42 protein-coding genes and 1 pseudogene are annotated in these 43512 nt (G+C 70.7%); 22 read left to right on the top strand and 21 right to left on the bottom strand.

Features of this window, described 5'->3' with window-relative positions:
• Nucleotides 1-125: 125 nt before the first annotated feature.
• The 3 genes from ACFWXO_RS20395 to ACFWXO_RS20385 form a co-directional block, all read right to left on the bottom strand.
• Nucleotides 126-953 (bottom strand): helix-turn-helix domain-containing protein, encoded by an 828-nt coding sequence (locus ACFWXO_RS20395; protein WP_375887854.1) that lies wholly within the window; start codon nucleotides 951-953, stop codon nucleotides 126-128.
• Between the two features lie 111 nt (nucleotides 954-1064).
• A complete protein-coding gene (locus ACFWXO_RS20390) occupies nucleotides 1065-1547 on the bottom strand; it encodes a DUF2269 family protein (protein ID WP_375887856.1) in 483 nt (160 codons plus the stop codon).
• Between the two features lie 131 nt (nucleotides 1548-1678).
• Nucleotides 1679-2386 carry a 4'-phosphopantetheinyl transferase family protein gene (locus ACFWXO_RS20385; protein WP_380525244.1) on the bottom strand — a complete coding sequence of 236 codons (708 nt, stop codon included), beginning with the start codon at nucleotides 2384-2386 and terminating at the stop codon, nucleotides 1679-1681.
• Nucleotides 2387-2688: 302 nt separating this feature from the next.
• Here ACFWXO_RS20385 and ACFWXO_RS20380 point away from each other — a divergent pair, with 302 nt between their 5' ends.
• Nucleotides 2689-4194 carry a choice-of-anchor A family protein gene (locus ACFWXO_RS20380; protein ID WP_380525243.1) on the top strand — a complete coding sequence of 502 codons (1506 nt, stop codon included), beginning with the start codon at nucleotides 2689-2691 and terminating at the stop codon, nucleotides 4192-4194.
• A gap of 97 nt (nucleotides 4195-4291) precedes the next feature.
• On the opposite strand, the gene ACFWXO_RS20375 is transcribed toward ACFWXO_RS20380, so the two are convergent.
• Nucleotides 4292-4921 carry a TetR/AcrR family transcriptional regulator gene (locus ACFWXO_RS20375; protein WP_380525242.1) on the bottom strand — a complete coding sequence of 210 codons (630 nt, stop codon included), beginning with the start codon at nucleotides 4919-4921 and terminating at the stop codon, nucleotides 4292-4294.
• A gap of 76 nt (nucleotides 4922-4997) precedes the next feature.
• On the opposite strand from ACFWXO_RS20375, the gene ACFWXO_RS20370 reads away from it, so the two are divergent.
• Nucleotides 4998-5957 carry a hypothetical protein gene (locus ACFWXO_RS20370; protein ID WP_380525241.1) on the top strand — a complete coding sequence of 320 codons (960 nt, stop codon included), beginning with the start codon at nucleotides 4998-5000 and terminating at the stop codon, nucleotides 5955-5957.
• On the opposite strand, the gene ACFWXO_RS20365 is transcribed toward ACFWXO_RS20370, so the two are convergent.
• The 5 genes from ACFWXO_RS20365 to ACFWXO_RS20345 all read right to left on the bottom strand — a co-directional run bounded on the left by ACFWXO_RS20365 (nucleotide 5942) and on the right by ACFWXO_RS20345 (nucleotide 10138).
• Nucleotides 5942-6445 carry a hypothetical protein gene (locus tag ACFWXO_RS20365; protein ID WP_380525240.1) on the bottom strand — a complete coding sequence of 168 codons (504 nt, stop codon included), beginning with the start codon at nucleotides 6443-6445 and terminating at the stop codon, nucleotides 5942-5944. The two genes, ACFWXO_RS20370 and ACFWXO_RS20365, sit on opposite strands and share 16 nt — an antisense overlap.
• 129 nt (nucleotides 6446-6574) lie before the next feature.
• On the bottom strand, nucleotides 6575-7339 hold the full coding sequence (locus ACFWXO_RS20360; protein WP_380525239.1) for a glucose 1-dehydrogenase: 765 nt from the start codon (nucleotides 7337-7339) through the stop codon (nucleotides 6575-6577).
• Nucleotides 7336-7971, bottom strand: a complete 636-nt coding sequence (locus tag ACFWXO_RS20355; RefSeq protein ID WP_380525238.1) for a TetR family transcriptional regulator — start codon at nucleotides 7969-7971, stop codon at nucleotides 7336-7338. The genes ACFWXO_RS20360 and ACFWXO_RS20355 overlap by 4 nt, the downstream gene beginning before the upstream one ends.
• An 80-nt stretch (nucleotides 7972-8051) precedes the next feature.
• Nucleotides 8052-9278: a kynureninase gene (gene kynU / locus ACFWXO_RS20350; protein WP_380525237.1), complete on the bottom strand. Its 1227-nt coding sequence runs from the start codon at nucleotides 9276-9278 to the stop codon at nucleotides 8052-8054.
• Between the two features lie 29 nt (nucleotides 9279-9307).
• Entirely contained in the window at nucleotides 9308-10138 is an 831-nt protein-coding gene (locus tag ACFWXO_RS20345) for a tryptophan 2,3-dioxygenase (protein WP_380525236.1), read from the bottom strand.
• A 231-nt stretch (nucleotides 10139-10369) separates the two neighbouring features.
• Here ACFWXO_RS20345 and ACFWXO_RS20340 point away from each other — a divergent pair, with 231 nt between their 5' ends.
• The gene (locus ACFWXO_RS20340; protein ID WP_030288688.1) at nucleotides 10370-10804 is read left to right on the top strand and encodes an Lrp/AsnC family transcriptional regulator; all 435 of its coding nucleotides are present in this window, start codon (nucleotides 10370-10372) and stop codon (nucleotides 10802-10804) included.
• 89 nt (nucleotides 10805-10893) lie between these two features.
• Complete coding sequence (locus ACFWXO_RS20335; protein ID WP_380406186.1) at nucleotides 10894-11433, top strand: NADPH-dependent FMN reductase; 540 nt, start codon at nucleotides 10894-10896, stop codon at nucleotides 11431-11433.
• Between the two features lie 22 nt (nucleotides 11434-11455).
• Here ACFWXO_RS20335 and ACFWXO_RS20330 read toward each other — a convergent pair whose 3' ends face one another.
• Nucleotides 11456-12088 carry a MarC family protein gene (locus tag ACFWXO_RS20330; protein WP_375887882.1) on the bottom strand — a complete coding sequence of 211 codons (633 nt, stop codon included), beginning with the start codon at nucleotides 12086-12088 and terminating at the stop codon, nucleotides 11456-11458.
• Nucleotides 12089-12212: 124 nt separating this feature from the next.
• Here ACFWXO_RS20330 and ACFWXO_RS20325 point away from each other — a divergent pair, with 124 nt between their 5' ends.
• From ACFWXO_RS20325 to ACFWXO_RS20315, 3 genes are all read left to right on the top strand, one after another.
• A complete protein-coding gene (locus ACFWXO_RS20325; RefSeq protein WP_375887885.1) occupies nucleotides 12213-12773 on the top strand; it encodes a DoxX family protein in 561 nt (186 codons plus the stop codon).
• A 135-nt stretch (nucleotides 12774-12908) separates the two neighbouring features.
• Nucleotides 12909-13523 (top strand): FxLYD domain-containing protein, encoded by a 615-nt coding sequence (locus ACFWXO_RS20320; RefSeq protein ID WP_380525234.1) that lies wholly within the window; start codon nucleotides 12909-12911, stop codon nucleotides 13521-13523.
• 323 nt (nucleotides 13524-13846) lie between these two features.
• Nucleotides 13847-15664, top strand: a complete 1818-nt coding sequence (locus tag ACFWXO_RS20315; RefSeq protein ID WP_380525233.1) for a glycosyl hydrolase family 18 protein — start codon at nucleotides 13847-13849, stop codon at nucleotides 15662-15664.
• A 202-nt stretch (nucleotides 15665-15866) separates the two neighbouring features.
• Here the strand turns inward: ACFWXO_RS20315 and ACFWXO_RS20310 are convergent, their stop codons facing one another.
• Nucleotides 15867-16448 carry a MarR family winged helix-turn-helix transcriptional regulator gene (locus tag ACFWXO_RS20310; protein WP_375887892.1) on the bottom strand — a complete coding sequence of 194 codons (582 nt, stop codon included), beginning with the start codon at nucleotides 16446-16448 and terminating at the stop codon, nucleotides 15867-15869.
• Nucleotides 16449-16602: 154 nt separating this feature from the next.
• Here ACFWXO_RS20310 and ACFWXO_RS20305 point away from each other — a divergent pair, with 154 nt between their 5' ends.
• The 4 genes from ACFWXO_RS20305 to ACFWXO_RS20290 all read left to right on the top strand — a co-directional run bounded on the left by ACFWXO_RS20305 (nucleotide 16603) and on the right by ACFWXO_RS20290 (nucleotide 21354).
• Complete coding sequence (locus ACFWXO_RS20305) at nucleotides 16603-17904, top strand: MFS transporter (protein WP_380525231.1); 1302 nt, start codon at nucleotides 16603-16605, stop codon at nucleotides 17902-17904.
• A gap of 220 nt (nucleotides 17905-18124) precedes the next feature.
• Complete coding sequence (locus tag ACFWXO_RS20300) at nucleotides 18125-19741, top strand: dolichyl-phosphate-mannose--protein mannosyltransferase (protein WP_380525230.1); 1617 nt, start codon at nucleotides 18125-18127, stop codon at nucleotides 19739-19741.
• Nucleotides 19720-20565: an ABC transporter permease gene (locus ACFWXO_RS20295; protein WP_380525229.1), complete on the top strand. Its 846-nt coding sequence runs from the start codon at nucleotides 19720-19722 to the stop codon at nucleotides 20563-20565. Before ACFWXO_RS20300 ends, ACFWXO_RS20295 begins: the two co-directional genes overlap by 22 nt.
• 204 nt (nucleotides 20566-20769) lie before the next feature.
• Entirely contained in the window at nucleotides 20770-21354 is a 585-nt protein-coding gene (locus ACFWXO_RS20290) for a TMEM165/GDT1 family protein (RefSeq protein WP_380407709.1), read from the top strand.
• A gap of 75 nt (nucleotides 21355-21429) precedes the next feature.
• On the opposite strand, the gene ACFWXO_RS20285 is transcribed toward ACFWXO_RS20290, so the two are convergent.
• Complete coding sequence (locus ACFWXO_RS20285; RefSeq protein WP_380525228.1) at nucleotides 21430-22566, bottom strand: peptidoglycan-binding domain-containing protein; 1137 nt, start codon at nucleotides 22564-22566, stop codon at nucleotides 21430-21432.
• A 299-nt stretch (nucleotides 22567-22865) separates the two neighbouring features.
• Between ACFWXO_RS20285 and ACFWXO_RS20280 the strand changes: the two genes are divergently transcribed.
• Nucleotides 22866-24941, top strand: coding sequence for a DHA2 family efflux MFS transporter permease subunit (locus ACFWXO_RS20280; RefSeq protein WP_380525226.1), 2076 nt, complete (start codon nucleotides 22866-22868; stop codon nucleotides 24939-24941).
• A 27-nt stretch (nucleotides 24942-24968) separates the two neighbouring features.
• On the opposite strand, the gene ACFWXO_RS20275 is transcribed toward ACFWXO_RS20280, so the two are convergent.
• Nucleotides 24969-25445: a MarR family winged helix-turn-helix transcriptional regulator gene (locus ACFWXO_RS20275; RefSeq protein WP_375887905.1), complete on the bottom strand. Its 477-nt coding sequence runs from the start codon at nucleotides 25443-25445 to the stop codon at nucleotides 24969-24971.
• Nucleotides 25446-25507: 62 nt separating this feature from the next.
• Here ACFWXO_RS20275 and ACFWXO_RS20270 point away from each other — a divergent pair, with 62 nt between their 5' ends.
• Nucleotides 25508-25918, top strand: a complete 411-nt coding sequence (locus tag ACFWXO_RS20270) for a cupin domain-containing protein (RefSeq protein WP_375887907.1) — start codon at nucleotides 25508-25510, stop codon at nucleotides 25916-25918.
• A 483-nt stretch (nucleotides 25919-26401) separates the two neighbouring features.
• On the top strand, nucleotides 26402-28780 hold the full coding sequence (locus ACFWXO_RS20265; protein ID WP_380525225.1) for a restriction endonuclease: 2379 nt from the start codon (nucleotides 26402-26404) through the stop codon (nucleotides 28778-28780).
• Nucleotides 28781-29168: 388 nt separating this feature from the next.
• On the opposite strand, the gene ACFWXO_RS20260 is transcribed toward ACFWXO_RS20265, so the two are convergent.
• The 4 genes from ACFWXO_RS20260 to ACFWXO_RS20245 form a co-directional block, all read right to left on the bottom strand.
• Nucleotides 29169-29378 (bottom strand): DUF397 domain-containing protein, encoded by a 210-nt coding sequence (locus ACFWXO_RS20260; RefSeq protein ID WP_380525224.1) that lies wholly within the window; start codon nucleotides 29376-29378, stop codon nucleotides 29169-29171.
• Nucleotides 29379-29435: 57 nt separating this feature from the next.
• Entirely contained in the window at nucleotides 29436-29642 is a 207-nt protein-coding gene (locus ACFWXO_RS20255; protein ID WP_380525223.1) for a hypothetical protein, read from the bottom strand.
• 152 nt (nucleotides 29643-29794) lie between these two features.
• On the bottom strand, nucleotides 29795-29935 hold the full coding sequence (locus ACFWXO_RS20250) for a hypothetical protein (RefSeq protein WP_380525222.1): 141 nt from the start codon (nucleotides 29933-29935) through the stop codon (nucleotides 29795-29797).
• A gap of 19 nt (nucleotides 29936-29954) precedes the next feature.
• Nucleotides 29955-30146, bottom strand: a complete 192-nt coding sequence (locus ACFWXO_RS20245) for a hypothetical protein (RefSeq protein WP_380525221.1) — start codon at nucleotides 30144-30146, stop codon at nucleotides 29955-29957.
• A 157-nt stretch (nucleotides 30147-30303) separates the two neighbouring features.
• On the opposite strand from ACFWXO_RS20245, the gene ACFWXO_RS20240 reads away from it, so the two are divergent.
• Nucleotides 30304-31059, top strand: coding sequence for a helix-turn-helix domain-containing protein (locus ACFWXO_RS20240; RefSeq protein ID WP_380525220.1), 756 nt, complete (start codon nucleotides 30304-30306; stop codon nucleotides 31057-31059).
• Nucleotides 31060-31415: 356 nt separating this feature from the next.
• On the opposite strand, the gene ACFWXO_RS20235 is transcribed toward ACFWXO_RS20240, so the two are convergent.
• The gene (locus ACFWXO_RS20235; RefSeq protein WP_380525219.1) at nucleotides 31416-32729 is read right to left on the bottom strand and encodes a DUF6602 domain-containing protein; all 1314 of its coding nucleotides are present in this window, start codon (nucleotides 32727-32729) and stop codon (nucleotides 31416-31418) included.
• 171 nt (nucleotides 32730-32900) lie between these two features.
• Nucleotides 32901-33476, bottom strand: a complete 576-nt coding sequence (locus ACFWXO_RS20230) for a recombinase family protein (protein WP_380525217.1) — start codon at nucleotides 33474-33476, stop codon at nucleotides 32901-32903.
• 490 nt (nucleotides 33477-33966) lie between these two features.
• On the opposite strand from ACFWXO_RS20230, the gene ACFWXO_RS20225 reads away from it, so the two are divergent.
• The 6 genes from ACFWXO_RS20225 (at nucleotide 33967) to ACFWXO_RS20200 (ending at nucleotide 40121) form a co-directional block, all read left to right on the top strand.
• Complete coding sequence (locus ACFWXO_RS20225; protein WP_380525216.1) at nucleotides 33967-34665, top strand: TnsA-like heteromeric transposase endonuclease subunit; 699 nt, start codon at nucleotides 33967-33969, stop codon at nucleotides 34663-34665.
• Nucleotides 34662-36758: an integrase gene (locus ACFWXO_RS20220; RefSeq protein ID WP_380525215.1), complete on the top strand. Its 2097-nt coding sequence runs from the start codon at nucleotides 34662-34664 to the stop codon at nucleotides 36756-36758. Before ACFWXO_RS20225 ends, ACFWXO_RS20220 begins: the two co-directional genes overlap by 4 nt.
• A 17-nt stretch (nucleotides 36759-36775) precedes the next feature.
• On the top strand, nucleotides 36776-37789 hold the full coding sequence (locus ACFWXO_RS20215) for an ATP-binding protein (protein WP_380525214.1): 1014 nt from the start codon (nucleotides 36776-36778) through the stop codon (nucleotides 37787-37789).
• Entirely contained in the window at nucleotides 37786-38676 is an 891-nt protein-coding gene (locus tag ACFWXO_RS20210) for a TniQ family protein (protein WP_380525213.1), read from the top strand. The genes ACFWXO_RS20215 and ACFWXO_RS20210 overlap by 4 nt, the downstream gene beginning before the upstream one ends.
• A gap of 215 nt (nucleotides 38677-38891) precedes the next feature.
• The gene (locus ACFWXO_RS20205) at nucleotides 38892-39431 is read left to right on the top strand and encodes a hypothetical protein (RefSeq protein WP_380525212.1); all 540 of its coding nucleotides are present in this window, start codon (nucleotides 38892-38894) and stop codon (nucleotides 39429-39431) included.
• Nucleotides 39432-39479: 48 nt separating this feature from the next.
• Nucleotides 39480-40121 (top strand): recombinase family protein, encoded by a 642-nt coding sequence (locus tag ACFWXO_RS20200; RefSeq protein WP_380525211.1) that lies wholly within the window; start codon nucleotides 39480-39482, stop codon nucleotides 40119-40121.
• 793 nt (nucleotides 40122-40914) lie between these two features.
• On the opposite strand, the gene ACFWXO_RS20195 is transcribed toward ACFWXO_RS20200, so the two are convergent.
• Both ACFWXO_RS20195 and ACFWXO_RS20190 read right to left on the bottom strand, forming a co-directional pair.
• Nucleotides 40915-42285 carry a phage/plasmid primase, P4 family gene (locus tag ACFWXO_RS20195; protein WP_380525210.1) on the bottom strand — a complete coding sequence of 457 codons (1371 nt, stop codon included), beginning with the start codon at nucleotides 42283-42285 and terminating at the stop codon, nucleotides 40915-40917.
• Nucleotides 42282-42734 (bottom strand): hypothetical protein, encoded by a 453-nt coding sequence (locus ACFWXO_RS20190; protein WP_380525209.1) that lies wholly within the window; start codon nucleotides 42732-42734, stop codon nucleotides 42282-42284. The genes ACFWXO_RS20195 and ACFWXO_RS20190 overlap by 4 nt, the downstream gene beginning before the upstream one ends.
• Before the next feature lie 656 nt (nucleotides 42735-43390).
• On the opposite strand from ACFWXO_RS20190, the pseudogene ACFWXO_RS20185 reads away from it, so the two are divergent.
• A pseudogene (locus ACFWXO_RS20185) lies at nucleotides 43391-43512 on the top strand (IS5/IS1182 family transposase); the annotation flags it as partial.

The raw sequence follows: 43512 nt of genomic DNA, 5'->3' as shown, positions 1-43512 counted from the left end.
GCCCGGGCTGGGTCCCGGTGCAGGCCGCCGCGGGGGGGCGGTCGGGGGTGCTCCTGCTCGCGGCCCTGGGCCGGCGCGGTGCCCGGGGGTTGGGCCGACCCACCGGGCACCGCTCCGGCGCAGGGCTACCGGTCCGGGCCGACCACGGACTGCAGGTGCTGCACGGTCTCCCGGTCGGCGGGCAGGAAGGTCTCCAGGGCGAGTTCGGAGACGGTCACGTCCAGTGGCGTGTTGAAGGTGGTGACGGTCGACAGGAAGGAGAGCACCCGGCCGTCGTGCCGGACCCGCAGCGGCAGCGCGAAGGGGTTCCGCTCCTCGGCGGCTTCCGGGGTCGGCTCCTCCTCCGGTTCGGGGTAGCCGAGCACTTCCTGGTACAGCTGCCGCAGCGGTTCCGCGTGGATCCCCGGCTCCAGCCGCTCCTCCAGCCGGGAGAGCAGGTGCCGCCGCCACTGCCGGAAGTTGACGATGTGCCGTGCCAGCCCGTCCGGGTGCAGGGCGACCCGGACGGCGTTGAACGGCGGCCGGAGCAGCTCGGGGGCGACGCCGTCCAGCAGCAGGGTGAGCGAGCGGTTGGCCGCCAGCACCCGGAAGGTGCCGTCGACGACCACGGCCGGGTACGGGTCGTGGGCGGCGAGCAGCCGTTCGACGCCGCCGCGCAGCGCGTCCATGGACGGGGCGTCCAGCGGTGTCTCGGGGTAGTGCGGGGCGTAACCCGCCGCCAGCAGCAGGGAGTTGCGCTCGCGCACCGGGACGTCCAGCTGTTCGGCCAGGCGCAGCAGCAGCTCCCGGCTCGGCCGGGCGCGGCCGTTCTCGACGAAGCTGAGGTGTCGGGCCGAGGAGTTCGCCCGCAGGGCCAGCTGGAGTTGGCTGAGCTGCCGTCGCTCCCGCCAGCCGCGCAGCAGCGGTCCGACGCCGGTCCCTGTCGGGCCGCCCATGCCCGCCATGATCGTCATGGGCAAGGACGGTACTCGAACCGACCCCGTCCGCGGGAGGGGGCCGTGGGTGCGGGTGTCGTGAGGGCGGGGGCCGTGAGGTCGGGTGTCGTGAGATCGGGTGCCGGAGGTTCAGGCGCCGGTGGTCGAGCCGGGGCGGATCACCATCAGCACCACGACCACCGCCCACAGCAGGTTGAACACCCCGGCGGTCATCGGCAGCAGCCGCAGGCCGCTGACGGCCTTGGTGCGCTGCTCGTCCGCCGGGTCGAGGCCGAGCGCGTCCACGGCGGCCTGCTGGCCGGGCAGCACGAAGAGCAGCAGGGAGAGCGCGGCGACCGCGGTGAGCACCATGGAGGCGATCAGCCAGGACTGGCCGAGCACGTCCATCACCTGGGCCACGCCGATGCCCAGCAGCGGCACCGCGACGCCGAGCAGCGCGTAGACCTGGGTGATCCGGTGCAGGACGCGCAGCACGCCCGCGTCCGAGGCCTGGTCCGGGCCGCCGGCCAGGGCGGCCTTCGCCCGGCGCGGGAACATGCTGACGGCCACCGCGACCGGGCCTATGAACAGGACCGACGCGAGGACGTGCAGGCTCAGCAGGAACTTGGCCATGGCGGGGCACCCTTTGATCCGGTGGGCAGCGGGGGGACGGCGGGCGTGCGCGCTCGGCGTGCCCACGACCAGGCACGCTAACACCGCTTATCCACCGGCCCCGCGCTCGGGTGCCCGGCCCGGTGCCCCGCTCAGCCCGCCGGGACCAGCTCCACGATCCGCGGCGGGGCGGTGCTGACGGCCGCGACGGCGGCGCCCTGCCCGGGGTCGGTCCAGTCGAGCAGGTGGAGGTCCTCGAAGCGGCTGTGCAGCGGGGCGCCGGGCGGGACGTCCAGCGGCAGGGCGGAGAGGTCGACCTGCCCGAGGGTGTCCAGGGTGACCCGCCCGATCTTGATCAGCGACTCCTTGCGCACCCACTGCCGCAGGAACGCCCGGTCCGGCTCCGGGGCCGCCTCGACCAGGGCCAGCTCGGCGGGGGCGAGCACCCGGCGGGCCACGGCGCGCAGCGAGCCGCCCCGGCCGGCCAGCTCGACGTCCACGCCGACCGGGCGCCGGCCCGCGCCGGCCGCGACCACGCCCCGGGTGTGCGACAGGCTGACCTCCACCCCGGGGTGGTCGGGCAGGTAGGGCTTGCCGTGGTCGGCGAGGCCGCAGTCCGGGCACTCCTGGGCGAGCACCAGCCCGGCGACCGGGACGCCGAGCAGGCGGGCGGCGCAGAGCCGGACCAGCACGTGCCCGGCGACGAAGTCGGTCCGCCCGGACTCCTGCCGGAAGCGTGCGGCGCGGGCCCGCTCGATCTCGGTGAGCAGGTGTTCGCCCGCCTCGGGGTGCCGCAGTACGGCGTCGGCGGACGCGACGGCGACGAGCGGCGCGTCCTGCTCCTGGGCCTCGGTGGTCATGACCTCCAACCTAGTCCGCCCAGCCGCCGGGCGGGGAGCCGGACCCTGGGGGAGCGGGCGGGACCGCGGTCCCGGCGGCGGGCGGGTCGGGCGGAACGAGGGGTCGTCCGCAGGGTGCTCGGATCCGATCTGAGGGTCCGCAGGGTGTGAATAGTCCGTTTTAGGATTGAATGTCTCTGATCTATGGGATCATCAGGAGATATGAATGAATCTGGCAGGTCGTCCGGACCTGCCCTTTTCTCTGCGCGGAGGAATTGTCGATGGGTCAGGCCACCGGTTCGCCGGATCACCGAGCGACCGCCGTGAGAAGAACACCCGCCACCGGCCGTCGCCGGGCCGTCCGGATCGCCGTGGCGACCGCCGTCGCCGCCGTGCCGCTGGCCGCCGTGCTGACGGTCGGTTCGGCCGCCCCGCTCGCCCCGCCGCTGGGCGCCTGCTCCGGTCCCGACTGCCCCGCCACCTGGCCGCCGCCGAACAACGGCGACTTCACCGGGCGGGACGCCACGATCAACGTCTTCACCGGCGGCGACTACACCGTCAACGGCCGCGCGGCCGAGGCCGAGGGCAAGATCGTCACGCTGGGGAACCTGACCGTCGACAAGAACGGCGGCGGCGTCTACAACATGGGCGTGGTGGGCGTCGGCTCGCGCGTCGTGCCGCCCGACGGCAGTGACTTCGTCACCAGCGGCGGCAACGTCGACGTCAGGACCGGCAACTCGATCCTGATCGGCGGCAGCGATTCCCACGGCCCGGCCTTCGGCAACCTGCGCCACGCGGGCGGCGTCACCGGCACCGTCAGCATCGACCCCACCGGCCGGTCGATCCAGGACCCGAACGCCGCCGCGCCCTACCAGGACGTGCTGACCCAGATCGAGGAGGTCTCCGACTGCGTCGGGCGGGCCACCGCGACCGGCACCGTCGACGTCTCCTCCAGCCAGGCCACCTTCACCGGTGACGGCGTCAGCATGAAGCAGGTCTTCAACGTCACCCAGAACCTGGCCTCCCCGAGCGGCGGCCAGATCGGCCTGGTCTTCACCAACATCCCGGCCGGGGCCACCGTCGTGGTGAACATGCTCGGGGACAGCCCGGTCATCAACACCTACACCGGCACCGGCCTGGCCGGCGACCAGACCACCGACCTGCGCTCCAAGCTGCTGTACAACTTCCCGACCGCGACCTCGGCGCAGATCAACGGCAGCGCCCAGTTCCAGGGCGCGGTCATGGCCGGCAACCCGGGCAGCACCACGACCCTCGCCCAGCCGGGCATCAACGGCCGGGTCTACCTCGCGGGCAACCTGATCCACACCGGTACGGGCGGCTACGAGATCCACAGCTACCCGTTCGACGGGGACCTGCCGGACTGCCGGGTGACGCCGAGCCCGACACCGACCTCGCCCTCCCCGACCTCGCCCTCCCCGACGTCGCCGTCCCCCACCTCCCCGTCCCCCACCTCCCCGTCGCCGACGTCGCCGTCGCCGACGTCGCCCAGCCCCACCTCGCCGAGCCCGACGTCCCCGTCGCCGACGTCCCCGAGCCCGACCTCGCCGCGTCCGACCCCGACCTCCCCGAGCGCGAGCACCACCTCGGCATCGGCGAGCTCGTCCACGTCGAGCGCGGGCCCGGCCCCGACCAGCCACCACCCGAGCGGCCACCACCCGAGCGGTCACCACCCCGGTGGCCACGGCGAGTTGCCCTCGACCGGTGCGGGTAACGCGCCGGTGGTCTTCGGCCTGGCCGGTGTCGGCCTGCTCGGCCTGGGTGGCCTCGCCGTGCTGGCCGCCCGCCGTCGCCGGGGCCGCCACAGCTGACGCCCCGGCCAGTGCCCCTCGGGCCGCCCGCCCTCGTGGCCGGGCGGCCCGAGTCGCGTCAGCGCCCCGACTCGGTGCCCCGACCCAGTGCTCCGGCTCAGCCCCCCGACGGGTATCCGGCGAGTCCGGAGGCGAGCAGGCCGAAGGCCCGGTCCGCCGCCGCCGCGACCCGTTCCCGCACCTCCTCGGCCGGCTCCCCGGCGACCATCGCCCGCCGCACCTCGCCGAGTGCCGCCCGGTGGGCCCCGGCGAGGGCGCCGGCCACCATCCGGGGGAGCGGGTCCGCCGGTCCGGCGTCCGACTCCTCGGCCAGGGCGGCGGCCAGGGCGGCCTCGGAGCGTTCGCCGAGTTCCAGCAGCCGGGCCCGCAGGGCCGGGCTGTCCGCGACGATCCGCCAGAACGCGGCCATCCGGGGGTCGAGCCCGATCGTCGGCTCCCCGTCGGCGAGGCCCGCCAGTAGGTCGGCCCGGACGGCGTCGACGGCGGAGCTGCCGGCGGGCCGGCGGCGGACCACGTCGGCGAGGTGGCCGACGACCTCGTCCTGCCGGTCGAAGAACAGGTCCTCCTTGGTCGGGAAGTAGTTGAACACCGTGTTGGGCGAGACCCCGGCGGCCCGGGCCACCTCGACGACGGTGACCCGTTCGAAGCCGTGCTCGGCGAACAGGCCCATGGCGGTGTCGGAGAGGAGTTCCCGGGTCTGCTGCTTCTTGAGTTCGCGAAGTCCCATGGCCGCATCGTAGCGCCGAATCATGGTGTCACTTAAAACTTGCAGTGACACCAAAAATATCGGCTACGGTGTCGCCATGACCTTCACCTTCGGCATCTACCCCGGTGGACTGCTCGGCGACGAGGCAGGGCTGATCCCTCCCGTCCGCCCCGACGATCCCGCGGAGATCACCGCCGCCCTGCGCGAACTCCAGGGGGAGGCGGCCGAGTTGCTCGTGCGCGCCTACCGCCTGTACCCGGACGGCGCGCACACGCCGGAGCGGCCCGAGCGGTACGCCGCCGAGGGGCGGAAGCTCGACCTCGTGCTCCAGTTCCGCGAGCAGAGCGGGGAGTTGGCGGGCTGGCTGGACTTCGTCCGGCGGACCGTCCGGGCCGAAGGCCCCCGCCTCGCGCTCCTGCAGATCTGCGAGGAGCCCAACCTGGACCTGCCCGTCCTCGACGGCAGCACCCCGAACGTCCGCCGGGCGCTTGTCGAGGGTGTCGTCGCGGCCAAGGAGGAGGCGCTGGCCTGCGGTTACGACCACCTGGCGGTCGGCTTCAACGCGGTGCCGAGCTTCGACCCCGCCGACACCTTCTGGCCGGAGCTGGGCCGGCTCGCCGACGAGCGCTTCCACCGCGCCCTGGACTACGTCGGCCTGGACTTCTTCCCGGACGTCTTCCGCCCCGTCCCGGAGGGGCGGCTCGCGGACGCGGTGCGGGCGGTGCTCACCGGCTTCCGGAACGACGCGCTGCCCCGGGCCGGGATCGGGCCGGCCGTCCCGTTGCGGATCTGCGAGAACGGCTGGCCCACCGGTCCGGGGCGGAGCGAGGCCCGGCAGGCCGAGGTGGTGGAGCAGGTGGTCCGGGCGGTGGCCGGGCTGGCGGGCGAACTCGCCGTCCGGAGCTACTCGTTCTTCTCCCTCCGGGACGCCGACAGCGCCGGTCCGGGTCCGTTCCACCACTTCGGACTGCTTCGCGACGACTGGACGCGCAAGCCGGCCTTCGGCGTCTACCGCCAGTTGGTGGCCGAGTTGACGATCGGTCAGTCAATCGACTGAGCGAAGAACCGCTCCACCGTGCGGCGTTGGGCGGCGACGGTGTGCACCGGTTCGCCGACCACCCGGCCGGCCAGCACGACGGCCAGGTCGCCGACGTCCTGCCGCAGTACACCGGCGGCCTGCGTCCGGTCGGCGGCGATCCGGGCGCGGCCCGTGGCGAGGACCAGTTCGCGGTCGCGGACGCCTTCGGCGCGGGCCGCCGCGATCGCCGCCGTGCCGCGCTCGGTGTACTCCTGGCGGATCCGGGCCGCCTCGTGCCGGGCCTCGGTGATCTCGTGCAGCGCCGCGTCCCGGACCGCCTCGGCCTCGGCGCGGACGGCCTCCGCCCGTTCGGCGCGCCCCTCGGTCGCGTCCCACCGCTGGGCCCGCACCCGTTCGATGCGGGGGAGCAGGACGACACCGAGGGCGAACATGAGCAGGAAGAGCTGGGCCAGGCCGAGGACCAGCATGGAGGGATCCGGCTTGAGCGGGCCGAGTTCGATGTTCACGCCAACCTCCCCAGGGTGTGACGGATCGTCAAGGACGAGGTTTCCCTGGTGCGATGGCGGTCGAACTCCCGCTCGGGCATGAGCTGCGTCACGTCGCCGGGCGCGCCGTGCTCCCGGTCCCGCTGCGGGCTACTGGCCCATGACGTACCTGACGGTCGGCCCGGTGGTCCAGCCGCCGTCCACGGCCAGCTCGGCGCCGGTGACGTAGGAGGAGTCGTCGGAGAGCAGGTAGACCACGGCGGTGGCGATCTCGGGCGCCTCGCCGACCCGGCCCATCGGGGTGTTGGGGTAGTTGCCCTCGCCGCGCCGGATGCCGACCGAGGCGGTCATCGGGGTGTAGGTCATGCCCGGGTGCACCGAGTTGACCCGGATCCGCTCGGTGCCGAGCTCCACCGCGCCGATCTTGCTGAGGCCGCGCACGCCCCACTTGGAGGCGCCGTAGCCGGCGGTGAGCGCCAGGCCCATCAGGCCGGCCGCCGAGGAGATGTTGACGATCGAGCCGCCGCCGGCCGCGCGCATCGCCGGGACGACGGTCTTCATCCCGATGAACACGCCGGTCAGGTTGATGTCCAGGACCTTGCGGAAGTGCTCGACGCTCTCGTCCGCGAGCAGTGAACCGGTGGAGATCCCGGCGTTGTTGACCAGGCCGTGCAGGGCGCCGAACTCCGCCACCGCGAAGTCCACCACGCGCTGCCAGTCCGCCTCGGAGGTCACGTCGTGCCGGACGAACCGGGCCCGCTCGCCGAGTTCGGCGGCGGTGGCCGCGCCGTCCTCCGCCAGCACGTCGGTGATCACCACGTTGGCGCCGGCCGCGACGGCGAGCCGGGCGGCCTCGGCGCCGAGGCCGCGGGCGCCGCCGGTGATCAGGACGGTCCTGCCGGTGAGGTCGTTCATGACGTGCTCCTTCGGGGGGTGGGGGCGGAGAGCATGGCGGCGGACACCGTCACCAGGTCGGCGAGGAAGGTCTCCTCGTCCGTGAGGGGGGTGGACCCGGTGAGGTACTGCTGCGCCCGGTCGGCCAGGGCCGCGCCCACCAGGGTGAGGACCAGGTCGATCCGTTCCAGCCGGATCGGCTCCGGCAGCGCGGCGATCCGCTCCTCGACCAGCTCGATCAGCCGCCAGTAGCCGCCGCCCGCGAGGGTGGGGTGCGGGGTCCGGGTGCGGACCCCGCTGCTGTGGCTGACCTGGGCGGAGATCCGCAGGCAGTACCGGCCCTGTTCGGTGCGCAGTTCGGTGGCCTCGGCCGCGACCAGCGCGTCGAGCAGTCCGGACAGGTCCGCGTCCGCGAGTGCGGGCAGACGCGGCGCGAGGGCCCGCTCGGTGCGGTCCTGGCGGCCGGCCATGATCGCGTCGAGCAGGCCCTCGCGGGAGCCGAAGTGGTACTGCACGGCGGACGGGTTGCCCTGTCCGGCCAGCCGGGTGATGTCCCTGGTCAGGGCACCCTCCACGCCCCGGGTGGCGAAGAGTTCCTCCGCCGCCCGCAGCAGCCTGTCGCGGGTCTCGTGGCCCGCCGATGTCCTTGCCATGCGCACCAGATTAATACTGCGCATTATTAATGGCAAAGGGCCCCCCGCCGCCGGCCCCTTCCGCCGGCCCCTTGCCCCGGTCAGGTCACCTCGCCCCGACGGGAGAACCGTTCCTCCCGCCACTCACCGCTCTCCAGCACCTCGGCCAGCTGCCGGGCCGCGTCCCACACCTCGGTGTACGAGAGGTACAGCGGCGTGAAGCCGAAGCGCATCAGGTCCGGTGCGCGGAAGTCCCCGATCACCCCGCGCGCGATCAGCGCCTGGACCACCGGGTACCCGTCCGGGTGCCGCAGCGCGACCTGGCTGCCCCGCCGGGCGTGCTCGCGCGGGGTCACCACCTCGATCCCGTCCAGGCCCTCCACCAGCGAGACGAACAGGTCGGTCAGCGCCAGGCTCTTGACCCGTACGGCGGCCAGGTCGGCCCGCTCCCAGATGTCCAGGGAGACCTCCAGCGAGGCCTGGCCGAGCAGCGAGGGCGAGCTGGTCAGGAAGCGCCCGATGCCCGGCCTGGGGTCGTACCCGGGCTCGAAGGCGAACGGGCGGGCGTGCCCGAACCAGCCGCTCAGCGGCTGCCGCGGACCGGCCGCCAGGTGCCGCTCGGCGACGTACAGGAAGGCCGGCGAGCCGGGGCCGGAGTTCAGGTACTTGTAGGTGCAGCCGACCGCGAAGTCGGCGCCGGCGGCGCCGAGTTCGACCGGCAGCGCGCCGACGGAGTGGCAGATGTCCCAGATCATCAGGGCGCCCGCGGCCTGCACCCGGGCGGTGATCCCGGGCATGTCCAGCAGTTCGCCGGTGCGGTAGTCCACGTGCGAGAGCACCACGGCGGCGACGTCGCCGTCCAGGTGCCGGTCCAGCTCCTCGGGGCGGATCAGCACGCTGCGCCCGCCCTCGACCAGGCCGGTCACGCCCTCGGCGATGTACAGGTCGGTCGGGAAGGCCTCGACGTCGCCGAGCACCGTGCGCCGCCCCGGGCGCAGTTGGAGCGCGGCCGCGAGCACCTTGAACAGGTTCACCGAGGTGGTGTCGCAGACGACCACCTCCGCCGGATCGGCCCCGATCAGCGGCGCGATCCGCCGTCCCAGCCGGTACGGCTGCTCGAACCAGCGGGCGTCGTTCCAGCTGCGGATCAGCTCCCGGCCCCACTCGCGCTCGACCACCCGGGCCACCCGCTCGGGCGTGCGCACCGGCAGCGCGCCCAGCGAGTTGCCGTCCAGGTAGATCACCCCGTCCGGCAGGGCGAACTCCTCGCGGAACGCCGCCAGCGGGTCGACGGCGTCCAGCGCCGCGCAGTCCTCGCGCGTGGTCATGCCCGTTCTCTCCTTCGCCACCGGCTCGGTCACAGCTCGTCCCGGATCGTCCACAGCTCCGGGAACACGTCCTGCTCGGCCGCCTTGCGCAGCCAGGTCAGTCCGCTGGAACCGCCCGAGCCGGGCTTGGCGCCCATGGTCCGCTTGACCGAGCTGAGGTGCCGCTGGCGCCAGCGGGTGACCCGCTCGGCGACGTCCAGCAGCGTCTCGGCGAGCGGCTGGAGGTCGGCGTACTCCGGCTCGGTGTAGACCCGGCGCCAGGCCGCGGCGACCTCCTCGGAGGGCCGGTAGCGCTGCTCCGGGACGGCCGCGGGCACCGCCAGGCCGCGGCGGGCCAGCAGGCCGAGCACCTCGTCGTACAGGCCGGGGGAGCGCAGTGCCTCGGCCAGCTCGGCCCGGGTCTGCGGCATCCCCTCGTACATGTTCAGCAGCGCGGCGTTCTTGTTGCCGAGCAGGAACTCCAGGTGCAGGAAGGCCGAGGACTGGAAGCCGGAGGCCTCGCCGAACAGGGCGCGGAAGGAGTTGAACTCCTGCGGCGTCATGGTGGCCAGCAGGTCCCAGGACTCCACCAGCACGTCCTGGACGTGGGTGCCGCGGCGCAGCGCGGCCCGCGCGGCGGTCGGGTCGTCCTCGCGCAGCGCCTGCCGGGCGATCGTCCACTCGTGCCGCAGCAGGTCGAAGAGCAGCTCCATCACCTGGGTGGTGACGATGAAGGACAGCTCGGCCGGCTCCTTGCTGCGCGGGTGCTGGAGGCTGTGCAGCTCCTCCAGCCGCACGTACTGCGCGTACGGGGTGCCCCGACCCGGCCGGCCGTCCCCACCGAACGACAGGCTGGGTGTCTCCACCGTGTCGTGCCCCATCCCGATCCCTCCTGCTCCGTCCGGGCCGCGTCGCCCGGGTCCGGTGGAGCGGACGGACGTCCTGGTTCCACCGGGGTGCCCATTGTGCGGCGCCGCGGTCCCCCGCTTGAATGGCCGACGAGCACCGCAACAGGGCTTCGGGTTGTCGTTCGCGAGGCGTTCGGTCGATCTGCTTTACGAATGAAAAACCGCTGATCACACCTGCTGATCACCATCGCTCCGGGAGCCCCCATGGACGCCGTCGACCGCCGCCTGCTGGCCGAACTCCAGGCCGACGCCAGACTCTCGTACAACGAACTCTCCCGCCGGGTGAGCCTGTCTGCACCCGCGGTGGCCGAACGGGTCCGCCGCCTGGAGGCGGACGGCGTGATCAGCGGCTACCACGCCCACGTGGACCCCACCCGGGCCGGGCTGCCGATCACCGCGCTGGTCCAGGTGCAGTGCTACGGCCCGCGCTGCGTGCTGCGCGACCCCGAGGTGGCGACCTGGCCGGAGGTGCTGCAACTGCACCGGGTCACCGGCGGGGCCTGCTGCGTGCTGCTGGTCGCGGTTGCCACGATGGCCGAGTTCGAGGCGCTCTGCGACCGGCTCGGCGGGTACGGGCCGCCGGCCAGCTCGATGATCCTCTCCAGCCCGGTACCCTGGCGGCCGCTGCTGCCGAGCTGACCGGCGCGAGCCCGCCTGCCCCCCCCGGCGCCGGCCGGCCCTGGCGCCGGTTGGCCTTGACGCGGACGTCAGGGAGTAGGTTCCTCGGCATGCCGAACGAGCGCCACATCCTGCTGCTGCCCGGGAGCCTGCGGGCCGGTTCCGCCAACGAGGCCGTGCTGCGCACCGCCGCCGCGGTGGCCGACGACCTGCCCGGCGTCCGGACCACGTACTACGCCGACCTGGCCGGGCTGCCGCACTTCAACCCGGACCACGACACCGACCCCCTGCCGGAGCCGGTGGCCGCGCTGCGGGCGGCGATCGAGGCGGCCGACGCGCTGCTCGTCTGCACCCCCGAGTACGCCGGGACGCTGCCCGGCTCGTTCAAGAACCTGCTGGACTGGACGGTCGGCGGGATCGAGATCTCGGACAAGCCCGCGGCCTGGATCAACTGCGCCGGGCCCGGCCGCGGCCAGGGCGCCGAGGCGACCCTGGGCACCGTCCTGGGCTACACCGGCGCGGCCGTGCTGGCGCAGGCCTGCGTGCGGATCCCGCTGGAGCGCGGCGCGGTCGGCCCGGACGGGCTGGTCGCCGACCCGCTGGTGCGCGGGCGGATCGGCGAGGTGCTGACCCTCCTGGCGGCCGGCTGAGCGCCCGCCCGGGGGCTGCGGCTCAGTGCCCGGCGGGCAGCGGCACCCCGAGCCCGGCCAGGCCCTCCAGGAAGAGCTCGACGCCGACCGCCGCGAGCAGCAGCCCGAGCAGCCGGGACGCCACCTCCAGCGAGGTGCTGTGGGTGCGCCGCATCAGCGGCGCGAGCACGGCCACGCAGAGGTAGTTGAGCACCGCGACGGCCACGTACGCCCCGGCGACGGCGGCCTTCCAGCCCCAGTTGTCCTGGTTGAGCGAGGCGACCAGGACGGCGGTGATCGCGAGCGGGCTGGCGATGTACGGCAGCAGCAGTTCGCGGATGCCGTCCACGAGCGGGTTGCCCAGGTGCTCGTCGTCGTCGCCGTCCGCGCCGAGGTGGAGGCCGAAGACCAGCGCGACGGCGTAGACGAAGAAGATCGCCCCGCCGGCGAGCTGCAGCGACTGGTCGCTGATGTGGAAGAGCGTGGTCACCTCGTCCGCGCCGAAGCCGAGGACCAGGCCGATCAGCGCCGAGACGGCCGTGCTCCAGGCGGCCAGCCGCCGGAGCTCCCGGGTGCTGCGGTCCCCGGCCAGCCTGGCGAAGGTCAGCAGGGTCTTCGGCGGGCCGACCACGGCGAAGAAGGTGATGAAGGCGCTGCCCAGGTTGAAGACGAACATGGGCCCAGCATTCCTTGTCGGGGCCGGATTCGCCCGGATGGCGGCCCCGGGTCGAGCCGGCGGGCGCTCTCGGGTGCCATGGAGGTACGGACGACCACTCCCCCGGCGGAAACGAGGATGCGACATGTGCCTGAACCGTAGGGACCTGGGCCTGCTGGCCCTGCGCAGCGCGGTCGGCGGGGTGCTGATCGCGCACGGGACCCAGAAGCTGTTCGGCTGGTTCGGCGGTGGCGGCCTGGAGGGCACCACCCAGGCGATGGACCACATGGGCTTCCACCCGGCCCGGGAGAGCGCCATCGCGGCGGGCGTCGGCGAGGCGGGCGGCGGCGCGCTGCTGGTGGCCGGGCTGGCCACCCCGGCGGCCGGTGCGGTGGTGGCCGGGACGATGGCCGGGGCCGTGGCGGTGCACGCCCCGGCGGGCTTCTTCGCGATGTCCGGCGGCTACGAGTACCCGGCGTTCCTGGGCGGGACCGCCCTGGCGATGGGCCTGGCCGGCCCCGGGCGGTACTCGCTGGACCACCTGACCGGGCACGTCTTCGACCGGCCGTGGGTCGGCGCGCTGGCCTTCGTGGCGAGCGCGGCGGGCGCGTACGGGGTGGTGGCGCGCCGTCGGCACCTGGTGCGGCTGCGCGAGGAGCGGGCGGCGGTGGAGGCCGACGAGCAGGAGGGCTCCGGGCTGTCCTGAGGCCGGGCCCCGTCCGGAAGGCCGCAGGAGGCCTCACCCGGAGGCACCACCCCTGCTGGCGGGCGCGGCGGGCGGCTCGGAGGGTGGGCGGGAGGTGTGCCGGGCAGCCCGGCGCCGGAAGGAACGAGGACCCGCATGGACCGCCAGCCGCTCACCCGGGCCGCCTCCGGGCCGCGCCGCACCGCACCGCGCCCGGCCGTACCGACGAACCGTCAGCACCGGCTGGCCGCAGGGGTGTTGGCGGCCGCCGTGCTGGGTTCGGCGGTGCTGGCCGGCTGCTCCTCCGGCAAGAGTGCGCGCGGTGAGGCCTCCGCGGCGGCCGGCGAGGTGCAGAAGGCGGCCAGCGCCGCCGCCTCCGCCGCGTCGGCGCTGGCCTCGGCGGCCGGCGGCGTGGGCGGGCTGCTCGGCTCGGCGCAGGCGGAGGCCTCCGCGGCGGTCTCGGCGGCCTCCTCGGCGGTCGCCGGGATCAAGGGCGGGCTGGACGCCAAGGGGGACGTCTCGGTCGGCGCGGTGTCGACCGGTCCGGACGGCAGGCCGCAGGCGCAGCTGACCGTCACCAACCACGGCCAGGAGTCGTACCGGTACGTGGTCCAGGTGAACTTCACCGACGGGAGCGGCAAGCTGCTGGACGCCACCGCGGTGACCGTCCAGGACGTGGCGGCGGGCCAGAGCGCCCAGGCCACCGCGCAGGCCAACCGGGAGCTCAGCGGCACGGTGGAGGCCGAGGTGGCGAACGCCGTCCGGTTCTGAGCACCGGGCCGCGGGGAGCCCGTTCCGGCTCCGGGCGCCGCCGTTCCGGGGCGGGTGCGGAACCTTAAGCGGGTCTCAAGGCCAACAGGACCCCTTGACGGGGGAGTTGGTCTAGTCCATTTTTATTCCCCAGGTGCAGGGAGCCCCTGAACCGGCGTCACCGGCCTCGTGCCGGGGGCGCCGGTTCGGCACATCCCGGTGTCCGTCATGGCCTGTCCGCTCGATTCCCACCCCTGATCTGTCATGTCCCGGTCGTCCGGCCCCACCCCGGACGCGCCACCCCACCGGGCGACGGAACCCCCACACCCAGGAGTCACGCACCCATGCTGCGCTCACGCATTGAAAGGGCCGGGACCCCGGCTCCGGACGGGCCCCGCCGGCGCCGCCCGAAGAGCCTGGCCGCCATCGCGGCCGGCACCACCGCCTCGCTGCTGCTCGGCGCCGGCCTCGCGCTGTCCGGCGGTGGCGCGGCCAACGCCGCGACCACCAACTCCACCGGCGCGACCGCCACCAGCGGCGGCATCAAGGTCGCCTACTACGACCAGTGGTCGGTGTACGCCAACGCGTACTACCCGAAGACGATCCAGGACACCGGCGTGGCCGGGAAGCTGGACTACCTGATCTACGACTTCGCCAACATCTCCCCGTCCGACCTGGGCTGTTTCGAGGCGACCAAGGCCGCCGACACCAACGACAACAACCCCAACGCCGGTGACGGCGCGGCCGACGCCTTCGCCGACTACCAGAAGAGCTTCGGCGCGGACATCTCGGTGGACGGCGTCGGCGACGTCTGGAACCAGCCGATCGCGGGCAACTTCAACCAGCTCAAGAAGCTCAAGGCGAAGAACCCCAACCTCAAGATCCTGCTGTCGATCGGCGGTTGGACCTACTCCAAGTACTTCTCGTCGGCGGCCGCCACGGACGCCTCGCGCAAGCACCTGGTCTCGTCCTGCCTCGACATGTTCATCAAGGGCAACCTCCCGTCCGACGCCGGCTACGGCGGTCCGGGCACGGGCAAGGGCGTCTTCGACGGCATCGACATCGACTGGGAGTACCCGGGCGGCGGCGGCCACACCGGCAACATCTCCAGCCCGGCCGACAAGCAGAACTTCACCCTGCTGCTGCAGGAGTTCCGCAACCAGCTGGACGCCCAGGGCAAGGCCGACAACAAGACCTACGCCCTCTCGGCGGCGGTCGGCGCCGGCCAGGACAAGATCATGAACGTCGAGACCGACAAGATCGGTCAGTACCTGACCTTCCTCGACGTCATGACCTACGACATGCACGGCGGCTGGGACCCCCAGGGTCCGACCAACCACCAGGCCCCGCTGTACTCCGGCCCGAACGACCCGTCGACCCCGGCCAAGCCGGGCAACGGCAAGTACTCGATCGACAACGCCATCAAGGCGTGGACGGTCGGCGACGCCCAGTACGGCATCCCCGGCGGCTTCCCGGCCAACAAGATCAACATGGGTGTGCCGTTCTACTACCGCGGCTGGACCGGCGTCCAGAACAACGGCAAGAACGGCCTCTTCCAGCCCGCCACCGCCCCGGCCACCGGCGCCGCGATGTCCGGCAACGTCCCGGGCATCCAGATGTACAAGGAGCTGGCCGGCTTCGTCGACAACCCGTCCAAGACCTTCTGGGACGACGACGCCAAGGCCGCCTACTTCTACGACGGCACCACCTTCTGGAGCGGTGAGAACGCCAAGTCCATCCAGGCCAAGCTGGACTACGCGCACTGCAACGGCCTCGGCGGCTCCTTCGCCTTCTCGCTGTACGACCTGGGGACCAACACCAGCCTGTTCGACACGATGGTGAACGCCACCAACGGCTCCGCGGCCGGCTGCCCGGCCCCGCCGACCGGCACCCCGACGCCGACCCAGACCCCGACCGGCACGCCGACCGGGACCCCCACCGGTACCCCGACCGGCACGCCCACCGGGACTCCGACCGGCACCCCGACCACGCCGGCCACCTGCTCGGCCGCCCCGAGCTGGGACCCGAACGCCACCTACGCGGCCGGCGGCACCAAGGTCTCCTGGAAGGGCCACTACTACACCAACAAGTGGTGGACCAAGGGCGACGACCCGACCCAGAGCGGCCAGTGGGGCGTCTGGACCGACAACGGTCCCTGCTGACCCGCTGACCCGCTGACCCGCGGAGCGGCTGACCTGCCGACCCGCTGACCCGCGGAGCGGCTGACCTGCCGACCCGCTGACCGTCCGGGGTCCACGGACCCCGCGGCACCTGAACGAGAACGGAGTCCGGCCCGTCGGGGGAGCACCCCCGGCGAGCCGGACTCCGTCGTTCCGGGCCTGCGACCGCGACCGCGACCGCGGCTCAGGCCAGGTCGGCCGTGCGTCCGAGCGCGTCCGGCTGGCTCTCCTCGATCCGCCGCAGCATCCGGGCCAGCAGGCCGGACAGCGCGGTGCGCTCCTCGCCCACGACGTCCTGCAGCAGCTCCTCCTCGAACACCGCGGCCATCCGCATCGACTCCAGCCACTTGTCGCGGCCGTTCTCGGTCAGCTCGATGATCACCCGCACCCGGTTGGACTCGTCCCGCTCCCGGGTGACCAGGTCCTCGGCCACCATCCGGTCGATCCGGTGGGTCATCGCGGCCGGGGTGAGCCCCAGCCGCTTCGCCAGCTCGCCCGGGCCCAGCCGGTAGGGGCTCCCGCTCACCACCAGCGCCTTGAGCACCTCCCACTCGGCGGAGGTGATCCCGAGCACAGTCAGCTGCCGGTCGTACGCGACGCCCATCCGCCGGGAGACCCGGTTGAGGGTCTGCACGATCGTCTCGACCTGGGGGTCGACGGTGGGGAACTCCCGCTGGTAGAGGGCCACTTGCTCGGCGATGCCGAACTCCAGGGGAGTGGTCCGCGGGGGCTTGTCGGCAGCCGGCGACGGCTTGTCCGTAGTCATGCGGACCAGTGTCGCACGGGCGTGCACTCCTTAAGCCTTTGACTCCGCAGTCTTCCGGTGCTAAGACTTTATCTCGGCAGAGTTTAGGTCTGAAATCTTCTGGGCTTAAGAGTTCCAGTGGAAACAGGAAGGGATGTGCACGGTGATCGGCACGGTGAAGCAGCAGAGGCAGCAGCGACGTGGGGCGGGCGGCCCGCTGCGCCGCGTCCAGATCGGCAACGCGCTCAGCGCGTTCGGCAGCGGGTTCACGATGCCGTACATGTTCGTGTACGTGGACCAGGTGCGCGGGCTGGGTTCGCTGGCGGCCGGGATGGTGTTCACCGTCTTCGCGCTGGCGGCGCTCGCCGTCCTCCCGTTCACCGGGCGCGGCATCGACCGGTACGGTCCCCGTCCGGTGCTGCTGGCGGGTGCGGCCCTGGCCGCCACCGGCGCGTTCGCCTTCGGCCACGCCACCGGCACGCCGGCCCTGCTGGTCTCCTCGTTCCTGTTCGGCGCGGGTGTCACCACCTGCCAGCCGGCCCTCGCCACGATGATCGTCCGCTGCTCGACGGCCGCGACCCGCTCGCACGCCTTCGCGCTGCAGTTCACCCTGGTCAACCTGGGCATGGGCATCGGCGCGCTGGTCGGCGGGCAGATCGTGAACGTCGCCGACCCGGCCAGCCTCACCCGGCTGTTCACCATCGAGGCGGTCACCTTCCTCGGCCTGGCCCTGGTCACCGGCACCGCCCGGATGCCGAAGGCCCAGCTGAGCGCCGTCCAGGACGCGGCGACCGGCCCGACCGGCCTGCGCGCCCTGCTCGCCGACAAGGCGATGGTGCGGCTCAGCATCCTCGCCGGGCTGATCTTCTTCACCTGCTACGGCCAGTTCGAGTCCGGTGTCGCGGCCTTCGCCACCGACACCGTCGGCACCGCGCCGTCCACCCTGGGCCTCGCGATCGGCGCCAACGCGGTCACCATCGTGGTGCTGCAGATGTTCATGGTGCGGATCACGGCGCGCCGCCGCCGCACCACCGCGATGGCCGCGGCCGGTGTGGTCTGGCTCGGCGCCTGGGGGATGGCCCTGGTCGCCGGCCTGATCCGGACCGAGACCATGGCCGCCACGGTCGCCATCGTCTCGATCTACGCCCTGTTCGGCGTCGGCGAGTCGCTGCTCGCGCCCACCATGGGCCCGATGGTCGCCGACCTTGCCCCGGCCCGGCTGCTCGGCACCTACAACGCCGGGTACGCCCTGGTGAAGCAGATCGCCATCGCGGTCGGCCCGGCCGTCGGCGTGCTGCTGGTCGGCTCCGGCACCTGGCCGCTCTACCTCGCGGCCATGGCGGGCTCGACGCTGCTGATCGTCGTGCTGGCGCTGCGCCTGCGTCCGTACCTCACGGCCGAGCAGGACAACGCGGCCCCGGCCGTGGTCCGCACCCCGGCCCCGGTCCGGGAGCGGGAGCTGCAGACCGCCGCGTGACGGCGGGCGGCCGAGCGAATCGGCCGCTTGTGCGGCCACGTGTACGGCCGCTCGTACGGGCGCCGACCAGGTCACCTGGTCGGCGCCCGTCGCGCTTGGCTTCCCGGGCACCGCCACATAGTGTCAGTGGCTGTTGACCGCCCGGCCCCGGCCGGGGCAGCAGACCCGGGCCCGGTGCAGCAACCCCCAGGGCCCCGCAGACAGGCGAATCGGCGAGGCTATGACGCAAGCGGCGCTCACGCACCCCCCGGCGGTCCAGGCCACCGCCGAACCGGACCCGGCACCGGCCCCGCGCGGCCTGCTGCGCTGGGCGGCCGACCGTTCCGGCTGGCTCGGCCCGATCGGCGTCGCGCTCTTCGCCGGCCTGCTGCGGTTCTGGAACCTCGGCTACCCCAACGCCTTCGTCTTCGACGAGACGTACTACCCCAAGGACGCCTGGTCCCTGCTCCAGCAGGGCTTCGAGGGCACCTGGCCCGACCACGCCAACGCCGACATCCTGGCCGTCCCGCAGTCCGTCCCGCTCAGCTCCGCGCCCGAGTTCATCGCCCACCCGCCGCTCGGCAAGTGGGTGATGGCGGTCGGCGAGCAGCTGTTCGGACTGCACCCCTTCGGCTGGCGGTTCATGACCGCCCTGCTCGGCACCCTCACCGTGCTGATGCTGGCCCGGATCGGCCGCCGGCTCTTCGGCTCCACCCTGGTCGGCTGCACCGCCGCCCTGCTGATGGCCGTCGACGGCCTCCAGCTGGTGATGAGCCGGGTCGGCCTGCTCGACGGCATCCAGATGTTCTTCGTGCTCGCCTCCTTCGGCGCCCTGCTGATCGACCGCGACCACGTCCGCGCCCGGCTCGCCGGGGTCACCGACGGCGACGGGGTGCGGCTGGGGCGGCGCCCCTGGCGGATCGCCGCCGGGGTGCTCATCGGCGCCGCCTGCGCCGTCAAGTGGAACGGCGCCCCGATCCTCGCCGCCTTCGGCGTCCTGACCGTGCTCTGGGACCAGTCCGGCCGCCGCGCCGCCGGCGCCCGCCACCCCTGGCGCTCGATGCTGCGCCGGGACGCCGTACCCGCCCTCCTCGCCATGGTCGGCTCGGCCGTGGTGGTGTACGTCGGCGCCTGGAGCGGCTGGCTGGCCGGCGGTGCGAACGGCGGGGGCGGCTACGACCGGCACTGGGCGGACGGCCGCGCCGGGCTCTCCCCGGACCACGCCTTCGGCATCCCGCTGCCGCAGGTCCCGATGACCTGGGTGCCCGCGCCGCTGCGCAGCCTGTGGCACTACCACTCGCAGATGTACGACTTCAACACCGGCCTGAGCACCCCGCACACCTACCAGTCCAACCCCTTCGCCTGGCTGGTCGACGGCCGCCCGGTCTCGATGTACTGGGAGCAGGTGCCGACCGGGTCGCGCGGCTGCACCGCCCCCGGCGGCTGCGCGGCGCAGATCCTGGGCCTGGGCACCCCGTTCCTGTGGTGGGCGGCCTGCTTCGCGCTGGTCTACCTGCTGTGGCGCTGGTTCTTCCGCCGGGACTGGCGCTCGGGCGCCGTGCTGTGCGCGGTGGCCGGGATCTACCTGCCCTGGTTCCAGTACCAGGAGCGGACGATCTTCTCCTTCTACATGGTCGTGCTGGTGCCGTTCCTGTGCCTGGCCGTCGCCCAGATGCTCGGTGCGATCCTCGGCCCGGTGGGCTGCAGCCCCCAGCGCCGCCGGTACGGGGCGATCGGGGCCGGGCTGATCGTGCTCGCGATCGTGGGCTGCTTCGCCTTCTTCTACCCGCTGTACACGGCGGAGGTGATCCCGATGTCGTCCTGGCAGGACCGGATGTGGTTCACCAGCTGGATCTGATGCCGCTGTCCCCGTGGTCGCCGCCGTCGGCACCCGTACCGCTGGCGGCGTCCGGCGCCGGGCAGCTGCTGCCGGTCACCCCGGTGCTCGGGGTGGTCACCGCGGTGCTGCTGCTGGCCGCCGTGGCGGTGGCCGGCCGGGGTCTGCTCGGCCACGGGCGGGCGGTGGCGCGGGCCGGACTGCGGGCGGTCGTCCAGCTGGCCGCCGTCGCCGCGGTGATCAGCTGGGTGGTCGCCTCGCTCTGGTGGTCGGCGCTGTTCGTGCTGCTGATGTTCACGGTCGCGGTGCGCACCGCGGGCCGGCGGATGACCCCGGGCCCCGGCTGGGTCTGGGCGGCGGCCCCGATCGGCGCCGGGGTGCTGCCGGTGCTGGCCCTGCTGCTGGCCGTCGGGCTGCTGCCGCTCAAGGGCCTGTCGGTGATCCCGGTCGCGGGCATCCTGATCGGCGGCGGGCTCACCGCGACCTCGCTCGCCGGCCGGCGCGCCCTGGACGAGCTGCGGCAGCGGCGCGGCGAGGTGGAGGCGGCGCTGGCGCTGGGCTTCGAGGAGCGGGACGCCCGGCTGGAGATCTGCCGTACGGCGGCCGCGACCTCGCTGGTCCCGGCGCTGGACCAGACCCGCACCGTCGGCCTGGTCACCCTGCCCGGCGCCTTCGTGGGGATGCTGCTCGGCGGCGCCTCGCCGGTGCAGGCGGGCGCGGTGCAGCTGTTCGTGCTGATCGGGCTGCTGGCGGTGGAGTCGGTGGCGGTCGTGGTGGTGCTGGAGCTGGTCGGGCGGGGTCTGGTGACGGCCGACGCCGGGCCGGGCGGCCACGGCGTCGGGTAGGCTGGAGCGCGTTGAAGGGGAGTAGCCCTCCACCGGACCGTCGACATACTGGCCCCCAGGGGCCCGGCGCCCGGGGCACCGCTCGAATGGCGGCTGCCGGCGAGACCTTCGGCCGCAGTGCTGTGACCATTTCCAGTGCTGTCGGGCCGAAGCGTCCCCTGACGGACCTGCGGAGGCCGGACAGCCGACCGAGGGGTTCCTCCGATGAGTTTGACCGTTGCCGCGTTGACGTTCGGCATCATCTTCCTGGCCGAGCTGCCGGACAAGACCGCGCTGGCCAGCCTGGTGCTCGGCACCAAGTACCGGGCGAGCTACGTCTTCGCGGGCGTCGCCGCCGCCATGCTGCTCCAGGTGGTGCTGGCGCTGGCCGCCGGGCACCTGCTCTCGCTGCTGCCGCACCGCTGGGTGGAGGGCGTCACCGGAGCGCTGTTCCTGGTCGGCGCGGCGATGCTGCTGTTCCACGGCGGTGAGGACGAGGAGGGGCACGCGGCCAAGGAGCCGTCCTCGAACCGCTTCTGGAAGGTGGCCGGGACCAGCTTCGCGGTCGTCGCGGTCGCCGAGTTCGGCGACCTGACCCAGATCATGACCGCCAACCTGGCCGCCAAGTACGCCGACCCGCTGGCCGTCGGCCTGGGCTCCTGGCTGGCGCTCTGCGCGGTCGGCGGGATCGCCATCGTGGGCGGGCAGAAGCTGCTCAAGTACGTGCCGATGAAGCTGATCGTCCGGGTGGCGGCGGCGATCATGGTGGTGCTGGCCGGGGTCAGCATCTTCGGGGCGATCACCGGCTGACGCCGGTCAGCAGGTGGTGCGGGTGGCCGGCGGTGGGACCGGCCGACGGCGCGGCCGCCTCCCGCCCGGCCCCGCTCAGCAGCCGGGGTCGGCGGTGAGGGCGGCCTGGGTCTTGGGGCCGTAGACGCCGTTCTCGCCCTTGATCCGGTTCTGCCGCTGGTAGTCCTGCAGCGTCGTCTGGGTCCACCAGTCGAAGGTGCCGGTGACGAGCGACTTGTCGACGAATCCGCACCCGGCGCCGACGAGCAGTTGCTGCATCGCCTTGACGTCGGGCCCGCTCATTCCCATCTGGAGCAGCCGCGGGGTCTGCGACGGGGTGGGCGTGGGCGTCGGGGTCGGCGTCGGCGTGGGGGTCGGCGTCGGTGTCGGGGTGGGGGTCGGGGTGGGTGTCGGCGTGGGGGTGGGGGTCCTGGTGGGGCTCGGTCTGGCCGACCGGGTGGCGCTCGGGCTGGGCGTCTCGGGGGTCGGCGTGGGGGCGCTGGGCGCCGGGGCGGCCACGGTCGGCGGCTCCACCGGGGCGGGGGCGAGCGAGGTGGTGGGCGCCGGTTCGGCCCGACGGGTCGGCTCGGAGGACGGCGTCACGGCGTACGCGAGGCCGACGGTGAGCGCCAGCAGTCCGGCGCCGACGCCCGCGATCAGGCCCTTGCGCCCGGCGAGGGGGCCGCGCTCGGACTGCTCGGCGGCCCGGCGCGCGGCCCGTCCGCCGGTGGGGGCGGAGTCGGGCCCGGGGGCCCCGCTGTCGAACGGGAAGTAGCCGAGCTCGTCCCCGGACGCGTCCGGGCCGGGCCGTCCGGCCGGCGGGACCGCGGGCAGGACGGTGGTGGCGCCGTTGCCGTACGCGTCCGGTGCGGGGCCCGGGACGGGCGGCAGGACGGTCGTCGCGTAGGCGTCCGCGTCCGGCCCGAGCGGGGGCGTGGCCGGCGGCTGCATCTGCTGTGCGTGCTGGGCCTGCTGCACCGGATGCCTCATCGGCTGTGCCGGCTGTGCAGGCTGTGCCGGCGCGACCGGGGGCAGCACGGTGGTCGCGAACGGGTCGGCCGTCAGCGGCGGCTCGTCGGCGACCTGCTCGGGCGCCTGCGGCACGTACGGGCGGACCAGCGGCGGGCCCTCCAGGTGCGGGAGGACGGTGGTCTCGTCGAGGCTCCGGTCGGGGAGGCAGCTGCACCCGGTGGAGCGTGCGGTGCCGCACGTCGGGCAGTGCTGGTCCGGCATCGGCCGGTCCTCCTCGGTTCTCGGGTCTCGCGATCGGGCCTGATTATGCAGGACGTCCCGGAGGGGGGACAGGGGCGTCCGGCCCCCGGCGGGGGTGTTGTGCCGGTTGGTGGTGGTTGGCCCCGGGGGAAACCGCCGGAACGCCCACGACGGGTCCGGTGCTTACGTTCGGCTCAACCCGGCGGAGCATAACGGGACATATCTGCCAGCATGGGGAACGGGGAGTGATCATCCACCTGGGCGTCCGGTCGTCCGGCCCCGCGACCCGACGGAGAGGCCATGCCGCCTGTGGAGACGTCATGACGGAGCCGCGCGCCGCGAGCGGGCGGAGCCCGGCGCACCCGCCCGGCCCGCCCGAGGTCACCGCCGCCAACCTCTGGGTGCCGATCGGGGCCCTGCTGCTGGCGATGCTGCTCGCCGCCCTCGACCAGACCATCGTCTCCACCGCGCTGCCCACCATCGTCAGCGACCTCGGCGGCCTGGACCACCTCTCCTGGGTGGTCACCGCCTACCTGCTGGCCTCCACCGCCGCCACCCCGCTCTGGGGCAAGCTCGGCGACATGTACGGCCGGAAGCGGTTCTTCCAGGCCTCCATCGTGATCTTCCTGATCGGCTCGGTGCTCTGCGGAATCGCCCAGAACATGGGCGAGTTGATCGCCTTCCGCGCTCTCCAGGGCCTCGGCGGCGGCGGCCTGATGGTGCTCTCCCAGGCGATCGTCGGCGACCTCGTCGCCCCCCGGGACCGCGGCAGGTACCAGGGCCTCTTCGGCGCCGTCTTCGGCGTCACCAGCGTCCTCGGGCCGCTGCTCGGCGGGCTGTTCGTCGACCACCTCAGCTGGCGCTGGGTGTTCTACGTCAACCTGCCGATCGGCGCGGTCGCCCTGGTGGTGATCGCGGCGGTGCTGCACGGCACGGAGGCCCGGCGCGAGCACCGGATCGACTACCTCGGCACCGCGCTGATCGCCGCCGTCGCCACCTGCCTGGTGCTGATGACCTCGCTCGGCGGCACCACCTGGGCCTGGAGCTCCTGGCAGGTCGTCGGCCTGGGCGTGCTCGGACTGGCGCTGCTGCTCGCCTTCGTCCAGGTGGAGCGCTCGGCCGCCGAGCCCGTCCTGCCGCTGCGGCTGTTCCGCTCACGGACGTTCAGCCTGGTCGCGGTGATCTCCTTCGTGGTCGGCTTCGCGATGTTCGGCGCCCTCACCTACCTGCCGACCTTCCTCCAGGTGGTCCAGCAGGTCTCGCCCACCATGTCCGGCATCCACATGCTGCCGATGGTCCTCGGGATGCTGCTCACCTCGATCGGCTCCGGCCAGATCGTCGCCCGCACCGGCCACTACCGGGCCTTCCCGATCGCCGGGACGGCCGTCACCACGGTCGGCCTGCTGCTGCTCTCCCGGCTCGACGAGCACAGCGGCACCGCCGAGATGAGCCTCTACTTCCTGGTCTTCGGCCTCGGACTGGGCCTGGTGATGCAGGTACTGGTGCTGATCGTGCAGAACTCGGTCGGCTACCAGGACCTCGGGGTGGCCACCGCCGGCGCCACCTTCTTCCGCTCCATCGGCGCCTCCTTCGGCGTCTCCATCTTCGGGACGGTCTTCGCCAGCGGCCTGCGCTCCCGGCTCGCCGACGCCCTGGCCGGGCAGCCGCTGCCGCCGGGCTTCCGGGTGGAGGCGATCACCGCCGACCCGCGCCTGATCACCCGGCTGCCCGCCGCCCTCCAGGCCGGCGTCCACCACGCCTACGCCGACTCGATCACCCGGGTGTTCCTGTACGCGGTGCCCGTCGCGGCGGTCGCCTTCGTGCTGTCGCTGTTCCTGCGCGAGCAGAAGCTGCGCTCCACGGTGACCGCGCCCGACCTCAGCGAGTCGATCGGGATCAACCCGGTCGAGCGCTCCTCCCTGGACGAGATCGCCCGCGCGCTGTCCGTCCTGGGCACCCGGGAGGCCCGGCGCGACCTCTTCCGGCGGATCACCGCCACCGCCGGGCTCGACCTGCGGCCCGCCTCCAGCTGGCTCCTCCTGCAGATGCACCACCACGGTTCGGTGGAGCCCGCCGAACTGGCCGAGCGGCGGGTCGTCCCGGTCTCGGTCGTCGAGGAGGCCGTCCGGGAGGTGGAGGGCCGCGGCCTCGCCGCCCGCACCGGCGGCCTGCCGCTGCGGCTCACCGAGCCGGGGGAGGAGGCGGCGCTGCGGCTGGTCGCGGCCCGGCGCACCCAGCTCGCGGAACTGCTGGGGGACTGGGACGAGCGGCAGTACGAGGACCTCGCCGCACTCCTCACCCGGCTCAGCTCCACGCTCTGCGCCGACCGGCGGGACCGGCCGGATCCGCCGACCGGGCCGCAGCCGCCGTACCGGGGGGAGGGGCGGTCGTTCTAGCCGTCCCCAGCGCTGGTGCGGCGTTCCTCACGGGCTGCCGAACCAGCGCGGGGTGTCGAGCCGGAACGGGTCCCCGGGGGCGAGCAGCCGCAGACCGTCCTCGATCCGGCGGAGTTCCTCCTCGCCGAGGGCGGCGGACCACTCGGTGCGCAGTTCCTCGAAGATCCGCGCCGAGCGGACCAGGCAGTCCACGCCCCGCTCGGTGAGCCGGACCACCTTGCGGCGGGCGTCGGCCGGGTCGCTGCCGCGCTCGACGTAGCCGAGCTGCTCCAGGGTCTCGACGGTCTTGCCCGCGGCCTGCTTGGAGACGCCGAGCCGGCGGCCGAGTTCGACGGCGGTGGTGCCCCGGGGGCCGATCGCCTGGAAGACGAAGCCGTGCATCGGGCGCAGGTCCGGGTGCCCTTCGCGGGCGATCCGCTCGTGCAGTTCGTCGATGATCGTGCGGAAGGCCAGCAGCAGGCGCAGCGGCAGCTCGAAGCCGGGCGGGGCGGGTTCGCTTGACACGATAGACAACCTCATTGACCATATAGACAACGACATTGTCCATCTTAGGGGGTTCCTTCGCCATGCCCGTGATCCGCTCCGCCGACGCCCGTCGCACCGAGACCCCGAACGCCGTCATGACCACCCTCGCCTCACCCACCCAGGGTGCGACCGCCCTCGCCCAGTGGCGGGTCGAGATGCCCGCCGACCGGCAGGGCCCGCTGCACGCCATGGACACCGAGCAGATCTGGACCCTGCTGGCCGGCTCGGCCGAGGTCGACCTCGCGGGCGAGACCCTGACGGTCGCCGCCGGCGACACCCTCGCCCTCCCCGCCGACGTGCCCCGCCGCATCACCACCGCCGAGGGCTTCACCGCCCTCGTCGCCTCCCCGTCCCCCTCCCACGCCTACAACCCCGACGCCCGCACCCCCGAAGGCGCCTGCGCCCTCGCCCCGCGCGACGCCGACCGCCTCCTCCCGGCCTGGATCGCCTGAGCCGGAAGCCGGAGCCCCGCCCCCTGCCCCCGCCCCGCCCCGGCGGCCCCCGGGCCCGCAGCACCCGACCGGCGGGGTGTGAGGTGTAGCAGACTGCTCGGGAGCAACCGAGCCGACGGCCGTACGGGCCCCGGCGGATCAGTGAGGAGCGGCATGTCCGTCGTCAAGATCAACGAATGTGTCAAGCCACTCACATAGAAGCTCGCTATAGCAAGCACGGCCGGAACGGCGGCCCACGAGAGGGTAGCCCGGCTGTAGATCCAGAGCGGCGGCCGGTCCGTGCGCTGCTGGCGCAGCCCTGATGCTGGTGCCGACCGTACCGCCGCCTCGGGACGCGAGCCGTCTCGGGCGGCGGTTGGCGTTCTGCGGGAGGCTGTTGGGCCCGTGGTCGGACTACGCCGCCCTCTTGCTGCGGGCGCCGCGATCGCTGGGTGATGATGGCGTCCCGTGCACCAGCGATGTGAGGACCGGTACCGCAGCGCCATGCCTGACTACGACTTCAGCTCCCTGTCGCCCGTCGACTTCGAAGCTTTGGTGGCCGAGCTGCTCAATGCCGAACTCGGCGTCCACGTCGAATCCTTCGGTCCGGGCAGGGACAAAGGGGTCGATCTGCGCTGTGCGGTCGCCGGGGGGAGTGCGGTCATCCAGTGCAAGCACTTCCTGCGCGGCGGGCGGGCGGCCCTGCGGCGTGCGGTGAAGAAGGAAGCGGCGAAATGGAAAACCGCAACGGGGATCCGTCGGTACATCCTCGCGACGAGTGTGTCGATGACCGTGGAGTCAAAGGAGGAGCTGGTGCGCCTCCTTTCCCCCGTGCTGCCGACCGCGCATGCGGATGTCCTCGGGCTGGAGGACCTCAATGCCCTTCTCGCCCGTCATCCGCAGGTCGAGCTGGGACAATTCAAGCTCTGGACCGCCTCGGCGGCGGTGTTGTCGAGGATCGTGCACGCCGGTCTGTGGAACCGCACCGAGGAGTTGCTGGAAAGCGTCGAGAAGCGGGCCAAGTACTACGTGGGGACGCAGCACTTCAACCGGGTCATGCGGATCCTGGAGGCTGACCGGGTCTGCGTCGTCACGGGACCTCCAGGGGTCGGCAAGAGCATCCTGGCCGAGATGGCGCTGCTCGCGCACGGGCAGAAGCAGTGGCAGGTGGTCCAGATCAGCGCGGACGTGAAGGAAGGGTTCGACGCCTGGAACCACGAGATCCCGCAGATCTTCTACTACGACGACTTCCTGGGGCAGACCGACCTGGCCGAGACCACCGGCAAGAACGAGGACCACCGGATCGCCCAGTTCGTGGAGAAGGTCCGCCGGGCGGATGCCGGGAACAAGCGGTTCATCCTGACAACCAGGGAGCAGGTGTTCCGGGACGCCACGGAGCGCAGCGACCGGATCAGGCGGTCCGGGGAGTTCCTGACTCGGGCTGAAGTGCAGATCGAGCACTACAGCCCCTATGTGAAGGCCCACATCTTCTACAACCACCTCTATTTCTCGGACCTGCCCGCGGGTGACAAGAAGCTCCTGGCCGGGGGCAAGGACTACTTCGCCGTCATCGGTCATCCGAACTACAGCCCCCGGATCCTGGAGCAGGTCGTCCGGCACAGGTCCCAGTCGCTCGACGTCCTGATGTCGGGCCTGAAGGAGGCCCTCGACCACCCCGAGGAGCTGTGGGCCGGCTCGTACCATCACCTGTCGCCGGTGGGGAGGGGAATCCTCTCGGTCCTGGTCACCTACCCTCCGGAGGGAATCGAGGAGAAGACCCTCTGGGCCCACCTCCGGGGCTTCGAGCCATACGCCTACCAGCAGGCCCTGAAGGTCCTGGAAGGGACCTGGATCACCATCTCCACCCGGAACCGGCAGACGTCGAAGCCCCGGGGGACGCACGTGATCGCGCTGGCGAATCCGTCCTGCCGCGACTACCTGCTCCACCGGCTCGGTGTTTCCCGGGGGGAGGCGGAGGTGCTGCTCTCGGGCCTCCAAGACATCCGGCAGCTGCTGATGCTGCTCCGTTACTCCGGGCTCGACCTTCCCGGCTGCCGCGACGGAAAGCGGTCGACCCGAATGCCGGCCCAGCTGATGTTCCGCAGGGTTCTGCGCGGCGATCACGTCGCCGCCGGGGCGGCCCGGCATGAAGGGCTCAAGGAGGCCGTGATCGACAATGTCGACACGGTCGTCGAGAAGGTCAAGCTGCTCTTCGACCTGTCCGTGGAGGAGCGGAAGGCCGCAGCCGGACGGGGCGGCTTCAGGCCGTTCGACCGGAGCCCCGCGACCCTGGCCACCGTAATGCCCTTCATGGTCGAGTTCGGCGGGCCTGAAGCGGTCGAGTGGTGTGCTCGGGCTGTGGCGGCGATGATCGATGCACGTCGGTGGCGGTCTGCCGGTCCCGAGCCGGAGGGGTGCCTCGCGCTGCTCGCCGCAACGCAGCACTACCGTCTGGTAGCCCCGGACGTCGTTAACGGGCTCGTCGATCTGACGGTTTCCCGGATCTATGACCCCGCCGACATGGAGCTGTTCTTCGAAACCGTGGAACTCGGGGAACTGAGCCCGGAGCTCCGGGAAACGGTCCGGGACGAAGTGGTGAGGCTCGCTGAGGCGGAGGCCGACCACTGGCGTTCCGAGTACGACTTCGAGGCGGCCAGGAATGCCGCTGACGTCGTGGAGTCGATCGCGCGCCGGGCGGGGGTGTCGGTGGACTCGGTGCTCGACGATTGGCGGGAGTCCGTCGACCAGAACGAGGCCGACTTTGACGAGGAACCCCTGCAGGCGCCGAGCCCCAGCCGCCGGAGTGCGGAGGGCGACGGCGGAGACAAGGCGCTCGACATGCAGCGGGTGGTCGACCTCTTCTCGACGCTCGCGGACGAGTAGGTGCGAAGGCGGCGCGGCGGAGGGTGCGGAGGACGAGGGCCGAGGGTGAGGCGCAGGGTGATGGTGAGGGCGGTACGGGGGAAGTTCTAGCCGCGGGGACGTGGTGAGGTAGTAGACGGCGAAGCCCCGCCCATGCGTCACGAGGGACGACGCGCGGGCGGGGCCGTTTTTGGGTCATGCGGGCGTGGACTGCCCACCGTTGCTACCCGGATGGTCGTTCGGACCGTGCCTCCTCGGCCGGTAGGGCCGATTCTTGGGTGTGTACCGGTACGGGTCCGGTTGATCCGGGTAGACGGTCGCCCACTGGTCGCACCGGAAGCAGAAGCCTTGGCCTGTCTCCGGGTCGAACGCGATGGGCTGATCACACAGCGGACAGTCCACAGGTCTCCTACGCGCTCAGGTCGAACTCCCCGCACCTGATGGCGCTGGTGAACTCCGCCCACGCCTCGCGGGTCATGGTGACCACCTCACCGGGCCGCTCGCTGTCGCGCAAGGCGACGACGCCGGGGATGTTGGTGGCCACCTGCGGGCACGCCTTGCGCACCGTGTTCTGGCACGCCGCGATGGTGACGAACTCGAATTCGGGACGGGCGGTCATTGCACTGTCCTCTCTCTCGATCTTCCTTGCGGTCCCCACCCGGTTGGGATGGGAGTCTCAAATGCCCAAGCGGGAACGGGCGTTGGCGATCGCCGTAGCGATCCTGAGACGGGCCATGGTCGGCGAGTCGGGGACGGGCTCCAAGGACGGCACGGTGTCCTTCTCGGTGCCGCCCTGGTCGTCCTGGTCAACCGGGTACGGCACCGGCCCGCCCAGGAAGCTCGTCCAGTCCGGCGGCAGGTACTCCGGCTCACTCGGCGACATCGTGCACCACCAGGCATTCGCCGTCCGCGATGTGCTGCGCCCGTCTACGCGCCAAGTTCCGTGCGATCGTGGGGAAATCCTCGGCGAAGTACTGGCAGCCGGGGCACTGATCAGCGTCCGGGGCGGGCGTATCCGGTGTCCGCCGGGCGATCTCACGAAGCGACACGCGCCACCGCCTTGCAGGTGAGTTCGTGCGCCAGGCGGCGAAGCTCGATCTCGCGCAGCACCGACTGATCCGGAAGCTGGGGCGACTCCGCGAACGCGCGGGCGATCTTGGCGAAGGAGGCGCACACGGCGCACCTCGGCCGGCTGTCAGGCGGCGCCACTGGTCACGTCCTCCCACCCCAGCAGGGCGTACTTGAAGGGGTCCGGAGGGCGCCGGTCGTCGTCCGCCCTGGCCTCGCGGTAGTCGGCGCGGCAAGCGGCGATCAAGGCCGGGCTGGCGCGCTTGCCGGGCGGTCGCCTGTGGCGATCGGCCTCGTGGTCCTCGCGTGTCATCGTCACCGCTCTCCGACTCCGGTTCCGTGGTCCTCTGACTGTCAGCAGGCTGATCGTGCCCCGACGTTGTGAGCCATTGCGACGGCGTGAGGGCGTCACTCCGGAGTCCTGGCAAGACGTCATTTCGGCGTCATTGGGCGACGTTCGGGCCTATCGTCTAGCCATGACTACGCCGAATGAGACCCTTCGGGCCGTACGCCTCGGGCTCCGTCTCAGCCAGGACGAGTTCGCGAAGCGGCTGCGGGCAGTCGGGGAGGATCAAGGGGAGCCGAACGACGCCAGCAAGCGCCTGGTTCAGCGCTGGGAGTCGGGAGAGGTGAGGTATCCCCGTCCGGTGTACGTTCGAGCCCTTGAGGCTGTCACCAAGATTCCCGTTGACCGCCTTGGCTTCGAGTCGCCACAGTTGCCGCCAAGGGTCAGCGTGGACGGTACAGGAGGGCACGACGTGACCAGTGATGAACCGGGCGTGCCCGTGCAGGCCGCGCCCGCTCCTACAGGTGAGGACTACTCGGGAGTCTGGGTCAGTCACTACGAGTTTTTCAGCAGCAGCCGGGAGAACACGTTCACCGGCCTGCACCACGTCGTGCTGTCCCAGAACGGGAACCGGATCACGGGGCGTTCCCTCCCCGGGGCGTCGTCCAATCCGGACTCGCCGCTGTCCTTCGATCTCACCGTTGATCGGAACGTCGTGACGGGCTCCTGGGTGGAGCAGACCGCACAGGACGGCTACTACCAGGGGGCCAGGTACCACGGCGCCATTCAGTTGCTGGTCGACCCGACCGGCCGTCGCATGGCCGGCAAGTGGGTCGGCTTCGGCAAGGAGTTCGACGTCAACACCGGGCCGTGGGAACTGCGCCTCTTGGACAAGTCCACGGCAGACGACGTCCTGAGTCGCTACAGCGTGCCACCGGAGGCGTAGCCTGCCTCACAGTGCGCAAGGGGAAGAGCCCCCGCATCCGGCCTCGCTCGACAAGGACGGGACGGTGCGGGGGCTCTTTCAGTAGTGCTGAGGAAAGCTGTAACGCCCATTAGTAGGGCTTAAGACCCTCTTAAAAGGTGTCTTTACTTGGTTTGCCTGAACCGAACTTGCCTGGCTTGAAGCCCAGTTGGCGAATTTGGGGCTTGGAAACGGCATCACACTCAGGGCGCGTACGCGATGCCGGAGCTGGGATCGTGAGACGATAGCCTATTAAACTTTCCGCAACACTCCCACCCGGGCACAGGGAGAACCGCTAACTCGCAGTAAGTACGAACCGAGTCGGATCTATTGGAAATTCATTCTTCCCGCTTATTCGAAGCATATTCGTGCGACTCCATCCGGCGGGCGATCCAGCGATTCAAGCGGCCAGTGCTGTTCTCTGCGGCGACATATTCACCAGTCGGGAGAACTGCCAGCCCGCATTCCTTTGCGATGAGCTTTAGTTGCTGCCCGTAAGATGCGACAAGGTGAGTCTCCAGGAGGCGATCGCGCACGTCATCATATTCAATTCCGCGAGACTCTAGCCATGACAACATTTCAGAGTCATTGGCGTGGACTTCCTTGCCTTGACACAACCGCATAAGCAAAGCAAATTCCTCCTCCCCGATAAAGCTGGGGCTCCACTGTTCAGTGACCGGAATCCTGTCGAGCGCTTCTTTGTCGACCTCATGCACTCTCGCTTGCCAGCCACGTCTCCCATCGACCTGGACAGCGCGGAAGCTCAATAGGCCCCTGCCAACCTCCGTCTCAAGATCTTCTCCCCAGAGTTGCTGGCCAAATCCATACATTTCATCTAGCCGCGTCCATATGAATTCCAGCAGTAGCTGCAGTGGGTTTTCTGGCGTCGAGAAGTAGAAAGGCCACCAGCCGTCGACCAAGGGTGCCATGAATGGCCGCCCATTGGTCTTCACGAGAGAATAGCTGCCGGAGATGATTAGCTGAGGAAAATCTGTCGGACCGAAGCCAATATTTCCGATGTTCTCCTCAAGGTAATCCACCATTGAGGATCGGAAGTTTTGCTCACTCTTGAATCCATGCATTCCAAGAATGACTCGGATTGCGGAGACCTGCTCCAAGGCAAGGGCATTAAGTATGGCCTCCTCTTCATATGAGAGGGTGGCAATCCCTTCTGCCCCCCAGGCGGCCCGCCCGGTCATCTCGGCAAACGTTCTGATTGAGGGTCCCATGCTCCGATGGGGGTCCTCTAGCTCCTCAGCGCCTTGATAATAAGGGTGCTCAATTGCGCTGACCGTCTTGAGTTGGGAAAATGCGTCGCGAAGCTCGGCCGAGTGAAGATTTTTCTTTACCTCGATGACGGCAATGATGTCTTTCACATGCCATACGTAAGTTTCACTGTATGGCAGTCGTTCTCCTTCCCCCTTTACTACCATGCAGTCCATTTGGCCAGAAATGCGGCCATCGCCATCGCAGGCAAATCCGGTCACCACTCGCAGCCCCAAGCCATCTGGAAGGGCGCGATTCAATATGTTAGAAGACAGTCCCTCGTACATGTCCCCAATCGTCGGGGCGTGCTTTATGGGGACCTGATCAAGCTTGGGCAACTCTTTGCGGAGAATTTCCGAAAGAAGATCTGCGGCCGTGCGAATCACCGAGCCTCGCCCCCAATCTTGTACTTCATACTATTCCCGATGGCTCATCATAGATGACAGCATTGAAGCAAATGGGGCGTTCGCAGTAACGATCTCGTGCGTGGTTGGTTTGTTGGACTGTCCGTGGTATCGGCACGGGGCGGGTGGTGATACATCGGTGGTACGTCACTCCTACCCGAGGTGGCGGTACAGCGTCGCCCGGCTGATCCCGAGTGCCTTCGCGATGCTGCTCACGCTCTCCCCCTTCGCCTGCCGGGTGCGGGCTATCGTCAGCTTGTCCTCGCTGATCACGGACGGCCGCCCACCGGTCCGTCCCTGAGCCTTGGCCGCTTCCAGTCCGGCGCGGGTGCGGTCCTTGATCAACGAACGCTCGAACTCCGCCATTGCGCCAACCACCTGGAGCATGAGTCGCCCGTCCGGAGTGTTCGGGTCGATGCTCGCCAGCGCGCCCGTCAGGACCTTGAAGCCGATCCCGCGCGCCGACAGGGCGTCCACCATCGTCACCAGGTCGATGAGCGAGCGGGCGAAGCGGTCCAGCTTCCACACGCACAGGGTGTCGCCGGGGCGGAGGTAGTCCAGGACGGCCGACAGTTCTGGGCGGTCGGTGTTCTTCCCGCTGGCCTTGTCGGTGAAGATCCGGGCGCAACCCGCTTCGGTCAGCGCGTCGTGCTGGAGCTGCGCCTCCTGGTCGTCGGAGGAAACTCGGGCGTAGCCGATCAGGTGGCCGGTGGTCTTGGTCGTCGTCATGTCTCAATCGTCTCAGAACTCGTCTCATAACACCATGGGTTCCGGGCATGCTTTGAGACGGGTTTTGAACACTGAATCGGGGTCTTTGTGCCCTGCCGGCAGACTGTCTCACAAACCATCGTTTCTGAGACGCCCATCGAAGGTGACCCACCGTCACATCGAGAGCCGCGAACATCGCCTGGTGTCCCGTCGCACGCTTCGTTGTCGCTGTCTCGGTTCCCGTTGCCCGGATCGTGCCAGGTCTCAGGTCTGGTTGCCGTGCTGGTCAACCACGCGGGCAGCAGTCTCAGCTGAGGTTGTCGCCCAGCGACGTCTGTCTCGTCCGAAATTGCCGGTGATCACGGTTCGTCTCACCTCCGGTTCCCTCTCCGGGGCGGTTTGAGTCGGTTCTTGCTGCTCAACGGTGCCCGTCTATGGCTTCCTCGGATCAGGGCTCGGAGGCGGGCCACGGGTGCCGGGGGTGCTGGTGAATGTCGGGGTGATGAGGGCGATGGAGTTCGCCGTCGCGTTCACCGATGAGGAGTTGGTGCTGCGTCGGGAGCCGCTGCCGACGTGCTGGACGTCGCGGTTCGAGCGGGCTCGCCCGGTACGCGCTGTGCGGTCGTACGCCGGCCAGGGGTCGGTGACCAGGGATTACTGGTCAGCGACGACTGGCGGTCAGCTGTCCTGCGAGTCGCAGTTGGAGCGGCATCACGCGATGCTGCTGGACTTCGACCCCGAGGTCACCGGGCTTGCCGCGCAACCGTTCCGGCTGTTCTGGCCGGGGTCGAGGGGGCGGCACGGGCACGTCCCGGACTTCTTCGCCCGCTTCGCAGACGGCAGCGCCGCCGTGGTGGACGTCCGCCCGGACGACCGGATCGAGCCGGCCGACGCGGAGGCGTTCGCGGCGACCGCGCGGGCCTGTGAGCTGGCCGGCTGGCACTTCCGCAGGGTCGGTGGGATCGACCCCGTGCTGTTCGCGAAGGTGAAGTGGCTGGCGGGCTACCGGCATCCGCGCTACCTGCTGGAACCGGCCGCATCCCGGCTTCTGGAGGTGTTCGAGGTTCCGACAGGGCTGTTCACCGGGGCCGAGCAGGTCGGGGACCGCCTGGCAGTGCTGCCGGTGCTCTACCACTTGCTCTGGCGGCATCGGTTGCTCATCGACATGGGCAGCCCGTTCCAGCGCGACACGATCGTGAGGCCGGCGTGAGTGCGCTGAGGCGTCCGGCGGTGGTGCGGCCAGGTGACCGGGTCCGGTTCGACGGCCAACTGCACACTGTGGTCGGCCTGTCCGGCGTTCTCGTCCGGCTGGCCGACCAGCTGGGCCGGATCAGCGCGATGCACATGCCCACGCTGATGACGTCGGCCGGTTTCGAGGTGGTCGGCTCCGGCGGAGCGGCGCCGGTGCTGCCGGCCGGCCTGCTGGACGGGGTGGCGCCGGAGCATGCAGAGAAGGCCCTGTGGTGGCACCGCCACATGACCGAGGTGCTGACCGGCCTGCCGCCGGATGCCCCGGCTGGGGCCGTCCCGAAGGCCGAGTTCGACCCGGCGACGCAGACGCTCACGCAGCGAGAGGCGGCGAAGGCCGTCGAACTGAGCGCGGAGACGGGCCGCCGGGTCAGTCCGCACACGGTCCGGTGGCGTCGGCGCCGCTACCAGCAGCAAGGGGTGCTGGGCATGGTCGACCGACACGCGGCTCCGCGCCGTCAAGCGGCGGGACAGGTCGACCCGCGGGTGGTCGGGGTGCTGCGGCAGCTGATGGGCGACGCCGCCGACCGGTCGACGCACACCGTCAGCTACTACTTCGAGAAGGTCGGCCAAGCGGTCGCCAAGCTGGACGGCCCGCCAGCCGCGATGCCGTCGCGCGCCACGTTCTACCGCCTGTTCGACCGGCTGGACGCTGGGCGCCACACGACCGGGTCCGCCCGCACTCGACGCGCGCTGGCCAACCAGCCCGACCGCGTCTTCGAGGACGTGGTGGTCTGCCGGCCGGGTGAGTTGATGGAGATCGACTCCACGCCGTTCGACGTGATGGTCCGGTTGGAGAACGGGGTGGTGGACCGCGTCGAGCTGACCGGTCTGGTCGATATCGCGACGAGGACGATCGCCGCGGCGGTGCTGCGGCCGACGACGAAGTCCGTGGATGCCGCGCTGCTGTTGGCCCGGGCGGTCACTCCGGCGCCGATGCGGCCGGGCTGGCCAGAGGCCCTGCGGATGGAGTACTCCGCCCTGCCCTACCAGCGGCTGCTGTCGGTGGACGAGCGGCTCCAGCACGCGGCGGCGGTCCCGCTGATCATCCCCGAGGCCATCGTGGTCGACGGCGGGAAGGCGTTCTTGTCGAAGAACTTCCACACCGCCTGCAACGCGTTCGGCACCGAAGTGGTCCACGCCCCGCCCCGGACGCCGACCCACAAGCCCCACGTCGAGCGGACCCTGGGATCGGCCGCCTCGCTGTTCGCCCAGTTCCTGAGTGGCTACACGGGCCGTTCGGCCGAGCACCGCGGACGGAAGGTGGAGGACGAGCCGCTGTGGTCGCTGCACCAGCTGCAGGAACTGCTGCAGGAGTGGATCGTCCTCTGGCAGAACCGGCCCCACGACTCCCTGCGCGACCCCCTCGCTCCGGGGCGGACGTTCAGTCCGAACGAGAAGTACGCGTCGCTGGTCGAAACGGCCGGCTACCTGCCGTTGCCGCTCAGCGCGGAGGACTATCTGGAGCTTCTGCCCGCGCGCTGGCAGGCCGTCAACTCCTACGGGCTCAAGATCAATCACCGGATCTACGACTGCGACGAGCTGGTCCCGCTGCGGCGTCAGAAGTCCGGGATCGCCGAGCACGACAACCGCTGGGAGGTCCGCCACGACCCCTACGACATCCGGCTGGTCTGGCTGCGCGACCACATCGAGGGCCGCTGGATCACGGCCCCATGGCGGCTGTTGGGCAAGACCGCCACCCCGTTCGGCGAACTCGCCTGGGACCACAGCGTCCGCGACCTGCGCGACCAGGGCCTGTCCGTCACCGAGGACGCGCTCGCCGCAGCCACCCGCGACCTGCTCGAACGCGCTGGCCAGGGACCGCCCGATGTCCCGTCCCCGCGCAGGCCCCGCCGCCGCGACCGCAGCGCGAAAGTCGCCGCCCGGACCGAGGCGACCGGCGAACCCACCTGGCCCCGCCCCGCACCGCCCGCTCCACCGGATCCTCCGGCCCGCCCAGCCGCGGCACCGCCGGACGACGAGGAGGAGGCACTCGCCGACATCGTTCCGCTCAAGGTCTTCGACGCACGCCGGGAGGCAAAGAAGTGGTGGTAACCGATACGAACTTCCAGATGCCGGACGACCGGCGCGACCCCACAACGACGCTGGAGGGCTGGCGCCGATTCGTCCACGAGGACCCGCTCACCTTCACGCTGCTGCCCGCGGACGACTGGCTCGCCCTGACACCGGGTGAGCGGGACCGATACGACGAGGCCAGGGTCACCTACCACTCCGAGCTGATCATCGTGGAGACCCCGACGATCCGCGAGGTGCTGCACCAGGGCCGGCGGCTGACCCTGCTGAACCGGCGGGAGATCAGCGCCCGGCGCGGCCTGATCGTCTCCGGCCCCTGGGCGACGGGTAAGTCCACCGCGATCAAGCAGCTGGGCCGTGCGCACGAGCTGCGGGTCCGTCAGCGCTATCCCGGCAACGAGCGCATCCCGGTCGTCTACATCTCCGCCCCGCCCAACGGATCCCCGCGCAAGCTCGCGACCCGCTTCGCGCACTTCCTGGACCTGCCGCTGAAGTCGCGGCACAACGAGATGGACATCGCCGACGCGGTCTGCGAGATCCTAATCGACGCGAAGTGCGACCTGGTGCTGGTCGACGAGATCCACAACATCAACATGGCCACGTCCACCGGCAAGGACCTGTCCGACCACCTGAAGTACTTCGCGGAGCACATCCCCGCCACGTTCGTCTACGCGGGCATCAACGTCGAGCGCGAGGGCCTGTTCACCGGGGTCCGAGGCAAGCAGATCGCCGCCCGTTGCGTGCTCCAGCACACCGGCAACTTCGCCTGCCAGGCCGAATGGCGCGCGATGATCGCCACGATGGAACAGGCCCTGCGGCTGCACCGGCACGAGCCGGGATCGCTGGCCCGGCTCGCCCGATACCTGCACGCCCGAATCGGCGGCAGCATCAGCAGCCTGTCCCACCTGCTTCGCGCGGCAGCGATCAGCGCGATCGCCGACGGCAGCGAGCAGGTGACGCGCCGTCTGCTGGACAGCATCCCCGTCGACCACAGCACCCAGTCCGAGCCGCCCACTCCGGAAGCGGACGACACCGAGGACGACGCGGCGTGACGGCGTTCCTGCCTCCTTCACGGCTGCGGCCCCTGCCCCGGTCCGTCGCTCCGCTCCACCGCGAGAGCAAGGACTCCTACATCGAGCGCCTGGCGATGGCGAACAGGCTCTTCCCGGACGACCTCCACGACCAGCTCGCCGGCCCGCGGCCGTTCCGCACGGACCGGATCCCGCTGCCCGCCGCTCTCGCCCAGGCCGCCAGCCAACCGCTGGTCCGGCTCCTGCTCGCGCTGCCCGACCTGGCCTCCGCGGACTTCACCGCGCTGCTGCCGCCGGCCTGCCGCGACCGGCTCAACCCGGGCTGGTCCCTCCGCCCGGTCTGCGCGCTCTGCCTGGCGGCCAAGCGGGTCCGCCATGCCCGGCACTGGACTCCACCCGGCACGGCCCTCTGCCTGCGGCACTGCCGCTGGACCGGAGCCCACGGACAGCAGTTCGCCGTCACAGCCCTGCCGGAGATCATCCAAGCCCAGCGCCGCCACTACCGGCTGATCCGCCGACACGGCTGGCGGGACGCCGCCCGCGCGATGGACGACGCACTGCGGATCTGCGGCACCTGGTGGGACAACCGGCGCTTCACCAAGGCCCTGGACCGCCGCCGGGGCGTCCTGCGCGACCCGGCCTGGGCCGGCCACGGCCAGAGCCTCACCCTCGCGGCCTGCGGCTATCCCGAGGTCGTCGCGCTGGCCGACCTCTTCCTGACCCCCGCCCTGCGAGCCCTGCCGTTCACCGGCAGCACCGGCGACTACCGGCGCTTCGTCCAAGAGGTCCGCGACCGCGCCGCCCCTGGCTACTGGGACGACAAGATCGCCTCCAACGACCCGCTCACCTTCTGGATCGAGGCCGAACGCCACCACCATACCCAGATTGGAGGTCATCCAAGGCTGTGACCTCTTCGAGCAGGTCAGGTCCGTGATTTGCGGCGTGAATAACACGCGGAATTGTGGATGAGGTTGAGATCAGCTCAGGGAGAACCTTGGCAGGCTGTTTTGAGGCTTGCCCGCCAGGCCATGCTGAGGATGGATCGCCATCTGGTCTTGGGGTGAACGGCAGTCGGTTCTGCTCACGGCTACGGACGGCGCGGTTCTCGGGAAGGAAAATTAGGATGGATTCGGCACTGATTGGGACCATTTGCGGCTTCGCGGGCACCATGACGGGAGCGGCACTGGGGTACTTCGGTCCCCTTCGGCTGGAACGGCGGCGACAAGAGAGCGTCAGGGAGGCAGCAACTGAGAGCCAGATAGCTCTGGACCTCGACAGGTACGTTCGAGCCCGCGTCGTCGCGGATCTATGGCTGGACCTTCTCAGGCGGGCACTTGAGGACTCGTTGATGCAGAGGCTTGATCCCGCCCAGTTTGACACGGAGTCAACGGATCACTCCAAAGAACTGCGCTTGAGGACGGCGGAGCTTACCCATATTGGCATCGCCACAGTTCGATCTGGGACTCTGTTCAACTTGCTCCGCAATGCGACCGCCATGATTAAGGAATTTGATATTCTCCCCATTGAGGAGAAGCGGCAGAATGAAATCGGCATCCGCGAGATCATCATGAGATGCCAGCTGGAGCGCGGACAGTGGGCCGAGTTAATGCTTGAACATGTCCGCCACAGGACGGGGCGGGACCTTGCTCTGATTGATTATTAGTCAAGTTGCCGTATTACTTCCCATAAGCACAGGCAGGGCGGGAGCACAATGACCCGAAACAACCGCCGACTCGACTCCCCGGTGGTCCAACGCGCCGACGGCCCGATGACAGTCGGCTACGTCCGCACCGTCATCGGCCAGAGCCCGGTCACCCAGATCAGCACGCTCCTCGCGGCCGGCGTCGCCGAGAACGACATCTACGTCGAACGCGCCAACGGCCACAAGTCGGCCTGGCCCGAACGCGACCTACTGCTGCCCCGCCTCCGGGCAGGCGACACCCTCAAGATCACGCGCTTGGACCGGCTCTTCTACTCCGTCCAGAACCTGGTCGTCCTGGGCACCGACCTCCGCAACCGCGGCGTCCGTCTGCACGTGGTCGAGCAGCAGATCGACAGCGAAAGTCTTGACGGCCGCGACCTCTTCGGCATGCTCGCCACCCTCGCTGACCTCAACGCACAGTTCGTCGCCGCGAACACCAACGACGGCCTTGCCTCCGCCCGAGTCCAAGGCCGCATCGGCGGACGTCCTCCCAAGCTCAACAACCACCAGATCCAGGACCTCATCCAGGAGCACGCCGACGGCGCCCGCGTCCCCTCCCTGGCCAAGAAGTTCAAGGTCTCCCAGGCGACGGTCTATCGCCTCCTCAACCTGTCCCACCTCGAAACCCGGATCAGCGGCAACCGAACCTGAGACACCAGCTGGCAAACCCACCTGACCGACAACGAGACGTGAGACCAGCGAGGCCACGCGGTCTCACGCCTATTGCATCAGCCCAGCTCAGGCACTACGACACCGGCAAAGATCAAATGAGACGGGACACCTGGCTCCTGAGGAGGCCACCAATCGCGCCCGCCATGCGCCGGGGTGAATCTGCCTGGTAGCGGGGTGACGCGAGGGTCGGCCGCACAGCAGGTAGCGCCCTTAATTACCTTACTTACCTTACCTTTCCTCCCAACTCCGGTCGTGGATAGCAAGGTTGGGACGAGCTACGGTCTCGGGCATGAACTTGCTTCTCCCGACACAGGGCATCGTCGTCGCACTGGTCATCATCGCCGTCGTCCATCGAGACCCGGCTATGCGGAGCCGGGCCATGGCCGTACTCCGCCTCCTTTTCCGTCAGCGCCCATGACCTGGTGTCCATGTACAAGGGAGGGAGCGCGGAGACGCGCAAAACGAGGGTAGGGCCCCACGGCGAGCGTCCAGAGACCACCCCACCATGGACCCTGTCCGCGCAAACGCCCTGAACAGCCACGCGAGAGTTTTCCCTCCCTCCCGGTCCAGGCTGGGACCGAAGGGGGGTACCCGCCTGGGGGGCGTTGTGCAGCACGCGCGGGCCGGTCCCTCAACCCCTCAGCCAGCGGCAGGTGGACACTTGGACACTTTCGAGACTGATTGCAGCAACTCTCCCCATACGCGTACAGAGAAGGTTTAGGGAACCGACCCCCCAAGTGTCCAAGTGTCCTGGCTGCGCCGTTCCCGCTGGTCAGCGAACCTGTCCGAACACGTCCCGCTGGACGACCGCCAGGCGGACGCCGATCACACCGCGCTTGCCGCCCCGCTTGCCGACATTCGCGCCGAACTGCCGGGCCACGGCCTTGGACCACGCCTGCGGCTGTCCGGGCAGCTTCGGATACACCTGTTCACCGCGCTGCTTGATCTCGCTGTTGGACACGAAGCCGTCCGGCTGGACCGCGAAGTTGGCCTCCACCCAGTCCGCGAACGGGTCGGACTCCTCCCGGTACTCGTCGGTCGCCCTGGTGACCCGCTCCGGCTCGTTCAGGCCATGCTCGAACCACTCGACGGCGCCCCGCATCGCCCACGCGGCTATGCCTTCCGCTTCGGCCATCAGTCGGCCTTTGAGCCCCTTGTCCTCCCGGCCGATGAACGACTCGTCCCACGGGACGCAGCGGAAGCGCCGCCAGATGCCTTCGTCGGTTCCGCGGATGGTCGGCTTGTCGTTGCCGGACATGATCAGCAGCGCGGTCGGCGTGAAGTCGTACGCGGGCTTGTACTTCTGGTTCGCGGTGAGCATGTCCGCCGCCGTGAACAGCTTCACGAACGCTTCGTCCAGGCGGGCGGCCGTCATCTCGCTGGACAGTACGAGCCGGGCGCCGTGGAGCTTGGCCACCAGCGACCCGTTGCGGCCGTTGCGCTGCTTCTCCCAGAACTCCGCTTCCTGTGCCGTGGTCACGGCCGCGAACACCTTGCCCAGTGTCTCGGTGAACACGCCCTTGCCGTTGCGGCCCGACCCGTAGAAGAACGCAAGGCACTCCTCTCGCGTTGAGCCCGTCACCGCGTACCCCGCGAGGCGCCGCAGGAATGTGTGCATATCCGGATCGTCCGGGTGTGAACTCTCAAGAAAACTGAGCCAGTTGGGGCATTCGGCATCCTCGCGGTAGTCGTGGTCGACAAGCCTGGTGATCAGGTCGTCCGGGTCGTGGGGGCGCAGCCGGCCCGTGCGCAGGTCTACGGTCCCGTTGCGGAAGGCGAGAGCGAACGGGTCCGCGTCCAGGTCGGCCACGGTGCGCCGGATGCTCGGCATGGCCCGCATCTCCAGTAGGGCGGCCGTGATCAGTCGGGAGGTGCGCAGCGCCCTGCCAGCGTCGATCAGGGCGTCACTGCCCGCGCCGATCGCCTCGGCCAGCAGGGTGTTCGACACGTCGTGGACCATGCCGCGCGCCACGGCGTCATGGCTGGAGTCGTTCACCCAGTGCCGTCCGTCCCACGCGTACCAGCCGGGGCCGTCCACGTGGATGAGCCGCCCGTGCACCTTGTCCGCGATGAACTCCGCGCGGTCGACGTCGGTGCCGTCCCGCTGCGTCAGCAGGCGTACCGCCTCGGTTGCCGTGCTCACTGGCCGCTCCGCTCGTTCTTGGCCTGCCAGGCGGCGAGGTACGCGCTGTTGCGGCCCGTACGGCCACGCTGCCCGGTCGCATCCGCCAGGGCGTAGGGTTCGTGGTTGCGCTGGTCCGCGGCGGGCCCCGAAGCACTCTCCCGGCGTGCGGCCCCCCGGGCCTCTTCCTCCGCTGCCCACATGAGAGAACGGGCATAGACCCGCTCCCGGTCCCAGTCGGTGCGGGAGTTCTCGGGCGCTATTTCGTAATGCGGCAGACGAACGGGGCCCTGGCAGTGCGGGGCACGGGTGCCCATCATGTCGGGCCGCTGGCCGCCGCCGCCCCCGTGCTGGTGCTCGACGGGGCAGTAGGGGCATTGCACGGCGAGCTGCCACGTCCCGTCGGGGGCATGGCGGGTAACCCGTGCGGGAGCGACGGGCGGGCGCTGCGCGGAGTGCTGTTCGGACATGCTGATCCTCACTGGTTCTGGAAGTGGAAAACCCCCGCAGGTGGCCCGTCACCCCATGCGCCAACACGGGTGTTACGGGCCCTGCGGGGGCGCTGGTGGTCCCTGTCACGGGACGAAGGAGGGAGCACGGCGGTTGGCGTCACCGTGGCTGAGGGGGAAGGGCGGAAGAGGTCCGCCGAAAAGCCCTCTCGTAGGTAATAGAGGGCGGGGATTGCCAGACAAAGCATGCAGATTGCGGCATAAGCTGACAAAGAGCGGACAGATCCTCACTTTTTTCTTCACTTTTGGAGCTTCGGATCTCATCATCCGAGACGGACGGTCGACTGATTCGCGGATTCCCCGTACTTCGTAGGGAGCGTCAGTTGCCCGGAGAACGCGACATAGCCGCGCAAGCGGGACAGCCTCCCTGAAGGTGTGACGCGAGCGTTACGCAGCAGGCCGCATGCCCTTCCTGGGCACGCTGGAGCGCGCCGCCTTCCCGGCCTGCCGGCTGAGGCTGAAGCGGCTGTGCGGCCGCCAGAGGGAACGAAGAAACCCCGCCCGACCACGGGGGCCGAACGGGGCTGGAAGGGTCCTAGGAGGCGCCTGGGCCCTTGCTGCTAGGTTCTGTCCGGCGGATCATGTGACTTCTCCATGCCGGGCTCGTTGTGCCCGGCATGGGGCGGGGTGATCTGACGAACGACGAATGGGGCCGGCTGGCACCGCATCTGCCGGGAAGCGGTCGGCGGGGCGGGCGCTGGAACGACCACCGCAGGGTGATCAACGGGATCTTGTTCCG

Origin of the sequence: Kitasatospora sp. NPDC059088, assembly GCF_042738155.1 — a bacterium.
Classification (GTDB): domain Bacteria; phylum Actinomycetota; class Actinomycetes; order Streptomycetales; family Streptomycetaceae; genus Kitasatospora.
Note: the sequence above shows the minus strand (reverse complement) of the source record. Positions and strands in the feature narration are given on the sequence as shown.

Bases quoted from the DNA above. Each gene is read 5' to 3' on its own strand.
- ACFWXO_RS20395 (WP_375887854.1), bottom strand. From the start codon at position 953: ATGACGATCATGGCGGGCATGGGCGGCCCGACAGGGACCGGCGTCGGA.
- ACFWXO_RS20390 (WP_375887856.1), bottom strand. From the start codon at position 1,547: ATGGCCAAGTTCCTGCTGAGCCTGCACGTCCTCGCGTCGGTCCTGTTC.
- ACFWXO_RS20385 (WP_380525244.1), bottom strand. From the start codon at position 2,386: ATGACCACCGAGGCCCAGGAGCAGGACGCGCCGCTCGTCGCCGTCGCG.
- ACFWXO_RS20375 (WP_380525242.1), bottom strand. From the start codon at position 4,921: ATGGGACTTCGCGAACTCAAGAAGCAGCAGACCCGGGAACTCCTCTCC.
- ACFWXO_RS20370 (WP_380525241.1), top strand. From the start codon at position 4,998: ATGACCTTCACCTTCGGCATCTACCCCGGTGGACTGCTCGGCGACGAG.
- ACFWXO_RS20360 (WP_380525239.1), bottom strand. From the start codon at position 7,339: ATGAACGACCTCACCGGCAGGACCGTCCTGATCACCGGCGGCGCCCGC.
- ACFWXO_RS20355 (WP_380525238.1), bottom strand. From the start codon at position 7,971: ATGGCAAGGACATCGGCGGGCCACGAGACCCGCGACAGGCTGCTGCGG.
- kynU (WP_380525237.1), bottom strand. From the start codon at position 9,278: ATGACCACGCGCGAGGACTGCGCGGCGCTGGACGCCGTCGACCCGCTG.
- ACFWXO_RS20345 (WP_380525236.1), bottom strand. From the start codon at position 10,138: ATGGGGCACGACACGGTGGAGACACCCAGCCTGTCGTTCGGTGGGGAC.
- ACFWXO_RS20340 (WP_030288688.1), top strand. From the start codon at position 10,370: ATGGACGCCGTCGACCGCCGCCTGCTGGCCGAACTCCAGGCCGACGCC.
- ACFWXO_RS20335 (WP_380406186.1), top strand. From the start codon at position 10,894: ATGCCGAACGAGCGCCACATCCTGCTGCTGCCCGGGAGCCTGCGGGCC.
- ACFWXO_RS20330 (WP_375887882.1), bottom strand. From the start codon at position 12,088: ATGTTCGTCTTCAACCTGGGCAGCGCCTTCATCACCTTCTTCGCCGTG.
- ACFWXO_RS20325 (WP_375887885.1), top strand. From the start codon at position 12,213: ATGTGCCTGAACCGTAGGGACCTGGGCCTGCTGGCCCTGCGCAGCGCG.
- ACFWXO_RS20320 (WP_380525234.1), top strand. From the start codon at position 12,909: ATGGACCGCCAGCCGCTCACCCGGGCCGCCTCCGGGCCGCGCCGCACC.
- ACFWXO_RS20315 (WP_380525233.1), top strand. From the start codon at position 13,847: ATGCTGCGCTCACGCATTGAAAGGGCCGGGACCCCGGCTCCGGACGGG.
- ACFWXO_RS20310 (WP_375887892.1), bottom strand. From the start codon at position 16,448: ATGACTACGGACAAGCCGTCGCCGGCTGCCGACAAGCCCCCGCGGACC.
- ACFWXO_RS20300 (WP_380525230.1), top strand. From the start codon at position 18,125: ATGACGCAAGCGGCGCTCACGCACCCCCCGGCGGTCCAGGCCACCGCC.
- ACFWXO_RS20290 (WP_380407709.1), top strand. From the start codon at position 20,770: ATGAGTTTGACCGTTGCCGCGTTGACGTTCGGCATCATCTTCCTGGCC.
- ACFWXO_RS20285 (WP_380525228.1), bottom strand. From the start codon at position 22,566: ATGCCGGACCAGCACTGCCCGACGTGCGGCACCGCACGCTCCACCGGG.
- ACFWXO_RS20280 (WP_380525226.1), top strand. From the start codon at position 22,866: ATGACGGAGCCGCGCGCCGCGAGCGGGCGGAGCCCGGCGCACCCGCCC.
- ACFWXO_RS20270 (WP_375887907.1), top strand. From the start codon at position 25,508: ATGCCCGTGATCCGCTCCGCCGACGCCCGTCGCACCGAGACCCCGAAC.
- ACFWXO_RS20265 (WP_380525225.1), top strand. From the start codon at position 26,402: ATGCCTGACTACGACTTCAGCTCCCTGTCGCCCGTCGACTTCGAAGCT.
- ACFWXO_RS20260 (WP_380525224.1), bottom strand. From the start codon at position 29,378: ATGACCGCCCGTCCCGAATTCGAGTTCGTCACCATCGCGGCGTGCCAG.
- ACFWXO_RS20255 (WP_380525223.1), bottom strand. From the start codon at position 29,642: ATGTCGCCGAGTGAGCCGGAGTACCTGCCGCCGGACTGGACGAGCTTC.
- ACFWXO_RS20240 (WP_380525220.1), top strand. From the start codon at position 30,304: ATGACTACGCCGAATGAGACCCTTCGGGCCGTACGCCTCGGGCTCCGT.
- ACFWXO_RS20230 (WP_380525217.1), bottom strand. From the start codon at position 33,476: ATGACGACGACCAAGACCACCGGCCACCTGATCGGCTACGCCCGAGTT.
- ACFWXO_RS20225 (WP_380525216.1), top strand. From the start codon at position 33,967: ATGGAGTTCGCCGTCGCGTTCACCGATGAGGAGTTGGTGCTGCGTCGG.
- ACFWXO_RS20215 (WP_380525214.1), top strand. From the start codon at position 36,776: ATGCCGGACGACCGGCGCGACCCCACAACGACGCTGGAGGGCTGGCGC.
- ACFWXO_RS20205 (WP_380525212.1), top strand. From the start codon at position 38,892: ATGGATTCGGCACTGATTGGGACCATTTGCGGCTTCGCGGGCACCATG.
- ACFWXO_RS20200 (WP_380525211.1), top strand. From the start codon at position 39,480: ATGACCCGAAACAACCGCCGACTCGACTCCCCGGTGGTCCAACGCGCC.
- ACFWXO_RS20190 (WP_380525209.1), bottom strand. From the start codon at position 42,734: ATGTCCGAACAGCACTCCGCGCAGCGCCCGCCCGTCGCTCCCGCACGG.